Raw genomic sequence first — 54,486 nt, forward strand, 5'->3', positions numbered from 1 at the left:
GTTGGATAACAGTGGTCATGATGGCAAACTTCCCTGAGGAAGCGCGAAGATTGACAACCTAACCTTAAATCATCCGTTAAGTTCTGTCAACTACCCTTAGAAATCTGAGAAGGGATCCCGGCCTCAGCGGTTGGAGCGGCGGCTGCCGGTGGGGGAGAAGAGGGCTTCCAGAGCCTGGCTGAGGGTGGGCTCCATCACCACCCGGTCTTCGTAGGCAGCGATGACCCGGGTGAGCTGGGGCAGGCGGCCCTGTTCTGCCTCCAGGTAGAGGGGCTGGATGTAGAGAAGCGAGGTCTCGATGGGGATGACCAGCAGGGTGCCCAGGTTCACCCGCGACCCGTGTTCGTTCCAGAGGGCGATTTGCTCGGAAATGGCCGGATCCTGGTTGACCCGCGCCTCTACTTGCTCTGGGCCGTAGATGAGGCGCTGCTTGGAAAACTCGTACACCAGCAGCTTGCCGTAGTTTTCCCCATCGCAGCGGGCCGCCATCCAGGCCACCATGTTTTGTTTGTTGAGGGGGGTGAAGGGAGAAAGCAAGACAAACTCGGGCTGGTTTGGGGATCCCTTTTGGGGATCCTCTGGCAAGGTGAGGATGAGGTACTGGGGCTGCATGGGCAGGCGCCGCCGCTTGCGGAACTGGTTGGGGATCTGCCACTGGTCTTCCCGGTTGTAGAAAACACGGGGATCCGTCATGTGGTAAGTGGCAAATTGCTGCACCTGCACCCGGAAGAGATCTTGGGGGTAGCGGATGTGCTGCCGCAGCGGCTCCGGCATGGCCTCTAGCGGCTTGAACAGGGTGGGGTAGATGCGGGCGTAGGCTTGGATGAGGGGATCCCAAGGGTCGGCAATGTACCAGTCGATGCTGCCGTTGTAGGCGTCCAGCACCGCCTTGACAGAGTTGCGGATGTAGTTGAAGGGGAAGCCGGGCAGATGCTCCGAGTAGGGGTAGCGGCTGCTGGTGGTGTAGGCATCGAAAAACCAGTAGAGCCTGCCCCCTTGAATTACCAGGTAGGGATCCTGGTCGTAGAGCAAAAAGGGCATCACCTGGCGCACCCGTTCCCGGATTTGGCGGCGATAGAGGAAGCGGGTGCTGGGGGAGAGCTCGCGGCTGAGAAGGATGCGCAGATCCCGGAAGTGCCAGGCGTAGAGAAGCCGTTGCCAGAGGTGGGGGATGGGCACGCCGCCCGTGCCGCGGTAGCTGCTGTAGACATAGCGATCGGCAGCGGGATAGTCCAGCTCACGCGCCTCGGCCCCCACGAACACGTCGGTGGTGGTCAGCTCGCTGTAGTAGAGGGCCGGCTGCTCCACCCGCAGCACCTGCGCCACCTCTGGATAGCGGGGGGAAACCCGCGGTGGGATATCCGATAGGAAAAAGTCCGGCAGCCCCTCAGCAGTAACCACGTTGACTGGGCTGAGGGTGAGGCCATAGCCGTGGGTGTAGAAAAAGCGCCGGTTAACCCAAGTTTGGGCAGCCGGTGGTACCTGGGCAAAGTCCAGCTCGCGCGCTGCATGCATCACTTGGCGCAGCTCTCCCCCGATGCGGTAGCGATCCACATCCACATAGGGAAATTGGTAGTAAGGGCGGATCTCCTGCAGTTGGCGATAGGTGGCCAAGAGGGGTTCTGTATCCCAAAGACGCACGTTGCGCAGGGTGGATTGATTTTGCTGCAGGATCTCCCAGGTCAGGGATCCCTCTTCTGGGAAGGGCTTGACCTCCACCTCGGCCAGGCCAAAGCCGGCGCGAGTAAAACGGATGTTGTGCTCGATGTAGGGGCGCTCCAGCTCCAGCTCGTTGGGCGTGACCAAAAGGGTTTGCAGCAGTTGCGGGTAAAGCCGGGTGGTCAGCAGCCCAAACCCCAGGTAGGCCCCCCAGAGCAGGGCCGGCGCCAGCAGGGAACTGGCCCAGGCAGGGCACCAAGACTTGAACAAGGGAAGGTTGAATCGGATCCCCTGGCGGGCCAAAGCCCAGAAGCCAACTGCTGTCAGGAAAGCCACCCCGCTCATCAACGTGGTAGCTGGCAAAGTGGCGTGCACATCGGCAAAGCCGGCGCCAAAGACGACGCCGCGGGTGGAATAGAGCAGCTCGTAGCGCTCCAGCCAATGGCCCCAGGCACGAAGCAAAAACAGAGCTCCCCCCAAGATCAGCAGGTGCCGTTGGGCAAATAAAGACAGAGCCAGCGTCAGCCGCTGCTCCGATAGCCCCAGCTCCACTAGGTAAATAAGCGCCACCGTGATCAAAGTGAGCAGCACTAGGTTGAAGCACCACTGCTGCAGCGTCTCCCAGAAGGGCAGGCCGAAAAGAAAAAAGCCCAGGTCGCGACCGAAGATTGGATCGGACTCGCCGACAGGGACTTGGTGCAACCAGAGCAGCAGCGCGAACCAGTGCTGAGAAAGAGACCAGGCCAAGCTGCCGCTCAACCCCAGGGCAATCGCCCAGGCCCCGGCTGTGCTTGCCCCCCGCCAGCAGGCGCGGATGTTGGATCCCACCACCGCCAGGGCAAAGGCAAAGGCGCCCAGGCCCAGCCCCCAGCGAGCCAGCACCCGCGTCCAGAGCACCGGCAGGGCATTCAGCTCGGCAAACCAGGCCAGATCGACATAGAAAGAGGCCAAAGCTGTGATGGCCAGGATCCCCAGCCCCGCCCAAAGCAAGAGAACCAACCCTCGCTGTAGCCGCTGCATAGCCTCACAGCGTCCCGCTCGAGGTCGCCCTTGATCCTAGCCGCTGCACCGCCTGCAGCAAGCCCGCCGGGCCCCCATCCACCCGCATCACCGGGATCCCCACTTGGGCCTGCAACTCTTGCCAGGTGAGATCGTCCAAAAAGCGCTCCCCATCCTTGAGGGCGATCTGGGGCAAAAGCAGGCCGTCGTAACTTGCCAAGTTTTCAACCGATTTCAAAGCGCCCAGAATGTCTTGCCCCGTCAACAGTCCGGTTACCGTCAGGGTTTGTCCCCAGAATTGGCTGGCAATGGGCAGAAGATGCAACTGCAACCTGGGGATGCTGTTCATCCGCTCCACCACCGGCTGAAAGGCTCGCTCCACTGCGTTGCCCACCACCCAGAGAACTTTGAGAGGAGAAGGGATCCCAGTCGGCAGCCGCACCTGCTCAAACTCGCTCAAGAACAGGCGCAGGGATCCCACTCCATTCCCCAGTTGGGGGTAATCTTCATAGTGCTCTGCCGGCGGCAATTCTCGATTTGCCAGCAAGTACCACTCGTCGGCCAGCCAGGCAAAGGTGGACCCCAATTCTTGCCGAAACTGCGCCTGCAGCGCTTCTACCTGCGCAATCACCTCCGCCGCCTTGGCGGCATCCACCGGGATCAGCTCGTCATTGGGGGGGCGGAAGCGGGTCAGCCCCACCGGTACCACCGCCACCGAGAGGACGGTTGGGATCCCTTCGACAGGTTGGCGAAAAGCGGCCAGATCCAAGAGCGTGCGGGTGAGGTGCTCTCCATCGTTCCAGCCCGGGCAGACCACCACCTGGGCATGCACTTGCAGGCGGTGTTGGCGAAACCAGGCCAACTGCTCCAGGATCTGACCGGCGCGCGGGTTTTTGAGCAGGCGGCTGCGCAGCTCCGGCTCCGTGGCATGAACCGAGACATAGAGGGGGGAAAGGCGCAGGCGGGCGATGCGATCCCATTCGGCAGCGGTCAAGTTGGTAAGGGTGAGGTAGCTGCCGTAGAGAAAGCTGAGGCGGTAGTCGTCGTCTTTAAGGTGCAGCGTTGCCCGCATTTCAGGGGGCTGTTGGTCGATGAAGCAAAAGGGGCAGGCGTTGGTGCATTGGATGAGGCCATCGAACAAAGCCGTCTCAAACTCCAGCCCCAGATCTTCATCGATGTCTTTTTCCAGCTCGACGATGCGCCGGATCCCTTGGCTGTCCAGGATCTCCAGGCAGAGATATTCATCGGCACACAAGAAGCGATAGTCAATGAGATCGCGGGGCTTCTCGCCGTTGATGCTCACCAGGGCCTCCCCTGGCCGAATGCCCACCTTTGCCGCCAGGGATCCGGGCACCACAGCGCTAATGCGGGCGGGCTTGAGGCTAGCACGGGACATGGCGCGCCCAAAGCAGGACTGCGTTGCCAAGAAAACCCCAATCTACTCCAAGCAGCGGCGAATCGCTGCTTCCAGCTCCAACTGGCTGAGGTCGGTAACCACGAAGACCTCTTGCACGCTGCTGCCCTTGCGGGCCACCAACTTGTAGCCCCCTCGAATGGGCACGGAAACCCGCAACTGCAACTGCGGGATCCGCCCGCGACTGCAAGACAGAGCACCTGGCGTTACGGTTTTAATGCCAGGTTGTCGAGTCAGGCGCTCCAGAACAGGGATCAGCCCGGAAATGTGGGTGGAGTGGTTCCAAACCAGACGACCGGCAGGCTCAGACATGGCGGCAACGCAACAGCGAGGAGGGCTAGATCTCTATGCTAGGCTCTTGCCCCTGTAACTGAGAATAAACCTTGGCGAACTCTCCAAGTACAAGTATTTTCAGAAGGTTTTCTCTGTGCTAGTTTGACGGCAGCAAACGCAGGGAGCTCCTGACTCATGGTTGCCGAGCAAGTCATCCTCGAGATCCCCGAAGCCATCCTGAAAGGCCTGCAGAATGGAACCTACGAGGCGTAGGCGGCGTGGTGCGAGAAGTGGCCTCTAAGCGGGTGGTGGCCTGGCTGAGAGAAACTGGAGGCTTGACACTCGCAGATAGCATTAGCAATTGCATCCCGGCAGTGGACATAGTCAACGGGATTATTGCCAACATTCAGTTGAGGCAGATCAACCTAAGACTAATTGACACTAGAGGTAAACTAAACACTGTCTTAGGCTTAACCAAATTCAATGCTGCTATTGGTCTAACTAACTTGGGTTTGTCTGCCGTAGACTTTGCAGTCGTTACCTCTAAACTCAATCAAATCGATTCTCGAATCCAAAGTCTTCAAGCATCCGTAGAAAGTCTTCGAGAATCCATAGATAGATCGCTTCTTGCCAAAGCTAAGTCTGCTATCGACGTTGCAGAAATAGCTTTGAAGATGTCTTCTTCGACCAACAGGAAGCGATTGGTAACCGAGGTCATTCAGCCTCTGCTTGAGGCTGAGCACTATTATCTAGCTGCGTGGGATTCCAATTGGAACAAGAACGACGGCATTTTGGCTTGCGAGTACATCTTAATCCTATCTTTAGTCTATGTTACAGAGATTGAATGCTACCTAGAGATGGAGGAGCGTGAGATAGCTCTGAAACGCCTGGCGGAGGCAGAGGAGATTCTAAGACCTCGTATTAGAAAGTATGTCGAGCTTTTGTTGACCACGAAACCTTCAGTATATCTTCACAAGGCTTACCAAGAAGGAGTTAGCCTATCAAGCGTCGTGGAGATTCTCAAGTATGTAAAGGGTGAATCGGATGTGGATAAGCTGTTTGACAAATATATACGACCAGATATTTTCAGCGCACAAAGCATTGAATCCTATTTTGATAGTATGCCGACAAGATCTAAGAATGCTATCCTTGCCCTCATTGCCCCACGTTTGATTGATCCAAGCTGGTGGACAGTCTTGGATCGCATAGTTTGGGATCCTCCTTGGAGAGAAGCTATCATCAGTCGAGCAAATCAGGTTATAGCGGCTGCCCAGTCCATGATCGAATTGGACAGGAGACTGGAAGGCTACAGATACGAAATCACTGAAATGACTCGGCTTGGCCTCAGCTACCAAGAGTGGCAAGGTCTGGTTTTGCCGCCAAAAAACTCGTCTGAGGATCCAGACCCCAAAGTTTTACTGCTCCTGCCGGCTTAGGAAGCAGGATCAATGGGGGTAGAATCCGCCGCCCAAACCAAACAAGACGGCTAATATGCCAATACCGACAGCGATCCCAGCTGCTAGTTTCAGATCCTCCTTTAGCTTTTCAGCGTCGGCTCTTTCCTTTATCGCTGTCAACAGGAAGAGTTGATCCTCTCCGCTAAGCCCGCTTATAAACTCAGGGGATAAAGACTCAAGGGGGAGACTCTTAAAGTAGTCGATCCTGCTCCTGCAGTAAAGCGTCAGTTGAGAGAGCTCTGAGCTTTTTTCTTTCTCGCGCAGTTCTATTTCTGACTTTGCCCTTTCTTGGAGACTTTTGGCTTTTTCCACTTGCTCTTTACTATACCCAGATTCAAAAAATGCCGACCAAGCGGATACCAAAGCAATGAGTACGAGTATAGCACCAATCCATCCCCAGCCTCCTAAGAAAGCCAACAAGCCCAAAAACAAAAAGACAAAGCAGCTCTGTATGTTTTCGTCTCTAGTAAGGAAGGTATAGTCAACTCTGGCATCCTCTTCCTTAATGCCGATTAAAATAAGGTTTCTCTTTAGCTCTGACTTCACTTGCTCTATTTTCTGGTTATAGTTGGTTTCAATCCTTCGCCTCCGCAGCTCTATCTCCTCGGCAGCTTTCTGTATCTTGTCAGGGTCAAACGGCCAAGTGCTGCCGTCTTGTGTGCTGTAGCTTGGTTTGGCTTTTAGACCTAGATCACGTTCGTTTCCTTTCGTTTGGGAAAGCCTCTGGGAATCGTAGGCTTTCCGCTTTACGGGATCACTCAGCACTGAATAGGCTTCTTGAAGGGACTTAAATTTTTCTTCAATGTACCGTCGGGCCTTTTCCGGTGTACCGGGAGGAAGCCGATCGGGATGATACTCTTTGGCAAGCCGCCTGTAGCTCTCTTTGATTTCTTCAGAGGTCGCGTCGGGCTTTACCTCCAGCTCGCTATAGAAATCTTTCATGAAGGGATCCCGCCTCTGCTGCCTTGCTAGCAGGATTCTACTGCTGCTCCTGCAAGCTTGAAAAGTGCTGTTTAATACCAGCCTTTTTTTATGCCCTAAGTGTCAAGCGCGCTGGGGAAAGCTCCACTCCCAGTAGCTCTCGGGGGGGGGTTAGCTCTCCTTCCTAAGCTGTAGCTGTCTGGGCCCGGTTTGGACTAGTCCAACTCCCGCCGACGTAGCCGTTGCAAGGCCGAGAGAGGCTTCTCCTCTTCTGGCTGCTTTTTCGAGGCGGCTGCCCGTGGAGTGGTTGTCTTGTCCCTTTCGGGCTCGAGCGCAGGCTTGGCTGCTTCTGGCTCAGCGGCTGGAGGGCGAGGCGGGTTGCTGGCCTGCTGGTTGGGCAAGGGCACCGACTCCAGGGGGGCCAGCAGGGACTGGATGTGGCTGTAGGTTTCGGGATTGCTGCGGGCAGCATGGGCCAAGAGGGTAAGCTGCTCCTTGGCCGCTACCAGGTTCCCTAACTTAAGATCCACCAGAGCCAATTGGTAGCGTGCCTTAAAGCTAGTGGGATCCACTTCTACGGCACGTTGGAAGGCAGCTCGCGCCTCTGGGAGGTTGCCCTGGCGGGCGTAGATCAGGCCAAGGTTAAAAGGCACGTCGGGATCCCGCTCGCTGGGGAGAACTTTGGTTTTGTCTTCCAGCTCAAGGGCGGCCCGGTAGGCGTTGATGGCTAGGGTGTGAAAGCCCATCTGCAGGTAGCGGGCTGCATCTTCCTTGAGTTGGGCCACTGTCGGCTCCCCGGTGAGCAGATTCATAGGCGGCTGGGCAGAGGCAGGCAGTCCTAGCGCCAAACTCAGCAGGCATCCCACCACACGCAGGCCCAAGGGAGCAGTCCGTCCACCGGTTTGTTGCTTATTCATCCCCATGATCGGTTTCCTCCAGCCACCTCAACACCACTTCGTTCCACCCCTCAGGACCGGGGAGCCGGGCCAGTTGCCACTGGGTCTGAACCTCTGGCCCGCCGAGGCGAACGGCCTCCTTCCAGAGGCTATCCGCAATTGGGCTGGGAAGCACTACTTTCCGCTCCACCCACCGCAAAAAAGCCAAATCTGGGGGGGAGCAGCCGATGCCCAAGGCCCTGACAGGGCCCAAATGCCGCTGGTAGCAATCCAGGAGCAGCCGCACCGCCTGTTCTCCTGGTAGGGAACTGGGCTCTGAGGTTAAGGTTGTCCGCCTCCAGCCGGTCAAATACCACCGCGAGGGGTCGGAGAAGTGGAGCTGGTGCAGCCGTAACAAGTGCTGGGTGAGGGTGGCCTCTTGTTGGGCAAGGGCTTCTCGCAGCCTTGCTGGATCCCCGGAATAGCTGAAAATCTCGCTATATTCCCGCTTTTGCACCCGTTCTGCTTCCTCCAAAGGGATCCCAGTGGCGGCAGCTAGCTCCGAGGCTGTCCAATCCCCGAACCCGATGAGATCCAAGTGGTAATCTTGGCGCACCTGTTGCAAAATGTGGCGCAAGCAGGGGTAGGGCAATCCCAGGGCACACACGTAGTAGGGAGGGCGGTGTTGCCAGCGCTCGTCCAAAATGCCTGCGGGAAAGTAATGTTCGGGAACGTAAATAGCGGAGCCGTCCTCGCAGATGAAGGGATGCTCCAGGCGCAGTTGTCGACACAGATGTTCCAGTTGGGCGCGGGTACGCAGGCTGTAGAGCACTAAGGGAATGGAGCGGCGCTCCAAAGCCGCCAAAGCTTGTCGGGCAGCGCCATAGCTGTTGGACTGGGGATCTAAGAGGCTGCCATCCAAACTGCTGAGGACAAGTCGCATAAGCCCAGGAAAGGAAAAGGCGCTGGCAGCAGTCAATTAGCCAGATCAAACGGCCTCTAGCCCGAGGAGCGCAAGCCGGATCCCTGAGGCGGGCTTGGGGCTCAAGCGGCCAGCATTCCCATCATCCAACAGCCTTGACAGAAGTGAAGAGGTTTAATTCAACGTGCCCTTCTTGGCCACCTTCTGGAGGAGTGAAGCACCCAGAGCGGCATTGGGGCAATTGATGCCAAATGTTACACTCTGCTGCCGTGCCCAGCCGATACTAGCGGCAGAGCAAGCCTCTTGACTCGCGATTCCTTTGAGGGATCAGGTGCCGAAAGCGCGATCCCCAGCATCCCCCAGCCCGGGCAGGATAAACCCCCGGTCATTTAGCCGCTCGTCGATCATGGCGCAGAAAATTTGCACCATCGGGTAATGGGATCCCAGCCGCTGCAGCCCCGGCGGAGCAGCCAAGACGCTCACAATTCTCACTAAGCTGGGATCCGCTCCCCGTTTTTTCAGCTCGTCCAAGATCCAGAGCAAGGTGCCGCCAGTAGCCAACATCGGCTCAGGGATGAGAATGCGCATCTGCTCCGGGATCCGCTCCGGCAGGCGATTGAGGTAACAACTCACCTGCAGCGTCTTTTCGTCCCGCACCAGGCCCACATGAAAAATCCGTGCCTGGGGCAAGAGGGACTGACAGCCTTCCAGCAGGGCCAGCCCAGCCCGCAAAATAGGCACGATGGCCAGCGGCGTGTTGGGGGCGATAACTTCTGCTGCAGCAGGTTCCAGAGGAGTTTGCACCTGCACCGCCTGAGTTGGGATCCAATCCCGCATCGCCTCGTAGGTCAGCCAGCGGCCCAGCTCCGATAGAGCACTGCGAAACAAGGGCGTGGGGGTTTCCACGTCGCGAGCCACAGCTAACCAGTGCTTAATGAGCGGGTGAGAGGGGACATAGACTCGAAGCTGCTGACTTGCCACAGAAGGATGCCTCAATCTGGGCGGTAGCATAGCGGGTTGCTTTGGCAGAAAGCAAGCACTTCCCTCGAGGTAATGGGTACCCCTTCAGAATTGGTTGACCTGCCCCCTGCCTTAAAGGGTAGGGATTCCTAGTTTTGGGTTCTACGAGCGCACTTAGCTAGCCAGTGGCTAGTCCCTAATTCACCATGCCGGCAGTGAGGCATCTCTCCCCAAGCGTAGGCGCTCCGCGCTGCTGAAGCGAACGCCCGATTGGTTCAGGATGCGTTGCCATGCTTTGCCGTTACAGCACAGGGCAAAGCTGGAGCTGGGTCTGCGGATCCGGTAGATCTGGATCACGAGATTTTTTCTGAGGATCGCCCATGTCTGCCGTCCGGTTTCAGCCGTTGCGGGTGGCCTTCACCTGTGCGGATCCCAGCCAAGCGCAAATGCCTGTTGCCGAGTTGCTGGCGGCTCTGCCGGCCTCGCCGCTTCTAGCCTACACCGACCCAGAAGCAGCGGACTTGCGGGTAGAGATGCTGCCAGATGCCATCTACCACTTCTACCGACGGGAGGAAGAGGTGGCGCTGGCAGCCTTTCGGATCCCGGTAAAAAAGCCACAGGCTCTGCCCCGCAAGCTGGTGCGGCTGCTGGAACATGTGGCCGCCTTCGACAACCTCCTCAACCTGCAACCTGCCAGCGATGCTCTGAGCAGTGTTCTGGAAGTAGAGTTTCTGCAACTGGAAACGCCGGCCAGTGGCTCTAGCCCTGCTGAAGTTAGCCCTTTGCCGCGGGATCCCCAAGGCCAGGTGCAAATTCAAGCAGGCCGCAACCTCGCCATCGCCCTGCGCAACAGGGCCCTTACGCCGGTGCACGTCTATGTAACAGTCTTTGACGAACGGCAGTGCAGCGTCGGTTTAGTCTATCCCTACCAGCCGGACTCTCCTGCCCGCCTGCGCCCCAGCGAAAGCGTATTAGTTGGCTCTGGCCCTCGCTATCTGCTCCAGATGCAACTGCCCGAAGACACAGAAACGGCGGTGGATCGCTTCAAAATCTGGGTCAGCGCTACTGGCATGCAGCCGGGCATTATGGCAATGCCCCCTCTAGGACAAAGGCTGGAGCCCCCCTCTGACGATCCCTATGGCTCCGGATCCCGTCTGGATAGAGAAGTCAGGCTGGCCATTCTGGGCAAGGCGGGCAGCACGCCCATGCCGGCTTTTGCCGAGGATCCCTGGTGGTGTATGGAGCAGGCTGTCAAGGTGGTAGCTTAGACTGGGCCTACCTCCTCACAATTCTGTACAGCAGAGACTCAACCTCCTCGACACTAATAGCTGAAAGATTATAGGAGGAGTAGATCCTACTTCTCGTCTCTTGATCAACATCTGCCAAGACCAGAAAGACTTGATCTGGGCCGAGACCCATTTTGGAGGCGAGCCAAGAGTACTTCTCTATACAGTCTCTATAGCTGCCGGTCTTCGACTCTATCCAGTAGAATCGGTTGTTAATGTGGAAGAAGAGATCGATCTCAAAGTCGCTACCGTTGGGCAAAGTAACTTCCGCATTTGCGATGTAGGAAAAATCGATCTTCTGTCCCTGCTCTCTAGCAAACTTGATCAGTTGCTGTTTGACATATCTCTCCAGCCAATCTCCAGATAGGAACTTGATTGCCTCTGGAGACTTGCTTAGCTTTACCCTCAGGTTTTTGGAGGATTTTGAGTAGTTATATTCCTCTAAGAAATTAACCTTATGTAGAGTGGAAGCAAGTTGGCAGCTATAACTTATCACTTCCGGGGAGTTGCCTTTTAAGCAAAGAGTTAAGGCCTTTTCTTCTCCAATGCCAGATTTAATTTCTTTGTAAAGCTTCTCGATCAGCGAGTACCTCTGACCCATAAGGTTTGATATCCAGTTCAGCTTGTTATCGAGTTTTCCTTCTGCATCGGCTTTTTTACTAGATGGGATCAGGTTCTTCATCCTTATGTTCCTAGACCACAGAAATACCCCTATTTTCACCTGTTCACGGCTAATCGTCCCTGGCGGCAAACTCTTGAGTCGCGCGCCAGCAGTTCGCTCGTTAGTTTCCTTCGTCTTTTGAAGGCTAGAACTTGAGCTTAGATTCTGGGAAATTTTTTCTGTACTTTCTAATAGCCTGCTCAGGATATTCTGCTGGTTACTTATGTTCTTAACTAGCTGACTTCTGTACTCAGCTAAATGCTGAAGGAAGTTTTGGTAACTTTCGGACAGACTTTCTGAGATATGAAGTTTGAAGCCCTCAAGATCAGCTTGTAACTTTCTTAGAATCTCATCCAGTAACTGACTATTAGCTCTTTGAGTGAGCCTACAGGTATAAACGCCCAGGCAGAAACCAATAGCCAATCCAATTAGAAGACCTAAAAGCAGAGTCATCTTCCCTTGATCCTATTTTCTTTAATCCTATTTTCTTTAACCTAACTCAGGAGTTGTGAACAGCTAGGAAGATTTTAAAGCATTGCTACCTCCTGCTTACTCTTGAGCCAGAAGGGATCCCAGCCAGCCCTGCTGGAGCGCTTTCTGGGCGGGAGTGAGCTCAGGCAAGGCCTCGAGGGTGTACACATCCGGGCGGGGTGGATCCAAGGGGATCCAAAAGTGCTTTAACTGATTGCCTTGGAAGACGCTAAGACAGATGGTTTGGTGGGGCTGATAGGCTGCCAGGCGCTCCGGAAAGGTGGCGGCGCTTACCCGAAAGCCATCCAAAGCCACCAGCTCGTCGCCAGCCCAGATGCCGGCTTTTTGAGCGGGGGATCCCATCTCGACGGCGCTGATGCGATTGCCTTCGCCGTTGAAGTTGAGGCCCAGGTAGGGGGGAGGGTTGGGTCGGCTGAAGTGAACCTTGAGGGTGAGGCCAAAGGGGTGGAGGTAGGCGTTGTAGTCTAGCTCTTCCGTGCCGTCCACATAGGCGGCGAAAAAGGGGCTGAGATCGGCGCCGGCTGCCCGCTCAAACGCCTCTTGCAAGTCTTGGTTGCTGTAGCCTTTCTCTGTCCGACCAAAGCGCTGCCACAGATCCCGCAGGGCCGTGTCCAGGGATCCCTGCCCCCCTGAGAGGTGGCGAATGTGCAGATCTAGCAGCCAGCAGACCAAAGCGCCCTTTAGGTAATAGGAAACCTGGCTGTTGAGGCTATTTTCGTGGGGACGGTAGAGCTTGATCCAGGCGTCGAAACTGGATTCTCGCAGCGATTGTACGGCTCGACCTGGAGTGCGCTGCAGCCGGCCAATTTGCTCGGCCAGGATCTTTAAAAAATCTTCGGCGCTGAGGATCCCTGCCCGCAGCAAGATGACATTTTCGTAGTAGCTGGTTGCCCCCTCGCAAAACCACAGACAGTCCACGTAGTTTTCTTGGTTGTAGTTAATTTTCTCCAAAGCCAGAGGGCGCAGCCGCTTGACGTTCCAAGCATGGAAAAGCTCATGGGCCAGCAGCGCCAAAAAGCGGCGGTAGGAGTGGGGCTGATGCAGCTCCAGTCCAGAATAATTGAGGGTGGCACTGTACTTGTGCTCCAGGCCGCCAAATCCCCCGGCTGACAAATGCACAATAAACCAGTAGCGGTCGTAGGGCAGCTCGCCAAAAAACGCCGCCGTGGCCCGGACAATTTTCTCGGCATCGGCCACCGCTTGCTCCAAATTTAGGGTGCCCGCTCCCCAGACCACGAAGTAGTGAGGGATCCCTTCCACCGCAAACGACCGCAACTGGTGCAGGCCCACCTCCACCGGGCTATCCACCAGCTCGTCGTAGTCTGCCGCCACAAAAGACTGGCCGGAAGCAGCATCCTCAGAAGAAGACCTCAAAGGTCGCAAACTGGTGGCGACGTGCCAGTCGGGTTTGGGAGGGATTATCGTCAAGGTGTAGGGCTCCCGCTCGCGACCGGGCACGTAGAGAAAGAGCGCCGCCCCGTTGAAGTAGGCGTGGGTGAGATCCAAATGGTTGGTGCGCACCGTCAGCTCGTAGGCGTAGACCCGATAGCGGATCGCGACAGCCGAACAGCGGGGCGGCTCGATCTCCCAAGTGTGCTTATCTACCTTCCGCCAGGCCAAAGGGATCCCTTGCTCCGTTGCTGCCTGAAACTCTTGCACATGGCGGGCATATTCCCGCACCAGGTAGGATCCCGGCGTCCACACCGGCAGCCGCAGTTGCAGAGGTACTTTTGGATCCACCTCTTGGATCTGTAGTTCCACCTCCAAAAGGTGATTGGCCGGCTCCGGCATCCGCACCGTGAAATGCTGACGGCTTAGCTGAGAAGGGGCGGCAACCCCACCCTGCGCGATCCCCATATAACTTTCCTCGCACCTCCCGCCTGCACCGTCCCAAAACAGTGCGCTAGAGGCATATCTTGGACAGGAGACAAGACTTCAAAGATGTAGCTCCTGCTACAAAGATATCCAAGCAGAGTCTTTTAGCTTAGGATAATCTTGCCGCCGAGGTCATTTTTGAGTCAAGGGTGGCTTGGGTCAATAGCGGGCAGCTCAACCCCGGCACTCCTGGCTGATCTTGTTGGGTTGATTCTAAGGGATAAACTGACCTTAAAAGGTTGAAGAATATGGCAGTGGCCATTGCAGAAAAATCTCTGGTTGCAGCCTTCAAACAGTTGGGAGGGCCTCACCATCCTCCGGTTATCGAAACGTTTGAGCGCGGTAAGACCATCTTCTTTCCTGGGGATCCGGCGGAGCGGGTTTACTTTTTGGTGAAAGGAGCTGTCAAGCTCTCGCGGGTCTACGAAATGGGGGAAGAAATTACCGTCGCTCTCCTGCGGGAAAACAGCATCTTTGGGGTGCTCTCCTTCATCACGGGGCAGCGCTCCGACCGCTTCTATCACGCGGTGGCCTTTACCCGCGTCGAGCTGCTCTCTCTGCCCATCGAACAGGTGGAAAAATCCTTGCGGGAGAACGCTGAGCTCTCCATGTTGCTCCTCAAGAGCCTGTCTTCCCGCATCTTGCAGACGGAGATGATGATCGAGACGCTGGCCCACCGCGACATGGGATCCCGTCTGGTCAGCTTTCTACTGATCCTCTGCCGCGACTTCGGGGTGCCCGGCCCCAATGGAGTCACCATCGATCTCAAGCTATCCCACCAGGCCATTGCGGAAGCGATCGGCTCCACTCGCGTCACCATCACTCGTCTGTTGGGGGAGCTGCGCAAGAAGAACTACATTTCCATCCACAAGAAAAAGATCACCGTCCACGACCCAATGCAGCTTGGCCATCGCTTTGTCTAGGGGGAGAAGCTGCCCCTAGGGCCGTTTCCAGGAATTTACCAGTCGGGACAATCCCTCCCTCTGGGAGAGGAGTAGCCGTGCCACCAGGGCAGGGCAGCGACGAGGGAACCTCCCCTCAACCACCAGGGGCTGAGAGCGATCCTTGGGGGGAGGCTTGCTGCTGGGCCAGAGCAGCCAAGATCTTTTCCCCCATTTCCCGACAGCCGACGAGGGTCATCCCCTCAGAGTAGATGTCGGCAGTGCGGTAGCCCTGGGCCAAAACCGCCTCGACGGCCTGTTCGATGCGGTCGGCAGCCTGGGGCTGATCCAAGGAGTAGCGCAGCAGCATTGCCCCGGAGAGCACCTGGGCAATGGGGTTGGCCTTGTCTTGTCCGGCAATATCCGGGGCTGACCCGTGTACGGGTTCGTACACCCCAGGGCCAGAGGATCCCAAAGAGGCAGAGGGCAACATGCCGATGGACCCGGTCAGCATCGCCGCCTCGTCGGAGAGGATATCCCCGAAGAGGTTCTCCGTGAGAATGACGTCAAACTGCTTGGGCCAGCGCACCAACTGCATGGCAGCATTATCGACGTACAGGTGGGACAGCTCCACGTCGGGGTACTCAGCCGCAATGGCGGTAACCCGCTCCCGCCACAGTTGTGACACTTCCAGGACATTGGCTTTATCCACCGAGCAGAGCTTGCGCCGGCGTTTGCGGGCCAGTTCGAAAGCCACACGGGCAATGCGATCCACCTCCGCCTCGCTGTAGGCCATGGTGTTCACACCCCGCCGGGATCCCTTGGCATCTGTGAAGATCCCTTTGGGTTGGCCGAAGTAGATGCCGCCGGTGAGCTCCCGCACCACCACCAGGTCGATCCCGGCAACCACCTCCGGCTTGAGGGAAGAGGCCTGCACCAGTTGCGGAAAGATCTTCACCGGGCGCAAGTTGGCAAACAGCCCCAGGCCCGCCCGCAAGCCCAACAAAGCCCGCTCAGGACGCTTCTCCCGCGGCAGGGTGTCGTACTTAAAGTCGCCAACTGCCGCCAAGTAAACAGCATCGCTCTCCTGGGCCATTTTCAAGGTCTCTGGCGGCAAGGGATCCCCCGTGGCTTCGTAGGCGGCCCCGCCAATCAAGCCCTCCTGCCACTGGAGGGAAAACCCCACCTGAGCGGCAACCGCATCCAAAACCGCCCGCCCCACCTGCATGATTTCAGGACCGATCCCATCTCCGGCCAGGGCTGTAATCCGATAGGTTCGGACAGCAGAGGAAGGAACGCTCATGGGCGGTCACAGCAAAAGAATGCGTAGCGATATTACCATCCCTTGGCCCCCAGGTTTGCCGAAAAGTCCCCCACGTCCAAAAAAAGTGCAGCCCGGCCACCGGCCTGCTGCACTCAGAGTTATCAAGCCGATATTCTGCCCTCTAGAACAGGCCCAGGGTGACCCACTTATCCAGAGGCAAGGTGGCGCCAATGCCCAAATAGAGGGTGACCAAGGTGCCGATCAAAAACACCGTCGTCGCCACGGGGCGGCGCAGCGGATTCTGAAACTTGTTGACGTTTTCGATGAAAGGCACAAACAGAAGGCCGACCGGAATGGCCGACATCAGGGCAATGCCCAAGAGCTTGTTGGGAGCAATGCGCAAAATGTGAAACGCGGGGTAGAGATACCACTCCGGCAGAATTTCCAGCGGCGTGGCAAAGGGATCCGCCGGCTCGCCGACACCCGCCGGATCCATGACCGCCAGGCCGACAATCACCCCAATAGTGCCCAGGATCACCACCGGGAACATAAAGAGCAAATCGTTGGGCCAAGCGGGCTCCCCGTAGGTCATGTGGCCCATGTTCTTCTTCAGCTTGGCCAAAACTTTGGGATTGTCTAGGTCAACTTTGCGGGTAATCGCCTCGGTTGCTATCACTTGCTTTGAGACCGGCATAGCCATTCTCCTTGTCTAGGGCAAAAGTTCTGAAAAGATGCATCCAGGGTGCCCGGCTCACAAGAACCGGTTTGGGATCACAAAGGCCCGGAGATGCCCTGGCGGCGGATCATCAGAAAGTGCATCGTCATGAAGACCGCCGTCAGCCAAGGCAACACAAAGGTGTGCAGGCTGTAGAAACGGGTGAGGGTGGCTTGGCCAACTGCCTCGCCGCCGCGGATAAGCTGGACCAGGGCATCCCCCACCACCGGAATGGCACTGGGCACCCCGGAGACGATCTTGACTGCCCAATAGCCCACCTGATCCCAAGGCAGGGAGTAACCGGTAACCCCAAAGGAAACCGTCAGTACCGCCAAGATCACGCCGGTTACCCAGGTCAGCTCGCGCGGCTTCTTGAACCCCCCCGTCAGGTAAACCCGGAAGGTGTGTAGAATCATCATCAACACCATCATGGAAGCACTCCAGCGGTGGATGGAGCGCAGCAGCCAGCCGAAGTTGACCTGGGTCATGATGTAGTTGACCGATTCAAAAGCCTCGGCCACCGTTGGACGGTAGTAAAAAGTCATGGCAAAGCCGGTGGCAAACTGAATGAGGAAGCACACCAGCGTGATGCCGCCGAGGCAGTAGAAGATGTTAACGTGGGGCGGAATGAATTTTCCGGTTGCGTCATCGACGAAAGGCGTGATCTCCAGCCGCTCGTCTAGCCAGTCGTAAACTTTGCTCATGATGCCTGCAATTTTTAGAGTTGGATATCCAGGGCGGGGCGGGCCCACTCCCTATAGCACTGTAACACAATTCGTTAACACGATCATGAAGTCGGGCTCAGCTTTGAGACAGGGATCCCTACACCAACAGCCCAAACGCCTGCTGATGTCTCATCTTGTTCACGTTTCTTAGTATTTCTTAGCTTCTTCTTCAGTTTGGGATCCGATGATTGCGCAGAAGCCGAGATCTGGGGAAAGCAGTTGCAGAGGGTTGGGGATCGGATGGGGGTTACGCCAGGCTGTCCGAGTTTTGTTGCTAGGGTGCCTGCTCTGGGCGAGTTTGGGCATTGGCGCCTGTCAGGTGCAGGCCAGCCGCTGGGGGGAAGAGCAGCAACTGCTGGCGCAGGCGTGGGCCTATGTGGATCGGGCCTACGTGGATCCGGGTTTCAACGGACAGAACTGGTGGCAGGTGCGCCAGCGCTTTCTCTCTCGGCCCCTGAAGGATCGGCAAGAGACCTACCGGGCCATCGAGGAGATGCTGGCAACTCTGGGGGATCCCTACACCCGCTTTTTGGACAGGGAGCACTACCTCAGCCTGCAGACTTCCACTGCTGGCGAGTTGAGCGGCGTCGGCCTCCAGATTGCCATCGACGGGCAGGGGGCAGTACGGGTCATCGCCCCAATGGAGGGGACTCCTGCCGAGCGGGCCGGGATCCAACCTCAAGATGAGATCCTGGCGGTGGATCAGGTGCCAGTGGCAGGGCTGAGCTTGGATGAGGTGGCAGAACGCATGCGCGGCCCCAGCGGCACAACCGTTAGCCTACGGCTAAGGCGGCAGGAGCGCATCTGGGAGGTGGAGCTGGTGCGGCAGTCCATCCTGATCAACCCGGTGCGCACCGGTTTTTTCAAGCTGCCCCAGGGGGAGGTAGCCTACATCCGCCTCAGCCAGTTTAACGGCAATGCCGCCGCTCAAGTGCGTCAGGCCATCCAGGCCGCAGAAGCGCGAGGAGTGCGGGGCTACATCCTCGATCTGCGCAACAACCCCGGAGGGTTACTGCAGGCGGCCATTGAGATTGCTCGCTTTTGGATCCCCAAAGGCGACATCGTGCGAGTGACGGATCGCTACGGCATTCAGGACGGCATTCCCGCCACCGGCGAAGTCCTCACGGCAGCCCCCTTGGTCGTCTTAGTGAACCAGGGCAGTGCCAGCGCCAGCGAAGTCTTGGCGGGGGCGTTGCAGGACAGCGGACGGGCGCAACTGGTGGGAACGCGCACCTTCGGCAAGGGGCTGATCCAATCCCTGCTGGAGCTGGCGGACGGCTCGGGGCTGGCCGTGACCACTGCCAAATACCTCACCCCCAACGGCCACGACATTCATCGCCAAGGGATCCAGCCCGATGTGGAGGTGGCCGCGGGCCCTGTTCCCCTGACGGCAGAAAGCCTGGGCGGCCCTGAGGATGGGCAGTTGCAGCGGGCTTTGGAAGTGTTGGGGGCGACTTTGTCGGTGGCCCAGGGGATCCCAGCGGCAGCTAACACCTGAGGGGGAGAAGGGGAGTGCCTGTTTGTCTGCGATTCGTTTTAGGATCGGCTTTAGCCGTCCACTTGGCCCTGCTCTCGATCCCTCTGGCATGAATGCCCTGCAAAAATTTCACCACTTCTTCAACTGCTGCATTGGCGCCTGGCACACCGAGCGCACCTACCACTATTTGGATCGAGGGGAGGTGGAGCGTTCGCGCACCGACTTCACCATTCGCACCCTCACCCCTGAGCTCAAGGAGAAGGTACTGGCCGACAACAACTACCCCAACCACGGTGTGGACGGGTTTTTGGGCTTCCACCTGGCGTTTGAGACGGTTTCCGAAAAAGGGGAGGAGGCTGGGCAAGAGCTAAACATGCTCTTCGTGCCCCGGCGAGAAGGGCCCCGTGGGCTGGAGGGCGACTACTTGCGGGATCGGGCCTATGAGGAAGACCGCCCCATAGTGGCCAGCTTCCGCTTCGATCCCGGATCCCTGCAACTGGTGATGACCACCACCTACACCCGCGTCGTTGCTGTGGATACCATCACCTTGCTTAACCCACGCCTGCGCCTGCGCCAGATCCTCACCTACCAACGACCCCCTCACGGTCAGCCCTTGGAGGAGCTGCTGCTGGTGGGGTTTGGGGTAGAACAAAAGCTTACCTAGGGGGGTTTATCGGTGGATCCGGAGTTGATCCCTCCCGAAGACTTGCGCCTGCCCCAGCATCTGGCCCGGATTGAGGCCAGCTTTGAGCGGGGACAATACCGTCGGGTTCTGGAACAGGTGAAACAGGCCCAAAGCCGCTACCCGCAAGCGGGCAAGCTGCGGCTCTGGCAGGCCCTGGCCGAGGAGGCCCTTGGAGAGACCCAGGAGGCGATCCGCTTGGCGCAAACCTTGCTGGGCAACCCGGATCCGGAAGTGGCTCAACAGGCCCGCTACGTGTTGGGCATCTGGCAGGCTCCGCGTCTGCGGCGACCAGCAGAGTGGTTGCTCGAAATCCCAGATCTCAGCCATCTGGAAGAGGCCGAGCCAGGGGAACGCCGTCTGGTCTATGAGCGCCCCCGCCGCCCAGCTTCCCTGCCAAAAGTCGCCGATCCCATCCGCCGCGAGGCTGCTCCCCCCTTGAATACCCAACGGCTGACGTGGGTGTTGATCGGGATCCTTTTCGCCCTGCTAGCGGTGATGGCCTGGCTGCCCTAGCCCAGCCCTGGGTCGGCGCAGAGACAGGCTGCCTGACCCAAAAGCAGCAACAGCCGCCCTCGTCGCCCCCGAGTTGAAGAGAGATACTGGGAATAGGGATGGCTGTAACCCTTGGCTGCAGATGCTGGGCGAGCGTCCCAGTTGGATCCCGGGCAACAGTAGGTAACCAGCGGAGGTTGAGAGTGGCTACACAGACATTGGTCATCGATGCAGTAGAGCAGTTGGGCTTGCGGGTCACTCTGGGAGATATTGCCTCCAGCACAGGCCTGGCCCTAGAGGAGGCCAAACAGGAGTTGCTGAAGTTAGCCCAAAAGGCTGGGGGGCATCTCCAGGTTTCGCGGCAGGGGGAGATTGCCTACGTTTTCCCGCCCGACTTTCGCGACATTCTCAAGCGCAGGGAGCAGCAGGATCGGCTGGCAGCCTTGCGACGCAAGCTGTGGGGCGGCTTTCTCTACGGGCTGCGCATCTCCTTCGGCATCCTGTTGGTGGTGTCGATTATCCTCATCACCCTGGCGTTGATAGCTCTGCAGATGGCCAGCAGTCGTGAAGAGGGCAGCGGCAGTCGCAGTCGCTCGCGCGAGGTGGGGTTCTTCTACTTCCCCAACCTTTGGGTGGGCAACCCCTTCTGGAGTCCCTACCCCTACTACGGGGGCTATTCCGGTCGGGCGCAGCCCCGCCGGGAAAAATCGGAGATGAACTTTTTGGAGGCGGTGTACAGCTTCCTGTTTGGGGACGGGGATCCCAACGCCAACCTGGAAGAGGAGCGCTATGCCTTGATCGGCCAAGTGATCCGCGCCAACGGGGGGGTGATCGCCGCCGAGCAGGTGCTGCCCTACCTGGATGTGGAGCCGGGATCCCCGGCCCTAGAATACGAAGACTATATGCTGCCCATTCTGCTCAAGTTCGACGGCCAGCCGGAGGTAAGCGAGGACGGCGATATCGTCTATCGCTTCCCAGAGCTACAGGTGGCCGCCTCAGAGCGCCGCTCCAAGAAGATCCCGGAGGTGTTGCAAGAAAAACCCTGGGTGTTTAGCCGCGCCACCCCTGAGCAACTGACCCTAGCTGCTGGCTTGGGTGTGCTCAATTTCCTCTTGGCGGCCATTCTCTACGGGGCGCGGGAGGAGGTGGCAGCCGCCGCTGGCAGCAACGCCTTTTTGGCGTTTATCTACCCGCTGATTGGATTCCTCTTTCTCTACGGCACGCTGTTTTTGGCAGTGCCTGCAGTGCGGTGGCTGACGTTGCAGTTCCGCAACCAGGGGGTGGAGCGCCGCAATCGCATCCGGCGGTTCTGGCAAGAGCGGCTGAAGCGTCCCTCCGAGGCGCTGCTGCGCAAGCTCGACTTTGCCCGCCGCTTCCGCCGCCAAGAAGTGGTGCGGGAGTCGGACACCATCTACTCTACGGAGCGGGATCTGATCGAGCAGCGGGACTACCGGCTGGACGAGCCGGCCTTTCGCCAGCTTTTGCAGCAGGAGCAACCCCTGGAAAGCAAGTCGGAAGAGGTGCCCCGGCCTCGTCTCTAGCGAGGGGTTGAGGCCTGCCCAAGGGTCTTATCGAGCCATGGCCAATGCCAGTAGCGCGCAAGGCAAGCAACAGGATGGGAGGCAGGGGGGCCTGGTCCGCCTGGGGATCGACGTGGGAGGCACCTTCACGGATCTGGTGCTCCTCCAGGAAGGCCAGATCCGGACAGCCAAGGTGCTCTCCACCCCCAGCCCAGAAGCGGGGGTCTTTGCCGCCCTGGACAAGCTGGGCCCAGTTGAGGTGGACGTGTTCTGCCACGGCATGACGGTGGCCACCAACGCCCTCTTGGAGCGCAAGGGATCCCCCACCCTGTTTCTGACCACGGCGGGCTTCCGGGATGTGCTGGCCATTGGTCGCCAAAACCGCCCTTCCCTTTACGACCTCACCCAGCCCAAGCCAGAGCCGGTGGTGCCCCGCCACCACTGCCTGGAGGTGAAGGAGCGCTGCAGCGCCCGCGGCGTGGTCGAGCCGCTGACGGAAGAGGAAATCCAGCGCGTCCTCCGGGAAGTGGGCGAGCGGGTAGAGCGGGATGGGATCCGTGCCGTGGGGGTGGGATTCTTGTTTTCTTTCCTCTACCCGGAGCACGAGCAGCGCCTGGGGGCGGCCCTGAGAGAGGCTTTCCCCGACTTGCATGTTTCCCTCTCCTGCGAAGTGGCGCCGGAGTTTCGGGAATACGAGCGCTTTAGCACCACGGCCATTGATGCCTACCTCAGCCCGGTGCTGGCGGGCTACCTGCACCGCTTGGCGCAGGGCTGCCGGCAGCGAGGGATCCCCGAACCCCTGATCATGCAATCCTCCGGCGGCGTCACTTCCATTGCCCAGGCAGCGGCTCATGCCTCGGTGGCGCTGCTTTCGGGGCCAGCGGGCGGCGTTTACGGGGCGGCCTACCTGGGCTGGCTGAGCGGCTATTCCCATCTGCTCAGCTTCGATATGGGGGGAACCAGTACCGATGTGGCCCTCATTCAAGACGGCCTCCCTCAGGTTACCCCGTCAGCGGTGGTGTGCGGCCTGCCGGTGCAACAGCCCCAGATCGACATCCATACCGTCAGCGCCGGGGGCGGATCCCTGGCCTCGCTGTTGCCGGGCGGGGGGCTGCAGGTGGGGCCGGAGAGTGCCGGCTCCAACCCTGGGCCGGCCTGCTATGGGCGGGGAGGAACGGCTCCCACGGTAACCGACGCCAACCTCTGGCTGGGCTACTTGCCGGATGGGGGCTGGCTGGGGGACGCTGTTTGCCTACGGCGGGACTTGGCCGGCCAGGCCATCGGAACGCTGGCGGAGCCCTTGGGTTTGACTTTGGAGGAGACGGCTGTTGGCATTCGCACCCTGGCCAATGTGGCCATGGCGCGGGCTTTGCGGGTCATCAGCGTGGAGCGGGGCTTGGATCCTGCCGATTTTGCCCTGTTGGCCTTTGGCGGAGCCGGGCCCATGCACGCCTGTGCCCTGGCGGAAGAGCTGGGGATCCGCCGCGTCCTCGTCCCAGCCTTTGCCGGTGTCCTCTCGGCTCTGGGTATGGCTTTGGCCGATCTGCGGCGGGACTACCAGCGGGCCATCCTGCAGCCGCTGCAACAGTTGGAGGGGGAAGGGGGAGGATCCCTTTTGGCCCAGTGGGCGGCGCCCCTCATCCGCCAGGCGCAAGCCGACCTGCAGGAGCCGGGGCTCTCCTTCAGCCTCGACCTGCGCTACCGCGGCCAGTCTTTTGAGCTGGAGATCCCGGCCCAGTTGTCGGATCCGGTTTCTCTCTTGGAGCAGCGGTTTCACCAGGCCCACCGCCAGCGCTACGGCTGGCAGGATCCCGACCAAGAGGTGGAGGTGATCCAGCTGCGTCTGCGGGCGGTACAAGCTTTGCCCCCTGTGCCTTTAAAGGCGCCGCCCCCCCTGCCAGGGGATCCCTTCAAGGGGGAGCGCCAGGCCTGGACGGGCGGCCGGATGCGACCGGTCCCAGTCTACGATCGGCGGCGCATGGGGGTGGGGTTTCAACTGGGCGGGCCAGCGATTGTGGAGATGCCGGAGGCTACCGTGGTGATCGAAGCCGGTTGGACGGGCAATATCGACGCCGTGGGAACCCTGATCCTGAGCTGCGGGTGATTCCGTTGCCAGGTGCGGCCCTCGGGAACCCTTCCTCAGCTTGGTTGCCAGCAGTTTTGCAAGGTTTTGAGGTTTTCTCTAAATTGGCAGGGCCCAGGTTATTGCGGCAGGGCGGACGATGGGACTCGAACCCACGAATGGAGGAACCACAATCCTCTGCCTTAACCGCTTGGCTACGCCCGCCAGGATCCTGGGGATCTAGCTTAGCATGGGACAAACAGAACAGAACCGCAAAGATTGAAGCGCCCCAACATGCTGCCCAGAACCGAACTACTGAAAGGAGCGGAGTATCGAGAAACCTTGGCGCGCATTCTGGATCTGGGGGAGCAAGCCCTCAAAACCTGGCAAGTGGTCTGGAGTGACTTTCTCTCCCCGGCAGAAGTAGCCGAGGTACAAAGCCGGTTGCACAACTTGGCCGAACTGCAGGTGATGGCCTGGGGAGGCTATGCCCAGGCAGAGCGGCAACGCCTAGCCCTGGCCCGCCCTGAGGTCAGCCTGGAGGTGGAAGGCGCAGAAGGGATCCCCTTGGCCGCCGTTCAAATCCAAGGAAACTTTCTTTTCGACCCGGCCACCCACCGCGACTTTTTGGGAGCCCTTTTGGCGACGGGAATTGCCCGCGAGAAGGTGGGAGACATCCTCGTGGTGGGCGAATTCGGGGCCCAGGCCATCGTTGTGCCGGAGCTGGTGGACTATCTCAGCCTCAACCTAACCCAGGTGCGCAGCGTGCCCGTCAAGGTCAGCCGGATCCCTCTCAGCCAGTTGAAGGTTCAACCGCCGCGGGTGAAGTCCATCACCAGCGTGGAAGCCTCTTTGCGCCTGGATGCAGTGGCCTCGGCAGGATTTGGCCTGTCTCGCAGCAAGATGGTGGAAGAGATCCAGCGGGGACAGGTGCGAGTTAATTGGAAGCCGATTACCCAAGCCAGCTACACCGTCGGCCCCCAGGATTGGATTGCCATTCGCGGTCGCGGTCGGCTGCAAATTGAAGAGGTGGCCGAGACGAAAAAGGGCCGCTTTCGCATCCAGATGAAGCGGTATCTCTAGGTTTTTGGAGATCGGCTGCCCGCCTGAGCCGGGGCAAGATCGCGGCTCCTGGCAAATGTTAGGAAAAAGGGAAGAAGGCCCAAGGATAGAGCAAATACTCCAGGTAAAACAACTTCCAGATCAGTTGATAATAGGTGACAATCGCGTCGCGGCAACCCAGATCCAGGCGAACACCATAGCCCAAAAGGATCCCCAACCCCAGCCCATGTCCTAACAGCATCCAGGCGCCCCGGCCCATGAGGAGAAAATAGCTTCCCAAAGCGATAAAGGCTAGGTAACAAGCGGCCAAAATGCCGATGCAAAACTTTGAGATCCGCTCCTGGCCAAAGCGCAACGAAAAGGTGGCAATGGCAAACCGGCGATCCCCCTCCATGTCGGGAATATCCTTGAAAAGGGCGATCACCAGCCCAAAAATAGACATAAACCCTGTCAGAAAAACAATGGGAGCAGAAAGCTCGACTCCCCCCTGCATCAACTGCTGAAAATGGCTGTACAGGCCCAGATTGACGATCAACCCCCGCACACAATAGATACAAGCCGAGGCCGCCAGCGGAAACCGCTTCAACCGCAGGGGGGGCAGGGAGTAGGCCGTGCCGATCCCGTTGCTCAACAGCACCGTCAACAACAGGTACGGGATCCCTGTCAGGGCCAATAGGATGGATGCCACCCCGCAGGCGGCGACGATCCCCACCCCCTGTCGCCAACTCAGGGAGCCGGCGGCCAAGGGCAGATGGGGTTTGTTGATGCGGTCGATCTCGATATCCGTGAGCTGGTTGAGGCCGACAATGTAGACATTGGCCGCCAGACAAGCCACCCAAGCCACGCCCAACTGGGGAAGGACAGCTAGCAGGGCCGTTGGTTCAGCGGCCACGAACCCGGCCAGCAAGTAGAGGCCCAGTAGACTGGCACTGGTGCCGTAGACGGTGTGGGGCCGAGCAAAACGCCAAAGAACCTGCCAATTTGGGGTCATTCTAGCCAGCAGCGATACAGCTCATGGCCCGAAGCCCTCTCGCGGAGAGTGGCTAGGGATGGGGAGAGTCTTTAAGGAGGGCAGCCAGGGCCGACCAGCGGGGATCCACCGGCGGCGGCGCAGCCGCTTCCACCACAATGCCCGGGCAATCGGGGCGACAGGGCAACTGGTGGGGCATCTCCAAATGCAGGTGTTGGTACATCCAGTCTTCGATATCCAGCTCGCCGTTGGGCGGCAGGCTCTCCAGCAGATCCTCTTCGTCCCGCAATTCCAACTCCAGGGGCGGGGGTTCAGGACTGGGCTCCCGAATCAGGATGATCTCCTCAACCTGCAGATGCAGCCGGTGGTTAAACTGCTGCAGGCAGCGGTGACAGGTGAGGGTGACGATGGTGCGGGCCTCGGCGCTCACCTCCAGGAAATGCCCCCGGTGGCTGGCCTGCAGGGATCCCTCCACAGGGGTCAAGCTCTCAAAACCTGGGAAAAACTGCCTAAAGTGAACCTCTTGGGTTTGACCAGGCATCTGCCGCAGGTCGGATAGACGAATTGGCCTCAGCATGACATCCCCCTTTATACGTCTTGGGTAGCAGGGATCCCGGAATCGCCTCTATCGGCAAGAGAGCCGCACAGCCAGCGCCTCCAGGTCAGGGTCGAGAAGAGGCCCGCCGGATCACCAGGCGACGGTCAGGCTCCTTGCCACGGCTGAAAGTTTCCAGATCGGCGTAGGCAGGGTCTTTCAGGAGCGTGTGGATCTGCCGCCGCTCGGCAGCAGAGAGATCGGGAAACTCGTATTCCCGACCACTGGTTCTCACCTTTTCCACCGCGACAGCAACCAAGGCTTTGAGCTCCTGCAAACGGCGCTGACGATAGCCATCCAGATCCAGGATATAGGGCTGCTGTTGGTCTTCTGGCTGGTTGAGGTTGAGAAGGGTGTTGGCCAAATACTGCAACGCATCCAAAACCACCGGGGAGCGCTCTTCCTCGGGGCCGGCTTCTTTGGACGGCGGCAAGGGCGATGCAGGCGCTTTTGAGAGCAACATTTGCTTCTGAGCCGGCGTTAGAGAATCGGCCTCGATTTCGATTATCTCCCCCACCACTCGCACCACCGCCGGGATTCCCATCGCCGCCAGCACCTGCTGCAACCACTGCCTGGCCCGTTCTCGATGTTCGGCAGGAGAAAGCCTGCCCTGGGAAGGCGCAGCGGTTCCCTCAGACTTCTGATGCGATTTTTTGGCGGCGGATCCCTTCACAGATCCCGTAGAGGACTCAGGGCGGCTCATCCTGGGCAGCTTCCAATTCTGAAGAGGTATCAAGCACTCGACCTAAGCCCGCCCCAAGCCAAGCAGCAAGGACTTGCTAGGGCTCAAAGGGCAGGGATTCGCGCCCTCCCCCGGCTGCCTTTGGCTTGGCTGGTCGGTCAACCTCCTTGGCTTCCCCTGTGCTCGCCTGGGCAGCGCGACGGCGCTCCTCTTCCACCAACTGCTGCAAGTTCTCAGGCAACGGCTCCCGCGAGAGCAAGAAGGTTTGCACGGTTTGGAAGATGTTGGAGACAAGAATATAGAGCAAGACCCCAGCCGGCAAGGGGAAGAACAGGAACATCGCCGAGAACAGCACAGGGGTGATGCGGGCCATCGAGCTCTGGCTGGGATCCTCCTGGCCGGCGTTGGTCAGGGATTGGTTCAGGTAAATGGAGACACCGAAAAGGACGATCATGCCGATGATGTCCCAGTGAATGGTGCCATCCGGATCAAAGGCGCCGACGCGGCCTAACTTGTCGATAAACAGAAAGCCCGTGTCAGAGGCCAAGCCCGGGATCGCAACCTCCACCGTCACTTCCCCCGGCTGCAGGGCCAGCAAGGTGCCATCCGGCTGGATCTGGGCCCGCTCTTCTCCTTTGGTGATCTTCCAGGTGGGCCGCAACAGGGTGGGATCCCCGCCCGCCTCTGCCACCAACTGCTCAAAGGGCTTGCCCCCCGGCCCCTGCAGCCTAAACTGCACCTGCTCCCCTACGGCAATCTTGGTGCCCTTGGGCGCCACCAGCACCACCGGCTTGTGTACCGAGTCGGTGACGAAGATGTTCTTGCTGGGGCTGACGTAGGGGGTGGGCACCACCTCTGCCGCCACCTCTGCTGGCAGGATCTGCAGGTTGACATCGTAGGTAACCGCCGCAAAGGGGGATCCCCGCAGCGTGGCAAACAGAGCAAACAGCACCGGCATTTGAATCAAGAGCGGCAGACAACCCCCCAGCGGGTTGACCCCCAGCTCGCTGTACAGTTTGGCCTGGGCCTCGCGCAGCTTTTGCGGGTCATCCCGGTACTTTTCCTGGATCTCTCGCATCCGCCGCTGCATCAGGGGGTTGATCACCTTCATGCGCCGCATGTTGCGGATGGATCCGACGTTGAGGGGGTAGAGGGCAAAGCGGATCACCAACGTCAGGAAGATGATGGCCAGTCCATAGCTGGGCACGATCCCGTAGAAAAAATCCAGGATCGGCAGCATGACGTTGTTGGAGAGAAATCCGACTCCGAAGTCCATGGGGGGTGCTGGCGAACGTCCGTAACCCATTGTAAGGGTTTCCGACCGGCTGACGAGGGCGTTTTCAGAGTTGAAGCGCTCCAATCAGCAAGAGAGACCTGGGCACTTGCCGGCCTCGCCAACCCTCCCCTTCTCCCAGGGGAGACTAGCCAAACGATTTCCCTGCCGTGCCGAGGGAGAGGGGCAGGGCGCGGCGGCATATCAGTGAAAAAGGAGGGGCTGCTTTGCCCCTCCCTCATCGTTCTGGTTAAACTTGGGGCTCTGGCAGCACCCCTTTTCTGGAAGCAAGAGGCGCTCTGGATGAGGATCCCTTTCCCCTGCCGACGGGACTACTTGACCTTGACCGTGGCGCCAGCTTCCTCTAGCTTCTTCTTGATCTCGTTGGCTTCCTCTTTGGGGAGCCCTTCCTTGACCGGTTTGGGAGCAGCCTCCACAAGATCTTTGGCATCTTTCAGGCCCAAGCCGGTCAACTCGCGCACCACCTTGAGGACGGCGATCTTCTTATCCGCGGGGACAGCCTCGAGAATGACATCAAAGGCCGTCTGCTCTTCCACCGGTTCAGGCGCCGCTGCCGGCGCCGGCGCCGCTGCTGCTGCCACGGGAGCAGCCATGACCATGCCACCTGCCGGGGCAGCCGCACTGACGCCAAAGGCTTCTTCGATGGCTTTCACCAACTCGGAAGCTTCCAACAAGCTCAACGCTTTCAACTCTTCCAGGATCTTTTGAACACGCTCCGAAGCCATGGTCTTGTCTCCTCAGGGTAACGAAGTGGATAGGGTGGAATCGGGTCGATGAACCCAAGACAGGCCGAGCCCGTCAGGCCGCCTCCTTGTCGGCAATAGCCCGGATGGCCCTTGCCAGGGAGGCCGGGATTTCTTGGATACCGCGGGCCACCTGCGTAGGCACGGCATTGAGCCCAACCGCCAGTCGAGTGGCTACCGACTTGAGGCTGCCCGCCACCTTGGCCATGAGCACCTCCTTGGGCGGCAGCTCGGCGATGGCCTTGGCCTGATCCAAGGTCAGAGATAGCCCCTCGGCAGCGGCGCCGCGGAACTCGGTTTTCTTGGTTTGCTTGGCGAAATCTTGATACGCCTTCAGGGCTGCCGGAATATCGCCCCGGATCATGATAAAGGCCGTCGGCCCTGACAGGAAGGGAAGAATTCCTGCCCAAGCCTTTTGGTCGGCGACAGCCCGCCGCATCAAGGTATTTTTAACAACCATGCAGACAGCATCTGCCTTGCGCAGCTCCGCCCGCAGTTGGTTCATCTCGGAAACGGTCAGCCCCTTGTAGTCGATTACCAGCACCATTTGGCTGGCTTGCAACAGGGAGCGAACTTCATCGACCATCTCCGCTTTTTTCGCTAAAGGTTGCTTGCCCATACGCTCACCTCCTTTGTGGTCACTGGCTCACTGAGAGCCGAACAGGTGTTGCCGTCGGAAGGGGGTATCTGGAGCCGCCAAAGAGAATGCGCCTCAGCCATAGCCGAGACGCATTGAGGCAAGCGTAACCTAGCAGTCCACAACGGGATCCCTTAGCACTCCGCTCAAACCTCGGCAGGACATTAAGCCCCTTGGCCCCTGCTGTCTTCGGCTCGCTATTCGACTGTGGAAAGCTCTTCTCTGCCCAGATCCTCCGGAAAAATGGCCAATTCAAACGGCAAGCAACTGCCTTTGCCCCTTTGCAGCGCCGAAGCAGGCTTAAGCAACCAACTTCAGCTCTCGCAGAGCATTGATGTCAACCTCAATCGAGGGCCCCATTGTAGCACAAACATGTAGAGCTCGCCAATACTTGCCCTTGGCTCCAGGGGGACGGTTGCGATCAATGGACTCCTGCACGGCTTTCAGGTTTTCCAGCAGAGCTTCGACGGGAAACTTGCACTTGCCGAAGATCAAATGCACAATGCCGGTTTTGTCCGCCCGGTACTCCAGCTTGCCGGCTTTGAACTCCTTGATGGCTTGGGCCAAATCCATGGTGACCGTCCCGCCCTTGGGAGAGGGCATGAGGCCGCGCGGCCCCAATAGCCGCCCCAGCTTAGCAACCTGGGGCATCACATCGGGGGTGGCAATCAGCAGGTCGAAGTCGATCACGCCCTTGCCGATCTCCTCGATCAGGTCTTCAAAGCCCACCCGGTCGGCCCCTGCGTTCTGGGCTTCCGTAACCTTCTCGCCGCGGGCAATCACCGCCACGCGAATCTCCTGCCCGGTGCCGCGGGGCAAGACGACGGTGGTGCGCAACTGCTGGTCGGCGTACTTGGGATCGATCCCCAGGCGGATGTGAACCTCCGCCGCCTCGTCAAATTTGGCAGTGGCCGTCTCCTTCATCAGGGCCAGGGCTTCTGCGGGGGGATAGGCAATGGGCTTGACTTTCTCCCGCAAAGCTTGCATACGTTTGGACAGTTTTCGAGCCATAGTTTCTCCTCGGGGTGCTGGCGAGAACTTCTCTCCCCCATAATGGTCTGCCAAAACTTCCAGACAACAAAGACTAGAGATCCTTAAGTCGATCGACAATCAATCAACTATTGTCACCCCCATGCTGCGGGCGGTGCCGGCGATGATCTTCATGGCCGCCTCCACGTCACGGGCATTCAAATCGGGCAGCTTCTGCTCGGCAATCTGGCGCAGTTGCGCCCGCGTCAGGGATCCTACCTTGACTTTGTGGGGCTCACTGGATCCCGACTCAATGCCGAGGGCTTTTTTGATCAACACCGAAGCCGGCGGCGTCTTGAGGACGAAGGTGAAGCTGCGATCCTCGTAAATCGAGATCTCGACCGGCACCACCATCCCGGCTTGATCGGCCGTTTTGGCGTTATATTCCTTGCAGAAGGCCATGATGTTAACCCCGTGCTGGCCCAGAGCCGGGCCGATGGGGGGAGCGGGGGTGGCTTTGCCCGCTTGGATGGCCAGCTTGACCACTGCCACCAGTTTCTTAGCCATGAAACGCGGTTACACCTCTTTGCGCACTTGACCAAACTCTAATTCTACCGGAGTATCGCGCCCGAAAATCGAGATCAAAGCCTTGAGCTTGCCCCGCTCTGGGCTGACATCCACCACCTCGCCGTAAAATCCCTGGAAGGGGCCAGAGAGCACCTCGATGCGATCCCCAGGTGCCATGTCGATCTTGAGGGGCACTTCTTCCACCTCGACGCTGCTGAAGATGCGCTGGACTTCGCTGGGGCTAAGGGGCCGTGGCGTCACATGGCCGCGACCACGACCGTAGGCCCTTCTCTCTTCCGTGCCGACGAAGTTGATCACGTTGGGGGTGGTTTTCACCACCATCCAGGTGTCGTCGTTGAGATCCATGCGCACCAGCACATAGCCGGGAAAAATCTTTTCCTCTTGTTCCTGGCGCTTGCCGGATCGATCGAGCTTGAAGCCCGTCCGCTTCGGGATCACCACCTCGACAATCTGATCTGCCACATCCAGAGCCGCCGCCCGCTGCATCAGGGTGCTTTTGACTTTGTTTTCGCAGCCTGAAGCCACCTGCACGGCGTACCAGCGCAGGTTGCGGCGACCTTGACTTTCGCTTTCTTCCCCCTCCGCCGCCGTGCCCGCAGGCTCTAGGGGCTCGAGGCGGCCCCCCCGGCCTCTCCGCCGCTGCTCTGGCTCTGGGCTCATCACCTCACCTCCTCTCTGTATCTGTCTGTGTGCATGGGCCTCCTCTCCCCAAGTCCTTAGCAGGGGCCATCTGGGGAAAAACCTCACGAGAACAGTTGAGTGGCCAGCCAGCCGAACAGTTGATCGACCAGGTAGATGAACGAGGCGAAGGCCAACACAATCAGTAAAACTCCCACCGATTCGCTAATCAGTTGCTGGCGGCTCGGCCAAACAATTTTGGCCAACTCCGCACGGGTCTCTTGGAGAAAGCCTGGGATCCCTTTAGACTCAGTGGAACTGGAGTGGCCCCGGCTGGCGGGATCCAAACGCTGTTCCGTATCGGCTTTGCTAGAAGAGGTGCTTTTAACCACGGTGGTATCTCCTGATGGATCCCGAAAACGGTGCGCCACCTTTTAGCGCACGCAAGATCGGCTTAGCGATCTTAACAGATCTGTTGAGGGTGGGATCCCTCTCAAGGGTCGGGAGTGGACTCAGGCGTCAGCGCTCTGGGGGAGAGCACCAAAGGGCGGCGGGAGCGGTTGAATTGCTCTACCGCTGCGTCGATCCCGGCTTTGCTGTCCCAACGCGAGGCGGCATTTTGCCGGGAGAGAAACTCGGCGGCCCGCAGGAGGTCGTTCATGTCAATGCTGGTGCCGTCGAACAACTGGACGTTGCGGTCGCGGCGGATGGCCTCGTTGACATCTCCCCTTTGGGCCAGGGCAACTTCGGAGCTGGCCAGGATCCCCAGCAGAAGCAGACCCAGCGCTGCAGGGATCCCAAGCCGGCCAACAGGGGTGAAAGGGGAGCGGAGACGGTTTACAAACATCGATCCTGTTCCTCCACATCGGTGTGCTGCTCGGCCAGTCCCTCTGCCAGCAACTGTTGTTCTTCAGGCGTGAGGGGGCGTTTGGCCAACAGGTCTGGTCGCCTTCGCCAGGTGCGAACCAACTGCTGTTGCAGACGCCAACGGGCGATGGCTCGGTGGTCGCCTGAGAGAAGCACCGGCGGCACCTTGTGCCCTTGGAACTCCGGTGGACGGGTGTACTGAGGATACTCCAGTAGCCCCGTCTCGAAACTTTCGCTCCTCAGCGAATCTATCTTACCAACTGTGCCCGGCAAGAGCCGCACCACGCCGTTGATCAAGGCCAGCGCCGGGATCTCCCCCCCTGTCAGGACAAAATCGCCCAGCGACACCTCGCGGGTGGCCAGGTGTTGGCGGATCCGCTCGTCAAAGCCTTCGTACTGGCCACAGAGCAGGATGAGCTGCGCCTTTTGGGCAAGTTCTTGCAGCAGCGCCTGGTTCAGCGGTTGCCCCTGGGGCGTGAGCAAGATGATCTCGCAGGGATCCAGGCGGGGCAGGGAGGCGACGGCTGCAAAGAAAGGCTCTGGCTTGAGCACCATGCCCACCCCGCCCCCGTAGGGCTCATCATCGACCCGGCGGTGCTTGTCGGTGGCAAAGTCCCGCGGGTTGGTGCAGTGAACCTCGGCAATCCCCTGCTCTAGGGCCTTGCCCACCAGCCCGATGCGCAGCGGCGTTGCAAAAAACTCCGGGAAGAGGGTGATGACGTCGAACCGCACAAGACTTAGGAGGAGGCAGAGGGAGGTTCTGTGCGCAGCCGCTCTAGATCCAGGCGCAAAGACTCGATCTGGTGGATCAGTTCCATCAGCTCGGCCATCTCTTCTTTGGAGATAGGGGCAGAGCCGGCAGGGGAAGCCGTGGTCGGGGGGGTACTCTCAGCAGGAGCGGGCCTCTCGCTGTCTGGAACTGTGGTGGGGGCGTTGGCGGCTGGATCCCTGAGACTTTCAACGTAGCGGACAGCCTCCTGTTCGATCAGCTCCCCCTTTTGCTCCAGTTCTGCTGCCAGTTGTGCCAAGTCCATCGAGAGGCGGTTGAGGTTTTCGGCCCGCTTTTCCGGGTCCTGGAGGATCTCCACCAGGGCAGTGGCCGTGCCGTAAAAGATGTGGCGAGCCCGCGTGAACCAGTCAGAAGAGCGAGAACTCATGGCAGCAGTCAAAGGGGGTGGGGATCTCCATTCTAGGCAATGCCTGGCGGGTATTGCTTGAGGCGCTTGGAATATGAGAACGGGCTCAATCCACGGCGCGAATCTCGCCGCTGTTGAGCCGCTCCACAACCAATTCCAGCAGCTCGTGCTCTTCTGGGGAAACCTCTTGATCGGCTGCGACGGCATTGAGGATCTGCTGTTGTTCAGCGCGGGTTAAGACCTTATCTGCCAAAGCCCGGTCGATCAAAGCTCTGAGCTCAGAAGGTTGAGGGGGTTCCACCGTTTTTCTCCTAGCGCTAGAGGGCAAGGGATCCCATAATGGGTTTTGGATCCAAGCAGGCACACCCGTCAGTATAGCGAGACAGTGGTGGAACCCCAGGTATCCCCAAAAAACCAGAGCTTCCAACCGGTGGGGGTGATCGGCGGTGGGCAGTTGGCGCAGATGTTGGCTTTGGCGGCTCGCCCATTGGGGATCCCGCTGATTGTTCAGGCTGCCGCTCCTACCGATCCGGCGGTGGCCGTGGCCGACGGCGTGGTCTGGGGTGCCGTGACCGACACCCAGGCCACAGCCCAGTTGCTGCAACGCTGCCCGGTGGTAACTTTTGAGAACGAGTTCATCCCGCTGGCGGAGCTGCAAAAACTGGATCCGCAGGGATCCCGCTTTCGTCCTCGCCTGAGCACGCTAGAGCCGCTGCTGGACAAGTTGCACCAACGGCAGTTTCTGGCAGAGCTGGGGATGCCGGTGCCGGCTTTTTGGCCTGCGGAGACGGCAGATCTACCTAGCCTGAGCTTTCCCTTGGTGCTCAAGCGGCGGCGGCAGGGCTACGATGGGCAGGGCACCCGCATCCTGCCCGACCCAGCAACCTTGCAACAGGCTCTGGCTGAGTATGCCGGGATCCCGCTGCTGGTTGAAGAGTGGATCCCGTTTGAGCGGGAGCTGGCGGTGATGGTGGCGCGAGGGCTGACGGGAGAAATCCAGATCTACCCCGTGGTGGAGACGGTTCAAGTTAACCAAGTCTGTCGCCACGTCTTGGTGCCTGCCCGCATCCCTTCCTCTGTTGAGGCCGAGATCCGGGATTTGGCGGTCAAGGTGATGGAAAAATTGGATGCGGTGGGCGTGTTTGCCATCGAGCTGTTCTGGGTGCCGCCGCCCCAGCCCAAAGCCGGGATCTGGATCAACGAAATCTCGCCGCGGGTCCACAATTCCGGCCACTACACCCTGGAAGCCTGCCACACCTCACAATTCGAGCAACACCTGCGGGCCATCCTCGGCCTGCCCTTGGGGGATCCCTCCCTCAAGTGTGGGGGGGCGGTGATGGTCAACCTCTTGGGCTACGAGCACTCCACCAGCGACTATGCCGAGAAGCGGCAGCGCCTGGCGGAGATCCCCAATGCCACGGTGCATTGGTACCACAAAACCCCTGCCCGCCCAGGGCGAAAACTGGGCCATGTAACCGTCTGTCTGCCGACTGCTCCCTCTCCTTTCGAAGCAGCAGCCCTTGTTCGCACCCTCGAATCCCTCTGGTACCCCCAGCCATGAGCCAAGCGCAGGATCCCTCTTTTTCTCCGGCCATCCAAACCCTGATCCAGGCCATGCAACGGCGGGATGTGCCCGCGGTAGCGCAGCAGGTCAACGGCCTCTCCCCCCAAGAGCGCTCCGCGGTGTTGACTCCCGCTCTCCAATACCTTGCCGAGGTGGATCCCGACAGCGCCCGCTGGTTTGTTCGCCACCTCATGGCCCCTGCCGTCAAAGCCCAACTGCGAGCAGGGATCCTCAAAGCCGCCCAAGATTACCTGCAAGAGGCCGGCTTCCAAGAAGGGATCGATTACGAGCTCAAGCCCCATCCCCAATCGGGGGGTCAGATCTTAAGCCTTAGCCGCCGAGCCCTGCCCTATGCCGCCCCCGATGACGATCCCTTTGGGCAGTTGTTGCTGGCCGAGTTCTGCGAATTGCGGGACTAGACCACCATGAGCGGTACGAGTTATCGGCTGCAGGTGCTCGACCTCACCGCCCTGCCCCAATTGCTGGAGCTGGATCGCCGCTGCTACGGCGGATACTGGGGAGAACAGGGCTATCGCGCGGAGCTGGAAAGACCCAGCAGCACGGTGATCGGGGTTGTGGCGGAACCCGTTGCCGTTGGCGCCCCGTGTGGCTTGGGCCAAACGGAGTTCCCCCCTCCCTCTCCAGACCTCGCGACGCAAACGACCCAAGCGCTCGTGGGCTTTGGCATCCTCTGGCGCATCGAAGAAGAAGCCCACATTATCTCGTTGGCGGTGGATCCTGCCCATCGGCGGCGTGGTTTGGGTCGAAGGATCCTGGAGGAGCTGTTGAGCCAAGCCAGGGCAGCAGGCTGTCGCTGGGCCACGTTGGAGGTGAGGGCTTCTAACCAGGCCGCCATCCGCCTCTATGAATCGGCAGGGTTTCAATTGCTGGGACGCCGCAAGGGCTATTACAGCGGAGAAGATGCGCTGGTCTATTGGAAAAAGCCAATCTAGAAAAGCAACAACACTGAAAATTTGTGGAAGTTCGCAACCAGATCCCTAGACAAACCGGCAGCCAAGTCTGGCAATCCTACAGAAGATCAATATCGACAGAGCTTTAACTGCCCGGCTGAACTTGTCGTTATTTTGTAGGTTTTGTAGATCATTCAGATTTCCTCTTCTCCTGGACGCAAGCTGCCAGATGTAACTTTTTTAGGCAAAATTTGGCTACAGCCAATTAGGAGCATCTTTTGCGATTTAAGATTGCAATTAGATAAATGGCTGCGGACAATCTGACGATAGGCCAAGACATACTACAACCTAAGCAGACCCCCCTGTTCAGTGGCACCCCTGGAGCCTCGGCCAATTTCCTAGGCTGATGTGAATAAACGTAAAGTTTTACATCGAGATTCAGCACTCCTGCTTAAATTCGTGCTTTCCCCCCCCCTGTCGGGCCAGCTTGCCTGAAAAAGCGCTTCAGGCTAACCTACTCTTATCATTTGTGCATCCTGAGCATTTGCAAGCTGTGAGGACAGTCATGGACACCTCGAGAAACACCATTGGGGATGAGACCATCTCTTTTTTCGTGAGTCTTTGGTCTAGGCTTATCGACTTTATGCCCAATCTCCTGGCGGCGATTGGCATCTTAATTCTGGGTTGGATCGTGGCCACAGCGGTGGCCTTTGGCGTTCGGGGGCTGCTCAAGCGGACGCAGCTCGATAACCGCTTGGCCGCTTGGATTATGGGCCAGAGGCCCGGCGAGAGGCCTCCGTAAACTGAGCGCTGGGTGGCTGCTGCTGTTTACTGGATCATCCTGGCTTTTGTGTTGGTGGCGGCGCTGAATGCCCTACAGCTTCAGGCTGTCTCCGATCCGCTCAACAGGTTTTTGGGGGAAATCTTCGTTTATCTGCCACGGGTGGGTGGGGCGCTGGTGCTGCTGGCTGTGGGCTGGGCGGTGGCTACAGTTGCCCGGCTGGCAGTCATCCAGGGGCTGCGGCGTTTCAACCTCGATGAGCAGTTGGCCCGGCCTCTACAGCAGGAAAGCGCTGCCGGTGAGGCAGGCGTAGAAGGAACCCCGACCGGCCAAGAGGGAGGTACAGAGGTCACCCCTTTCCTACTGAATGAAACCTTGGGCAATGCCCTTTACTGGCTGATTCTGCTGTTCTTTCTGCCGATCATCCTGGATACCCTGAACCTACAGGGGCCGCTGCAGCCGGTGCAAAACCTGCTGGATCAAATCCTGTCGATGGTACCCCGCATTTTGGGAGCGCTCATCATCGGTGTGGGGGGCTGGTTTCTGGCTCTCATCGTGCGTGGGATCGTTTCCAATTCCAATTTGTTTAACCGCTTGGGGGCACGCTTTGGCATTCCCCAGCTGGCCCAAACGGTGGGCACAGTGGCCTACGTCTTGGTGTTGATCCCGGCAGTGATTGCCGCCCTCAAGGCCCTGGAAATCCGGGCCATCTCCGATCCAGCGGTGGCGATGCTGGAGCAGGTGTTGCGGGCCATTCCCCGAATTGCAGGATCTGCTCTCATCCTGGCCGTGTTCTACTGGCTGGGGCAGTTTTTGGCTGGCTTGGTGACCCAGTTGCTGCAGGCAATCGGTTTCGACCGCTTGGCTGCCGGCCTTGGTTTGCCCTCGGCCCCTGCTCCTGAAGCTCCCGCCGCCGAAGGGGATCCCTCAACCTTGGTGAAGCGGCGCACTCCCTCTGAGATTGCTGGCTTGGTGGTCTGGGTGGGCGTGGTCTTGTTCGGGGCGGTGCCGGCGGTGGAGTTGCTGCAGTTTGCCGCTTTGACCGACATCGTCCAGGGGCTGTTGCTGATTTCCGGTCGGGTGCTCATCGGCGCCCTGGTGTTCGGGATCGGCCTTTACCTGGCCAATTTGGCCCATTCCATGATCAAGAGCTTGGGCAACCCCTCCTCAGGGGTGCTGGCCCAGGCGGCGCGGGTGGCTATCTTGGTTTTTGTTGGCGCCATGGCCCTGCAGCAGATGGGCGTGGCCACCGATATCGTGGTGCTGGCCTTTGGCTTGGTGCTGGGCGCGATTGCCGTCGCGGTGGCCTTGGCTTTTGGCTTGGGAGGTCGCGATGTGGCTGCCGAGCAAATCCGGCAGTGGCTTAAGCGGGAGTGAAGTCTTGGAGACGGTTAACCCTGTCTAGCTTCCCAGAGCTGCAAGATAAAAGCCTGCCCCGCCTGGCAAAACGTCCGGCGGGGTTTCAATTGGATTGCGCTGAGACCTTTTAAGCTGCTTCCGGAACTTTGGCCTCTTCTGCTGCTGCTTCCTGCACCACAATTTTGCCCCGGAACACCACGTAGTTGTAGATGTTGTAGGACAAGATAACCGGGATCAAAAAGCCAATAAAGGTAAGCATAAACACCAGCGAACTGGGAGAAGCTGCTGCCTCGTAGATGGTGACGCTGGGAGGAATAATGTTGGGGAAAACCATAAACCCCAGGCCAATGAAAGAAAGGGCAAAGATGAGAAAGGTATAAACCAACACGCTAGTTTCTTCTCGCCGGCGCAGGCTGCGCAGCAACAGAGCCACCAACAAAAGCCCCAAAACGGGGATGGCAGCAAAGATATAGAAAAGAGGAGGCGAGAAAAGTTGGGAGCGCGCTTGCTCCGACATGATGGGGGTGCTGATGGTGATAAACACTGCCCCCAGCAACGTTGTCCAGGTGGCGATGGTTGCCGTTTTGTAGTAGGTTTTCTGGAGTTCCCCCGTGGTCTTCACAATTAAGTAGGCCGAGCCAACTAAGACATAGCCCTGAATCAGGGTGAGGGCCACCAACACTGTCCGCCAGGTCAGCCAATCCCAGGGGCTGCCGGCAAAGTGGCCGGCTTCATCAACGCGGATCCCTTCGAAGACGCTGCCCAGGGCAAACCCCTGGCCCAGCGCCGCCAAAAAGCTACCCACCCCAAAGGCCAGGTTCCAGACCAGCTTGTTGTCGGCGTTTTCCCGAAACTCGAAGGAAACGGCCCGCAAGATCAGGCCCACCACCATGATCACCAGCGGCAGGTAGAGGGCGTTGAGAATGGTGGCGTAGGCGAGGGGGAAGGCCCCGAACAGGGATCCCCCCATCAGCACCAGCCAGGTCTCGTTGGCATCCCAAACATTGCCCAGGCTGGTCATGAGAATGCTGCGGCGCGTTTCGCTGGAGGCCGTCAGGGAGAGGATGCCCACTCCCAAGTCAAATCCATCCAGCAAGACATAAAGGAATAGGAATAGACCGAGGATAAAAAACCAGACTTGCGGCAAAAACTGCTGTAAAGGCTCGAAAGATTCCATCGTCCTTCTCTCCGCTTTGGGTATTTCCAACCAGTTCGAGACATTACCCCCCTCGCCCTCTGGGAGAGGGGAATTGGAAATCGACGTAACCAACGGCTTGGCTGCTGTTTGGATAAGGAGCCTGCTGTGTCGCCTGGGTTCTGTTGGAGCTGCACCGGCGCTACCGAGCTTCCGCAGGACGGCGATCCGGCTCGTGGCTGGCAGGCTCGATCACGATCACCGGCTGGGTTGCCGGAACGGGGGCAGGCAGCTCCAGATTAGGCCCTTTGCGGATGATGCGGCTGCCAAAGTAAAGAGCGGCCACGAAAAACACCGTGTACAAGGCGCTCAGGCCGACCAAAGAAAACAGCACCTCTCCTGGCGGCAGCGGCGAAACCGATTCCGCCGTGCGCAGTTGCTCGTACACAATCCAGGGCTGCCGGCCCACACAGCGGACAATCCAGCCAGCCTCGACGGCAATGTAGCCCAAGGGGCCGGCAAAGACCCAAGCCCACATCAGCCACTTCTGCTGGGAAAGGGCCTCCGCCGACAGTTTGCCCCTCAACCACTGGATCAAGGTAGCCCCCACGAGCCCGGCCATAAAGAAGCCAATGGCCACCATCGTCCTAAAGGAGTAGTAGATCAGGCCAATCAGGTGAGGACGATTTTGCGGCTCCCAAGCCTTCAAACCATAAACCGGTCGATCCAGCCTGGGCTTAAACTCCAGCAGATAGCCCAGGGCACCAGGGATCTTCACCTCCCACTCGTTGCGCTCCTCACGCTCATTGGGCAAGGCAAACAGGCTCCAGTCCGCCCTCTCGCCGGCGGGGAGCGTCTCCCACTGGGCCTCCATGGCCGCCAGCTTGGCCGGTTGATAGCGATACACTTGCTCCGCGCTCAAGTGGCCAATAAACACCTGCAGAGGGGCCACCACCAGCGCCATCACCAGGACCACTTTGAGGGAGCGGGAAAAAAACTCGCCATGCCGCCCCTTGAGGATGTACCAGGCACTGATGCCACCAACCACAAACAAAGAAGTCTCCAGGGTGGCAAAGAACATGTGGAGAAAGCTGTTGAGCATAAAGGGATTAAAAATGGCCTGCAGGTAGTCGCGCACCACAAATTTTCCATCGACAAATATCCCCCCTGCCGGCGTCTGCAGCCAGGAGTTGGCCGTCAGGATCCAAAAAGTGGAGAGATTGGCGCCGAAGGCCACCAGGATTGTCGAGATCCAGTGAATGATCGGCGGCACGCGCTCCCAGCCAAACAGCATGATCCCCAGGAAGCTGGCCTCCAGCATAAAGGCCATTGTGCCCTCAAACCCCAGGACGGTTCCAAAAAAGTCTCCCACTGCTTCCGAAAAAGGGGCCCAGTTCATGCCAAATTGAAAGGCCATCGGCAACCCCGAGGCCACGCCAAGGCCAAAGTTTAACACATAGATCTTTGACCAGAAGCGAGCGTGGCGATAGTAATCTAGGTTGCGAGTTTTCAGCCAAAGTCCCTCAATTACAACAAGATAGATGGACATTCCTGTTGTTAAAACCGGCCATAGCATATGAAACATGGCCGTGAGGGCAAACTGTAGTCGAGAAAGGGTGACGGTGTCTAGAAACATAATTGTCCCTAAGCTTGGAGGGTTGTAATGAGTACAGCTTTACAACTTTAGGAGAGCTATTTTCCGCTGCTCCTAGGGTTACATCTTGGGCAAGACAACGCGCAGGCTGTTCAAGTCTAAAGGTTAACTTTAGAATCCTGGGAGTGCCAGCTTTTTCCTGTAACATGGGATACAAAAAATCTCAGCCCTGGAGCATCGGCCTGGCAGCCTCAAGGCTGGTAGCCAACTAACTTTCCCACTCCGGAAGGGGCTTGTTGAGGTTTCCAGCGGCTACAAATGCCAGAATTGGGATCCCGGCTTGAGTTTGCAGTCTGGGGTGGAAAGATGTCGTTTATCCCACTGGTGCACTTTCTTGCCCAATCGGGCTTGGTGCAAGAGTTGGCCGTCCGGCTGAGATCCCAGCGACGGGCTGCTTTGCAGGGAGGGGGGCGGATTGCCAAGGGGTTGATCGCCTCGGCTTTGGCCCAGCAGGAGGGAAGATCCCTGCTGGTGGTCACTGCCACGCTGGAAGAAGCGGGCCGGTGGACAGCGCAATTGGAGGGCATGGGCTGGGAGAGTGTGCAGCTCTACCCTACTTCAGAGGCTTCCCCCTACGAACCTTTTGACCTGGAACCGGAGCTGGTGTGGGGTCAGTTTCAGGTGCTGGCCGATGGTCTCCAGGGGAAGAAGGGCATGGCCATTGTGGCCACGGAGCGGGCCCTCCAACCCCACCTTCCCCCTCCAGAGGTGTTTCGGGCCTTTTGCCTCAAGCTGGAACCCGGCGCGGAGCTGTCGCCGCAGCAGTTGGGGCAGCAGTTGACCCGGCTGGGCTATCAGAGGGTCAGCCTGGTGGAAAGTGAGGGTCAGTGGAGCCAAAGGGGCGATATTCTCGACGTTTTCCCGGTGGCCTGCGAGTGGCCGGTGCGCCTGGAGTGGTTTGGCAACGAGCTGGAGCGGCTGCGGGAGTTTGACCCGGTCAGCCAGCGCTCCCAAGACGGGATCCCCTCTGTCTGGCTGACCCCCACCGGCTATGGACCCATCCTCTGGCCGGCGCTCCAGGAAAAGATGGAGCAGCTTTCCCCCGCCCTGCGGCAGCAGCTAGCGCAGGGATCCGCCCCCCCTGAAGGCCTGCGCCGTTTTCTCGGCCTGCTCTACGATCCTCCGGCCAACCTGCTGAGCTACTTGGATCCCGATACTTTGATCCTGATCGACGAGCCGGAGCAGTGCCAGGCCCACAGCCGGCAGTGGCTAGACCACGCCCAAGAGCAGTGGCAGTTGGCCCAGGCTGCCGAGCCGGCTCTGCTCCCCTTCCACCGCCCCTTCGATCTCGAGGCCCCTGAATGGGATCCCTTCCCCCGCCTGTTGGCCCGGGCTTTTGCCCCTGCCGGCGAGGTTGAAGCGGCCCTTGACCTCAAAAGCCGGCCTGTCCCTGCCGCTCCCCACCAGTTTGGATCCCTGGCCAAAACCCTGCGCGAGTACCGCAAGCAGCAGTTGCAGGTGTGGATCCTCTCTGCCCAGCCCTCCCGCACCGTGGCCCTGCTGCAGGAACACGACTGCCCGGCCCAGTATGTGCCCAACCCCAAAGACTTCCCCGCCATCGAGCGCCAGCTCCAGTCCTACACGCCGGTGGCCCTGAAGTACTCCGGCTTGGCAGATCTGGAGGGGTTTCTCCTGCCCACGCTGGGGTGGGTGGTGCTCACCGACCGCGAGTTTTTCGGCCAGCACAGCCTGGCCACCCCCACCTATGTGCGCAAGCGCCGCCAGGCCAGCTCCCGCCAGGTGGATCCCAACCTGCTCAAGCCGGGGGATTTTGTTGTCCACAAGGCCCATGGCATCGGCCAGTTCTTACGGCTGGAAAGCCTCACCATTGGCGGCGAAACCCGAGAATACCTGGTCATTCAATACAGCGATGGCTTGTTGCGGGTGGCTGCCGACCAGGTCAACTCCCTCTCGCGCTACCGGGCCAGTGGAGATGGGCCCCCTGCACTGCACAAAATGTCCGGCAGCACCTGGGAAAAGACCAAGCAAAAAGTCAAAAAGAGCCTGCGTAAAGTGGCCCTTGACCTGCTGCAGCTCTACGCCAAACGGGCCGAACAGGAGGGCTATGCCTTCCCGCCCGATTCTCCTTGGCAACAGGAGTTTGAGGAGTCTTTTCCCTATCCTCTAACACCGGATCAAATTCGCGCCGTCCAGGAGATCAAGCGGGATATGGAGTCTCCCCGCCCCATGGATCGGCTGCTGTGCGGGGATGTGGGTTTTGGCAAAACGGAAGTGGCCATCCGCGCCATTTTCAAAGCCGTAACCGCCGGCAAACAAGTTGCCCTTTTGGCGCCAACCACCATTCTCACTCAGCAGCACTACCACACCCTCAAAGAGCGCTTTGCCCCCTACCCCATTCAAGTGGGCCTGCTCAACCGCTTCCGCACTCCCGAAGAGAAAAAAGAGATCCTGGCCCGCCTCAAAAGTGGCGAACTCGATGTCATTGTGGGCACCCACCAACTTTTGGGCAAGGATGTGCAGTTTCGCGATTTGGGTCTTCTGGTCATTGACGAAGAACAGCGCTTTGGCGTCAACCAAAAAGAGAAAATTAAACTCCTCAAAACCCAGGTGGATGTGCTCACCCTTACGGCTACCCCCATTCCCCGCACGCTGTACATGGCTTTGTCGGGGTTGAGGGAAATGAGCCTGATCCAGACTCCCCCGCCCTCGCGGCGCCCGATTAAAACTCACCTTTCTCCCTACAATCCTGAGGTCATTCGCACGGCTATCCGCCAAGAGTTGGATCGCGGCGGGCAAGTCTTTTATGTGGTCAACCGCATTGAAGGGATCGAAGAGACCAGCGCCAAATTGCGGGAATGGGTGCCCGGTGCCCGCATTGCCATTGCCCATGGGCAGATGCCGGAAGGGGAGCTGGAAGCGACCATGCTGGCTTTTAACAACGGAGAAATCGATATCTTGGTCTGCACCACCATTATTGAATCCGGTTTAGATATTCCCCGTGTCAACACTATTTTGATCGAAAATGCCCAGGAGTTTGGTCTGGCTCAGCTTTACCAATTGCGAGGACGGGTGGGCCGGGCCGGGATCCAAGCTCATGCTTGGCTGTTCTACCGAGAAGATGGCATCCTCACCGAAGAGGCCCGCAAGCGCCTGCAGGCCATTCAGGAATTTACCCAACTGGGATCCGGCTATCAGTTGGCGCTGCGGGACATGGAAATTCGCGGCATTGGCAACCTCTTGGGAACTCAGCAATCCGGACAACTCAACGCGGTGGGCTTTGATCTCTACTTGGAGATGTTGCAAGAGGCGATTCGAGAAATTCGCGGCCAAGAGATCCCGCAGGTGGAAGACACGCAAATTGACCTCAATATAACGGCCATGATCCCGCAGAGCTATATCCCTGACGAAGATCAAAAGATGCAGGCCTATCGCCAATTGGCGGCTGCCGGCTCTCGGGTCGAACTGTTGCAAATTGCCCAGGAATGGCAGGATCGCTTTGGCCCCTTGCCCAAGCCCACCCAGGAGCTGCTGCGGGTGATGGAGCTGAAGATTTTGGCCCGCACGCTGGGCTTTTCCCGCATTAGGCCGGCCAAGGAGCATGTGCTTTTGGAAACCCCCATGGAGGAGCCGGCCTGGAACCGCCTCAAGGAAGCCCTGCCGGCCCATTTGCAGTCTCGCTTTGTCTATCAGCCGGGCAAGGTGACGGTGCGGGGCCTGGGAATGGTGCCTGCGGCCCAGCAACTGGAGAACCTTTTGCAGTGGCTGGACAAAATGAGCTTGGCCCTGATGGAAGCCCGGATCCCAACAGCCACCTAGTCCTGGCTGCGGGGGCGCTGGGCTCTGCCGTGAGAAACTGGGATGGATGGCCGGCCCTTCTCGGGTGGAACTTTTGCACTCCCTTTTGCCTCGTGTTTGCCCCATGAAGGTTCTAGAAGCCCACCACCTTCAGAAAACCTACCGGCAGGGGGGCAAGGAGGTTCGGGCGGTGGTGGATGTCTCCCTAACGCTAGCAGCAGGGGAGATCCTGGCTTTTCTGGGGCCCAACGGGGCCGGCAAGACCACCACCATCAAGATCATCGCCGGTCTGATCCGGCCTGATGCCGGCAGCGTGCGCATCCTAGGGCGGGATCCCCACACTGAGCCTGGAGCGCTGGCCCAGGTGGGAGCGGTGCTGGAAGGCAATCGCAACCTCTACTGGCGGCTTACCCCCTTGCAAAACCTGGAGTACTTTGGCGTGCTGCGGGGGTTATCCCCCAGAACGGCTCGCCAACGGGGGGCAGAGCTGCTGGAGACCTTTGGCCTGGGGGAGAAGCGGGATGTTGCCGTGCAAACCCTTTCGCGGGGTATGCAGCAGAAGGTGGCCATTGCTGTTGCCCTTCTGCACCAGCCAGCTCTGGTGTTGTTGGATGAGCCCACCTTGGGGTTGGACGTGGAGGCAGCGCAAGCGGTGAAATCCCTCATCCGCCAAATTGCTGCTTCGGGTCGGGCCATTCTCCTCACCACCCACCAACTGGATATAGCCGAGGCGCTCTCAGACCAAGTGGCTGTGATCGAGCGGGGGATAATTATTGCCCAAGCTCCCACGCAGGAGATGATCCGGCAGTTTGCCGGCGCCGCCGGCTCTTACCGGATTGAGTTGGAGCAGAAGCTGGATCCCAGCCGGGCGGAACGCCTGGCCCAGCAAGGGGTGGAGATCCTGGGATCCCATCAGCTGCGCTTCAGCGGCTCCTCGGAGACTTTGTATCAGGTGCTGGAGATCCTCAAGCCCTTGCCCTTGCTCAGGATCAAGCGCGAGGAAGCGGATCTCACCCACATTTTCCTCAAGCTGTTGAAAAGGAGAAGGGAGCAGGGATGAGGCCACTGCTGTACCTATTTTGGGCCGAGCTGAAGCGGGCCTGGATCCAGTACATCCGCTATCCGGCAGAAGCCCTGGGCGGGATCCTGATCACCACTTTTTTCTTCTATGCCCTCTTTGCCGGCGCTCAGTATGTGGCGGGGCCGGCCTCGCAGTTTGGACAACGGCTGGATGCGGTGGTGATTGGCTATGTGCTCTGGACGCTGGTCATTTTTGTGGTCAACGACATTGCCCTCAACCTGCAGGTGGAAGCCCAGACAGGCACCTTGGAGCAGGTGTTGCTCTCGCCCTTTTCGGCGGCCACCCTGTTTTTGGCGCGGGCCTGCGCCAGCTTGGTGCTGCGCTTTTCAACCGTTGTCGTTATCTTGGGGATCATCCTGTTGCTTACCGGCAGCCGGCTGCACTTTCCCCCCACCCTGTTGTTGCCGTTGGCGAGCGTGGTGCTGGGGGCCTATGGCTTCTCGTTTTTGCTGGGATCCGCCGCCTTGATTTGGAAGCGCATCCAACAACTGTTGATCCTCAGCCAATTTGGCCTGCTGTTTCTGTTGGCCACCCCCACAGAAGAGTGGTCGGGATCCCTGAAGTGGCTGGGGCAGATGCTGCCCATGACGGCGGGGGCCGGCTTGCTGCGAGATGTGATGGTGCGGGAGGCGGGTTTGGATCCCTTGCGGCTGCTCATGGCTCTGGCCAGCGGCGTGTTCTACTTCGCCTTGGGGCTGCTGGCCTTTCGCCGGGCGATGCAGCTAGCCAAACAGCGCGGCATCCTGGGATCCCAGTAGGACGTTGTCAGAGGGAGCGTCGGTCGCCAGGGGAGCGCAACAGGTGAGGGAAGTGGTACTCCACGGCGCCGGTGGTTAGGTTGTTCTCGGGGGAGGCGATGCCCCGGCGGCTCAGCTCTCGCAGCGCCTTTTCAATCTCGTCAAAATCAGCAGGCAGTTCGATGGCGATCTCCGAGAGGGTGAGGATCCCCTGCCGCTGCTGCGCCAGCCGCAGGATCTCCCGCATCAAAGCCTGACCCTTCAAAGGCTGAGGCGGCGCCGAGACCCCCTTGGCGGGAGCCGGAGAGGGGCGGATCCCCTGCAAGACGGCCAGCTTGAAGTTGTGGTCGTCCACCATGCCTGGGATCAGAAACAGGTCGATCAACTGGCCAAAGCCCAAGAGCCCAAAGGTCAAAAGCCAGAGAAGGCCCGTCACAGTCTTGCCCAAGTAGAGGCGATGGACACCGCAGATGCCGAATATGCCCAGCGCCCAGAGGAGATAGGCAATACCGACCGATTTGGGCTCGGCGGGGAGCAGCAGGTAGCGAGAGCTCATAGGGACTCGTCCAGAAGAGGTAGGGCAGGTAACCCTAGTCTGCCATCTTTTGCGTTGGACAACCCTCCTTCCCCTGTCCTAAAAAGCAGGCCTGGATGTGGCTTCAAGCAGAAAAGAGCCTGAAAATGGGATCCAACCCTTCCATCTTGCAAAACTTCGTCACACTGAGGAAGCGGGGGTCACGCCTACCGAAGGCCAAGGAAGCTCGATGCTTGAGCCCATCTTGATCGGGTTGAGTGCTGTGCTCTGGGGCCTCCTCTGGGGCTACGCCACGCTGCTGGTCCTGCTGGTGAACTTCAAAGAACAGGGATCCGTTTACGCCTACCCCATGCAGGCCGTGCTGGATCGCTTTGTGGAATCGCTGGGGCTGGGCTGGCTTAAGGATCTACATGCCATGCAACTGCAGCCGCTGCGCCGGATTAGCTACGCCCTCTTTGCCGCCGTTACCCTGGGCGTCGTCTTGATGCTCTGGGTCTTGGGGTAAGAGGCCTCCTCAACAATCCTGGGTCTGCCCCCGAGGGAGATGGAAAATAGACTGCAGCTTTTTCAGGCAAGCCTGGATCTGGGCCATCTCTTCTGGATCCAACTTCTGAAAGCGCTCCTTTAGGTAGGCCACATGGGCCGGGAAAACCTGCTCAAACAGTTTTTCCCCCTCTTCGGTAAGCACGATCTTGAAGCAGCGGCGGTTTTCTGGGGGTACCTCGCGGCGCACCAACCCCTTCTGCTCCAGGCGATCCACGATCCCGGTCAGCGTCCCCTTGGTAACCAGTGTCTTCTGGGCCAGGACATTCATCGTCAGGCCGGGGGTGTTGCCGAGGGTTACCAACACGTCAAATTGGGGGGCAGTCAGCCCCATCTGCCGAATGTGAGCGCCGGCGTAATTTTCAAAGGCTTGGTAAGCCCGTGCCAGATCCCTCAGCAGCCCCAAAAAAGGCTCCCGCGCCGCCACCACCGAGGGCTTGAGGGCCTCGCCTTGGGGAAGCGGAGAGGACAGAGACTCAGCAGAACTGGGCATCGCTGCAGATCGTCGAACGAGACTAATCCATCCGACAAGAACAGTTTTGGCTTCATGATAGCCGACTGCAATATAGTCCTAATGCAAATTGACGGCCATTACGCCAACTCCATGAAGCTATTCCATCCCAAGGCAGCGTACAAGAGCTCTCTCCATATCCAGAGGGGGCTTAGGGAAGCGGGGCGAAGACCGGAAACGGCCCAGTGTGTTTCCAGCTTATTTTCAGCGACCTCGAGCCTCAGCCCTGGGGATCCCGGCTGCGTCTGGGCGGATCCCTTGGACGAGATGTCGCCATCTGGCTGCTGCGGCTGCGGAAGTTGGATAGTAAACTACCCGACTCCGACCGCCCCCCTTCCCCCCGTATACGGGGGGATGTAGGGCGGCTGGTTTACAGCAGCCCCCAAAAGTGCAATGACATAGGCGCTACGCTTCGCTGATGCTAACGCTCCGTTGTAGTCTGCGTCCCACCACAACCTTCACCCCAGCCCGCAGCGCCTTGTAGTACACAAACTGCCTCAGTTGATAGAACGCCCAACTATTGGACCGCCGACGCTCGGTTTTGTTGCGCGGCTGTGAGTTGACACGCTCTCTGATTCCAGTGAGGTCTGCCCAGGCAATCGTGCTATCGGTCGCCTTTGCCCTGGAAACAATAGCCTTGGAGATGCAGGGATTGACCCAGGTTTGCAAGCGTCTCTCCTGACCAGACAGCCGTTGCAGCAGTTCCCGACATCTCCGCCGTGAACTGCGTCTGCCCTGACTGGCTTTTTGTTGGAGGATCGCTCTCAACCAGAAGTAGTGGTCTCTGACCTGGTTCAACGGCTGTCCATGCCAGTTATCCCCCTCTGAGGTGTGTGCAATGTCTTTTCTACCCAAGTCCACCCCCATGACCTTGGCGGTGTTTTGCGGCTCCGGCAGGTCATGCTCCACACAAATCTGGATGGAGTAAGAACCCTCTTTGCGTTTGACCACCGTGGCCGATTGGGGATTGGTGCCGGCCAGCATCCCTCGTTGATAGTTGCCGATGGACAGCTCCAACCGTTCCCGCCCCTCAACGGTGGTGAGCGATACTGTCCAGTCTTTCGCTCGGAAGGAGAAGATGCGGGCAGCGTAGGTCACGAAGCCCGCCTTGAAGGCTTTGACCGGACGGTTTTTTCTGGCTGGCAGTCTTGCGGGCAGATACCACCCATCTGCATACCTGTTGTGCCAGGTTGCTGGATAGGCCAAAGCGGGCACGGATGTCGCGGTAACCCAGAGATTGGAGCTTAAGGGCGTTGAGGATCTTCTCCGGCGTGTTTTGGTTGACCCAGTTCAAGGCCTGCACAAAGGCGTCCAGAGTCGCATCCAGCTTGGCGGCTTGGGAATTAGATACCTTGAGCTTGCAGGAGATGGTCAGGACTTGAGTCATGCTGTGATGGTACATCAACAGACCGCATTTCTCCCGTCACTGACCGGCCCGGCCCCCGGCCCCCCAGTCCCCCCGTATACGGGGGGATATAGGGGGGTACGGAGCAGGGCTCCTGCGGCTTCTAGCTGAATGGAAAATCACCATCGAGGCTCAAACGGCAAGGTACCCATGGCACACGCTGCAATTATCCTTACGATCCTGCTGGGCTTTTGGGGAGTGGTGGTCAAGCGCAATCTGATCATGAAAATCTTGGCCATGGATGTGATGAGCACCGGGGTCATCGCCTTTTTTGTCATTTGGGCCGCCCGCACCGGCGTGTTCACTCCCATCTACAAGCCCTGGCGCCAGGTGGACTATGCCGACCCGGTTCCGCAAGGAATCATCCTCACGGCCATCGTCATCGGCCTGTCGGTACAAGCCCTGATGTTGGTGGGGGTGATGAAGCTGTCCCGCGATCATCCCACCTTGGAAGTGGAGAGTATTGAGCAGGCGGTAGCTGATGACTGAGCTGACGACCGAACTGACGTTGGTCTGGGTGGCACTGCCCTTTTGGCTGGCCTTTGCCACCTACTTGCTGCCGGCTTTGACCCGTCCCAGCCTGGTCATCATGGCTGGACTGACGATAGCCTACGCAGTGCAGCAGGGAGGCCTGCCAGGGGCAACTGCTGCGCCGTTGGAGCTCCAGTTGCTGGATCACTTCGGGGTGACGTTGCGGATCGATGGCAACGCCGCGGCCATGCTCCTGGCCCATGGCCTGGTCACCCTTGGGGTGGCCCTGTATTTGGATCGGCGCTTTGTGGGCAGCCGCTTTCTGGCCATGCAGTTGCTGATCGTCCACGGCAGCGCCAACGCCGTCGTCATCAGCGCTGACCTGATCAGCGTCTATGTGGCCCTGGAGGTGCTCAGCATCGGCGTGTTTTTGCTGCTCACCTACAGTCGCCGAGCAGAGTCCCAGCCGATCCTGGGGGAAAGCGCCCCGCACCGCTCTCGCGACCGTCAGCTCTGGGTGGGGCTGCGCTACCTGTTCATGAGCAATGTGGCCATGCTCCTCTACCTGGTGGGATCCATGCTGGTCTATGTGCGCACCGGATCCCTGGCGATGAGCGGCTTGGCCCTGGCCGACCCCACGGCTCTTGCCTTGATTGCCGTTGGCCTTCTGGCCAAGGGGGCAGTCTTCGTCGCCGGCCTGTGGCTGCCCCTCACCTACGCCACTGCCGATCCTGTCATTGCGGCGGTGCTCAGCGGTTTTACTACAAAAGCAGGCGCCATGGCCCTTGTGCGCTGCAGCGAGTTCTCGCCCGTCTTGGCGCAGGGGCTGCCCTACTTCAGCGCAGGCGCGGCGGTCTTTGGGATCCTTCTGGCTTTGATGGCCAGCACGCCCCAGCGCCTTTTGGCCTGGAGCTCGGTGTCGCAGATGGGATTTGTCATCGCTGCACCCCAGTGGGCGGGTTTGTACGGCCTGGCCCATGGGCTGGCGAAGCCCTTGTTGTTTGTCGGGGCTGCGATAACCAATCGCTGGCGCTGGTCGCTGCTGATCTTGGGGACGGCCTCGCTGGCGGGGGTGCCCGGCACTTTGGGCTATGCAGCCAAGGCCCTTAGCTTGTCAGCTCTGGATCCCTGGCACGAGTGGCTGCTGGTGGGGGTTACTGTCGGCACCACCTGCATAGCCGTGCGGGTGCTGCGAGCTTTTCCTTCTCAAACAAACGGGGACACTACCCCGGCAGCCGGTTGGCCAGACAAGGTGGCCCTAGTCCTTTGGGGCGGGGGCTTGCTCTGGTTCTGGCTGCCAGCGGCCTATGACGTCGATAATCTCATCAAGGCGTTCCTTAGCTTGGGCCTCGGGATCCCGCTGGGCTGGTTTTGGGAGCGAATTCCTGTGAAGGGATGGCGTCTGGATGAAGGGCTAGAGGCAGTGGTGGGCGGCTTGAGCGTGGTGTTGGTGCTGGCCTGGATTCTGCTAAGTGGAGTGAACCATGTGGCGCTACCCTGAGTTGGGCTTGCTGGAAATTGGCCTGCGGCTTTTGATTTGGTTTTTGCTGACGGGTAATCTGAGTTGGGACAATGTGGCCATCGGGGTGGCGGCGACGCTGCTGCTGCCTCGGCAGGCCTCTGCGCCGGTGCGGTGGCGGGATTGGGGGCGGGTGCTCAGGGAGATCGTTTTCGCCGTTCCGAAAGCTTACTGGGAGGCCTTTGAGATGATCCTCAGACCCCACACCGTAGAGGAGGTTGTATACAAACAAACTCTCCCCAATCGTTCGGCGGGACTAGTGTTTCTCGACATCTTTTTGATTACTTTTACGCCCAAAACCATTGTGCTCAATTGCGATGCCCAAGGCACCTACGAGGTGCATCTGCTCAAGCCGCGGGAGGAGGCGTGAATCTACTGCTGTTTCTGCTGACTTTGACCCTATGCCTGCCGCTGTATGCCGCCTGGCTGAAGGAGGATATTTGGCAGACGATGCTGGCTTTTGCCAGCTTATCGACCAAGACGGCCATCCTGGTTTTGGTGGTATCTGTGGTGCGGGATGACTGGATGATCGGGATTGTGGGGGTCTTGATTTTGTCGGTGGGCAATGCAGCCCTAATGCTGCTGGCCCACGTGCTCAAGCGCTTGGAAATGCTTTAAGGGGAATCAACATGGAAGTTTTGGTGGAGGCTCTCAGCTATCTTCTGTTTGGGATCGGGGTGCTGTTTTGGCTGTGGGGAACAGCGCCGCTCCTTGGGGATCGCTCGATTTTGTTTAAGCTGCACGGCCTTTCGGTGTCGGACACGCTGGGATCCATGAGCATCATGCTGGGGCTGTTGCTGCGGATCCCAAGGGAGTGGCCTCTGCTGGTGTTGGCCCTGATTTCCTTGGCCATTTGGAACACCATCTTGGGCTATGTGCTGGCCTTTTGCTCGCAGCGCAAGTCCCTATAGGAGGACAGGATGGAAGAGACTTTGTTGCTGGTGATCGCCCTGCTGTTGCCCTTGACGGCTGCCTTGGTGGTGACCCAGACCAATCCCTATCATGCCTTGGTGATGCGCGGCATTCTGGGATCCATCGCTGCTCTGATCTATGCCTTGTTTGGGGCGGCGGATGTGGCGCTTACTGAGGCGCTGGTGGGCACCATGCTGTCCATTACGCTCTATGCCATCGCGGTGCGTTCCTCGTTGAGTATGCGCTTGGGCGTTCTCGAAGACAGTCCTCTGTTGGCGGCCAGGACCTCAGCAGCACAGCAGTTGTTACAGCAGATGCGCCAAGGGCTACAGCAGTACCACATGCGTCTGGAGTTGGCCGTCTATGGAAGTGCAGAGGCGTTGTTGGCTGCCCTTCACAGCCGGGAGGTGCACACCATTGCCCTTGAGCCCGATGAGGAGGTGGCAGAGTATCGCTTGGTAACGCGCGTGCCCCGCCTGCAGGCCATCTTGACGCAACAAGCCCTGCTTTCTGAGGTCCTCCTGCCATGAGGTGGTTGTACGGGGTGGCGGCGCTGCTGGCAGCCTTGCAGCTCATGGTTGCCGACGCGGGAGCTGTTTCTCCTGCCTTTGAGCCTGTGGCGGTTCTGGCCGGAGAAAGCGGCGTGCCCAATACGGTGACGGGCTTGATCCTGCGCAACCGCCTTTACGACACCGTCTTTGAAGTCGTCGTGTTTTCTACGGCCATTCTGGGCGCGCAGTACCTGCTGGCGGATGAGCGACCGACGGCCAATGTAGCTCAGTTTACCGATATTCCCTCAATTGTGTTGGCGCGGGTGGGGGCCACCATCTCCGCTCTGATTGGGGTGGAGCTGGCCATTCGGGGTCACCTGACGCCGGGCGGGGGGTTTGCTGCCGGCGTGGCGGGAGGAACGGCGATTGGCTTGGTGGCGATCACCGCCTCTTCGACCTGGATGGAGGCCATCTACAAGCGGTGGCAAGCCGCGATGTGGGAGAAGCTGTCGGTGGTGACGTTTATCGGGGTGGCTGTAATCGCCCTGGCCGGTTGGGAACTACCCAAGGGCGAGCTGGGGGCACTTTTTAGCGGCGGTTGGATCCCAATCCTCAACATTTTGGTGGCCATCAAGGTGGCGCTGGGATCCTGGGCGGCGATTTTAATTTTTATTCGCTACCGCGGCTTGTTATGAAGGCTCGAACGGGTTGATAACGCTCGTGTCAAGCCAATACATCGTGGGCGGTGTTATCTTCTTGCATCCGCTCGAAGTCCGAATCTTCACCAATGTTTGGGATCGATCCGAGCACTTGGCAAAGGACTTTTTTGCAAGTTGGAGTAAGACTTGCTTGAGGATTTTGCGATGTTCGGCTTCTGCACTCCCACCGTGAGGCCTAGCCCTTTCTTTCAGAACTTTGACAATGGCCCCATCAACGTTGCGAACAATTGGAGTGGCCGTAGAGCGTCTCCTCGATCGGCAGATCCATGGATGGCTTTGCCGCAAAGATAGCGTTGACAGCAGGACGTTTCCCTGTCCGTTGAGCAACTTGACCTGCAGGCGACCTCTACAATAGAAGGCTGACCCTGCCACCCCTGGGATCCCTATGCCGCGCCGTACCGACATTCACAAGATCTTGCTCATCGGAGCGGGGCCGATCGTCATTGGCCAAGCCTGCGAGTTCGACTACTCCGGCACCCAAGCCTGCAAAGCCCTGCGGGAAGAAGGCTATGAGGTCGTCTTGGTCAACTCTAACCCCGCCACCATCATGACGGATCCCAGTATGGCGGATCGCGTCTACATCGAGCCGGTGACGGCGGACTTCGTGGCCCAGATCATCGAGCGGG

The 54,486-nt window shown here is 59.1% G+C and carries 57 protein-coding genes, 1 tRNA gene, 1 pseudogene and 1 other annotated feature (1 of these 60 only partly in view); of the genes and pseudogenes, 26 read left to right on the plus strand and 33 right to left on the minus strand.

Annotation, left to right across the window (positions count from 1 at the left end; translation table 11 throughout):
* Positions 1-123: 123 nt before the first annotated feature.
* Genes ACVWXC_RS02550 through ACVWXC_RS02560 form a run of 3 tightly spaced genes read right to left on the minus strand, consistent with a single transcriptional unit; the run spans position 124 to position 4,384 of the window.
* Complete coding sequence (locus tag ACVWXC_RS02550) at positions 124-2,679, minus strand: UPF0182 family membrane protein (RefSeq protein WP_457391029.1); 2,556 nt, start codon at positions 2,677-2,679, stop codon at positions 124-126.
* Between the two features lie 4 nt (positions 2,680-2,683).
* Positions 2,684-4,054, minus strand: a complete 1,371-nt coding sequence (locus ACVWXC_RS02555) for a TIGR03279 family radical SAM protein (RefSeq protein WP_457391027.1) — start codon at positions 4,052-4,054, stop codon at positions 2,684-2,686.
* A 42-nt stretch (positions 4,055-4,096) separates the two neighbouring features.
* The gene (locus ACVWXC_RS02560) at positions 4,097-4,384 is read right to left on the minus strand and encodes a DUF2103 domain-containing protein (protein ID WP_011430637.1); all 288 of its coding nucleotides are present in this window, start codon (positions 4,382-4,384) and stop codon (positions 4,097-4,099) included.
* 239 nt (positions 4,385-4,623) lie between these two features.
* Here ACVWXC_RS02560 and ACVWXC_RS02565 point away from each other — a divergent pair, with 239 nt between their 5' ends.
* Positions 4,624-5,781 (plus strand): hypothetical protein, encoded by a 1,158-nt coding sequence (locus ACVWXC_RS02565; protein WP_457391025.1) that lies wholly within the window; start codon positions 4,624-4,626, stop codon positions 5,779-5,781.
* Positions 5,782-5,790: 9 nt separating this feature from the next.
* Here ACVWXC_RS02565 and ACVWXC_RS02570 read toward each other — a convergent pair whose 3' ends face one another.
* From ACVWXC_RS02570 to upp, 4 genes are all read right to left on the minus strand, one after another.
* Positions 5,791-6,744, minus strand: coding sequence for a J domain-containing protein (locus tag ACVWXC_RS02570; protein WP_099813111.1), 954 nt, complete (start codon positions 6,742-6,744; stop codon positions 5,791-5,793).
* A 194-nt stretch (positions 6,745-6,938) separates the two neighbouring features.
* Positions 6,939-7,640 carry a tetratricopeptide repeat protein gene (locus tag ACVWXC_RS02575; RefSeq protein WP_228375243.1) on the minus strand — a complete coding sequence of 234 codons (702 nt, stop codon included), beginning with the start codon at positions 7,638-7,640 and terminating at the stop codon, positions 6,939-6,941.
* On the minus strand, positions 7,633-8,541 hold the full coding sequence (locus ACVWXC_RS02580) for an HAD hydrolase family protein (protein ID WP_099813378.1): 909 nt from the start codon (positions 8,539-8,541) through the stop codon (positions 7,633-7,635). Before ACVWXC_RS02580 ends, ACVWXC_RS02575 begins: the two co-directional genes overlap by 8 nt.
* 306 nt (positions 8,542-8,847) lie before the next feature.
* Positions 8,848-9,531 (minus strand): uracil phosphoribosyltransferase, encoded by a 684-nt coding sequence (gene upp, locus ACVWXC_RS02585; protein ID WP_049749761.1) that lies wholly within the window; start codon positions 9,529-9,531, stop codon positions 8,848-8,850.
* A gap of 329 nt (positions 9,532-9,860) precedes the next feature.
* On the opposite strand from upp, the gene ACVWXC_RS02590 reads away from it, so the two are divergent.
* Positions 9,861-10,748: a hypothetical protein gene (locus tag ACVWXC_RS02590; RefSeq protein ID WP_457391021.1), complete on the plus strand. Its 888-nt coding sequence runs from the start codon at positions 9,861-9,863 to the stop codon at positions 10,746-10,748.
* 7 nt (positions 10,749-10,755) lie between these two features.
* Here ACVWXC_RS02590 and ACVWXC_RS02595 read toward each other — a convergent pair whose 3' ends face one another.
* Both ACVWXC_RS02595 and ACVWXC_RS02600 read right to left on the minus strand, forming a co-directional pair.
* Positions 10,756-11,880 (minus strand): hypothetical protein, encoded by a 1,125-nt coding sequence (locus ACVWXC_RS02595; protein WP_457391019.1) that lies wholly within the window; start codon positions 11,878-11,880, stop codon positions 10,756-10,758.
* Between the two features lie 96 nt (positions 11,881-11,976).
* Positions 11,977-13,776: a M61 family metallopeptidase gene (locus ACVWXC_RS02600; RefSeq protein WP_457391017.1), complete on the minus strand. Its 1,800-nt coding sequence runs from the start codon at positions 13,774-13,776 to the stop codon at positions 11,977-11,979.
* Between the two features lie 266 nt (positions 13,777-14,042).
* Between ACVWXC_RS02600 and ntcA the strand changes: the two genes are divergently transcribed.
* Positions 14,043-14,717, plus strand: coding sequence for a global nitrogen regulator NtcA (ntcA, locus tag ACVWXC_RS02605; protein WP_099813115.1), 675 nt, complete (start codon positions 14,043-14,045; stop codon positions 14,715-14,717).
* 115 nt (positions 14,718-14,832) lie between these two features.
* Here the strand turns inward: ntcA and leuB are convergent, their stop codons facing one another.
* From leuB to petB, 3 genes are all read right to left on the minus strand, one after another.
* A complete protein-coding gene (gene leuB / locus ACVWXC_RS02610) occupies positions 14,833-15,978 on the minus strand; it encodes a 3-isopropylmalate dehydrogenase (protein ID WP_011430627.1) in 1,146 nt (381 codons plus the stop codon).
* Between the two features lie 142 nt (positions 15,979-16,120).
* Complete coding sequence (petD, locus tag ACVWXC_RS02615; protein WP_049749760.1) at positions 16,121-16,633, minus strand: cytochrome b6-f complex subunit IV; 513 nt, start codon at positions 16,631-16,633, stop codon at positions 16,121-16,123.
* Positions 16,634-16,710: 77 nt separating this feature from the next.
* Positions 16,711-17,358: a cytochrome b6 gene (petB, locus tag ACVWXC_RS02620; RefSeq protein WP_011430625.1), complete on the minus strand. Its 648-nt coding sequence runs from the start codon at positions 17,356-17,358 to the stop codon at positions 16,711-16,713.
* 205 nt (positions 17,359-17,563) lie between these two features.
* Between petB and ACVWXC_RS02625 the strand changes: the two genes are divergently transcribed.
* The 5 genes from ACVWXC_RS02625 to ACVWXC_RS02645 all read left to right on the plus strand — a co-directional run bounded on the left by ACVWXC_RS02625 (position 17,564) and on the right by ACVWXC_RS02645 (position 23,657).
* Positions 17,564-18,877: a S41 family peptidase gene (locus ACVWXC_RS02625; RefSeq protein WP_011430624.1), complete on the plus strand. Its 1,314-nt coding sequence runs from the start codon at positions 17,564-17,566 to the stop codon at positions 18,875-18,877.
* 88 nt (positions 18,878-18,965) lie between these two features.
* The gene (locus ACVWXC_RS02630; protein ID WP_011430623.1) at positions 18,966-19,520 is read left to right on the plus strand and encodes a phycobiliprotein lyase; all 555 of its coding nucleotides are present in this window, start codon (positions 18,966-18,968) and stop codon (positions 19,518-19,520) included.
* Between the two features lie 12 nt (positions 19,521-19,532).
* A complete protein-coding gene (locus ACVWXC_RS02635; RefSeq protein ID WP_228375239.1) occupies positions 19,533-20,054 on the plus strand; it encodes a hypothetical protein in 522 nt (173 codons plus the stop codon).
* Between the two features lie 182 nt (positions 20,055-20,236).
* Positions 20,237-21,574 carry a hypothetical protein gene (locus tag ACVWXC_RS02640; protein WP_041438408.1) on the plus strand — a complete coding sequence of 446 codons (1,338 nt, stop codon included), beginning with the start codon at positions 20,237-20,239 and terminating at the stop codon, positions 21,572-21,574.
* A gap of 37 nt (positions 21,575-21,611) precedes the next feature.
* Positions 21,612-23,657, plus strand: a complete 2,046-nt coding sequence (locus tag ACVWXC_RS02645; RefSeq protein WP_457391013.1) for a hydantoinase/oxoprolinase family protein — start codon at positions 21,612-21,614, stop codon at positions 23,655-23,657.
* A 110-nt stretch (positions 23,658-23,767) separates the two neighbouring features.
* Here the strand turns inward: ACVWXC_RS02645 and ACVWXC_RS02650 are convergent.
* A tRNA-His gene (locus tag ACVWXC_RS02650) sits at positions 23,768-23,840 on the minus strand.
* A 69-nt stretch (positions 23,841-23,909) separates the two neighbouring features.
* Between ACVWXC_RS02650 and ACVWXC_RS02655 the strand changes: the two genes are divergently transcribed.
* Complete coding sequence (locus tag ACVWXC_RS02655; RefSeq protein ID WP_457391011.1) at positions 23,910-24,698, plus strand: photosystem II S4 domain protein; 789 nt, start codon at positions 23,910-23,912, stop codon at positions 24,696-24,698.
* Between the two features lie 58 nt (positions 24,699-24,756).
* Here the strand turns inward: ACVWXC_RS02655 and ACVWXC_RS02660 are convergent, their stop codons facing one another.
* The 14 genes from ACVWXC_RS02660 to ACVWXC_RS02725 all read right to left on the minus strand — a co-directional run bounded on the left by ACVWXC_RS02660 (position 24,757) and on the right by ACVWXC_RS02725 (position 34,077).
* A complete protein-coding gene (locus tag ACVWXC_RS02660; protein ID WP_011430618.1) occupies positions 24,757-25,668 on the minus strand; it encodes a homogentisate phytyltransferase in 912 nt (303 codons plus the stop codon).
* A 52-nt stretch (positions 25,669-25,720) separates the two neighbouring features.
* A complete protein-coding gene (locus ACVWXC_RS02665) occupies positions 25,721-26,224 on the minus strand; it encodes a YceD family protein (protein WP_011430617.1) in 504 nt (167 codons plus the stop codon).
* 85 nt (positions 26,225-26,309) lie between these two features.
* A complete protein-coding gene (locus ACVWXC_RS02670) occupies positions 26,310-26,945 on the minus strand; it encodes a Jag family protein (RefSeq protein ID WP_457391009.1) in 636 nt (211 codons plus the stop codon).
* 76 nt (positions 26,946-27,021) lie between these two features.
* Positions 27,022-28,200: a membrane protein insertase YidC gene (gene yidC, locus ACVWXC_RS02675; protein ID WP_011430615.1), complete on the minus strand. Its 1,179-nt coding sequence runs from the start codon at positions 28,198-28,200 to the stop codon at positions 27,022-27,024.
* 329 nt (positions 28,201-28,529) lie between these two features.
* The gene (gene rplL / locus ACVWXC_RS02680) at positions 28,530-28,943 is read right to left on the minus strand and encodes a 50S ribosomal protein L7/L12 (RefSeq protein WP_457391006.1); all 414 of its coding nucleotides are present in this window, start codon (positions 28,941-28,943) and stop codon (positions 28,530-28,532) included.
* A 73-nt stretch (positions 28,944-29,016) separates the two neighbouring features.
* Entirely contained in the window at positions 29,017-29,580 is a 564-nt protein-coding gene (rplJ, locus tag ACVWXC_RS02685) for a 50S ribosomal protein L10 (protein WP_457391004.1), read from the minus strand.
* 73 nt (positions 29,581-29,653) lie between these two features.
* Positions 29,654-29,809: a sequence feature (ribosomal protein L10 leader region), on the minus strand.
* Positions 29,810-29,898: 89 nt separating this feature from the next.
* Positions 29,899-30,609, minus strand: coding sequence for a 50S ribosomal protein L1 (rplA, locus tag ACVWXC_RS02690; protein WP_011430610.1), 711 nt, complete (start codon positions 30,607-30,609; stop codon positions 29,899-29,901).
* A 99-nt stretch (positions 30,610-30,708) separates the two neighbouring features.
* On the minus strand, positions 30,709-31,134 hold the full coding sequence (gene rplK, locus ACVWXC_RS02695; protein WP_011430609.1) for a 50S ribosomal protein L11: 426 nt from the start codon (positions 31,132-31,134) through the stop codon (positions 30,709-30,711).
* Positions 31,135-31,143: 9 nt separating this feature from the next.
* A complete protein-coding gene (nusG, locus tag ACVWXC_RS02700) occupies positions 31,144-31,815 on the minus strand; it encodes a transcription termination/antitermination protein NusG (RefSeq protein ID WP_011430608.1) in 672 nt (223 codons plus the stop codon).
* Positions 31,816-31,898: 83 nt separating this feature from the next.
* Positions 31,899-32,165: a preprotein translocase subunit SecE gene (secE, locus tag ACVWXC_RS02705; RefSeq protein ID WP_011430607.1), complete on the minus strand. Its 267-nt coding sequence runs from the start codon at positions 32,163-32,165 to the stop codon at positions 31,899-31,901.
* A 101-nt stretch (positions 32,166-32,266) separates the two neighbouring features.
* Positions 32,267-32,620 carry a hypothetical protein gene (locus ACVWXC_RS02710; RefSeq protein ID WP_099813121.1) on the minus strand — a complete coding sequence of 118 codons (354 nt, stop codon included), beginning with the start codon at positions 32,618-32,620 and terminating at the stop codon, positions 32,267-32,269.
* Positions 32,611-33,372: a tRNA (guanosine(37)-N1)-methyltransferase TrmD gene (gene trmD / locus ACVWXC_RS02715; RefSeq protein WP_011430605.1), complete on the minus strand. Its 762-nt coding sequence runs from the start codon at positions 33,370-33,372 to the stop codon at positions 32,611-32,613. The genes ACVWXC_RS02710 and trmD overlap by 10 nt, the downstream gene beginning before the upstream one ends.
* 5 nt (positions 33,373-33,377) lie before the next feature.
* The gene (locus ACVWXC_RS02720) at positions 33,378-33,797 is read right to left on the minus strand and encodes a hypothetical protein (RefSeq protein WP_457391000.1); all 420 of its coding nucleotides are present in this window, start codon (positions 33,795-33,797) and stop codon (positions 33,378-33,380) included.
* An 85-nt stretch (positions 33,798-33,882) separates the two neighbouring features.
* On the minus strand, positions 33,883-34,077 hold the full coding sequence (locus tag ACVWXC_RS02725) for a hypothetical protein (protein WP_414348107.1): 195 nt from the start codon (positions 34,075-34,077) through the stop codon (positions 33,883-33,885).
* A gap of 129 nt (positions 34,078-34,206) precedes the next feature.
* Between ACVWXC_RS02725 and ACVWXC_RS02730 the strand changes: the two genes are divergently transcribed.
* The 5 genes from ACVWXC_RS02730 to ACVWXC_RS02750 all read left to right on the plus strand — a co-directional run bounded on the left by ACVWXC_RS02730 (position 34,207) and on the right by ACVWXC_RS02750 (position 38,409).
* Positions 34,207-35,337, plus strand: a complete 1,131-nt coding sequence (locus tag ACVWXC_RS02730; protein ID WP_457410464.1) for a 5-(carboxyamino)imidazole ribonucleotide synthase — start codon at positions 34,207-34,209, stop codon at positions 35,335-35,337.
* A complete protein-coding gene (locus tag ACVWXC_RS02735; RefSeq protein WP_414348105.1) occupies positions 35,334-35,759 on the plus strand; it encodes a hypothetical protein in 426 nt (141 codons plus the stop codon). Before ACVWXC_RS02730 ends, ACVWXC_RS02735 begins: the two co-directional genes overlap by 4 nt.
* Positions 35,760-35,765: 6 nt before the next feature.
* Positions 35,766-36,293: a ribosomal protein S18-alanine N-acetyltransferase gene (rimI, locus tag ACVWXC_RS02740; protein ID WP_457390996.1), complete on the plus strand. Its 528-nt coding sequence runs from the start codon at positions 35,766-35,768 to the stop codon at positions 36,291-36,293.
* A gap of 523 nt (positions 36,294-36,816) precedes the next feature.
* Complete coding sequence (locus ACVWXC_RS02745) at positions 36,817-37,053, plus strand: membrane protein (RefSeq protein ID WP_457390994.1); 237 nt, start codon at positions 36,817-36,819, stop codon at positions 37,051-37,053.
* 12 nt (positions 37,054-37,065) lie between these two features.
* On the plus strand, positions 37,066-38,409 hold the full coding sequence (locus tag ACVWXC_RS02750) for a mechanosensitive ion channel (protein ID WP_457390992.1): 1,344 nt from the start codon (positions 37,066-37,068) through the stop codon (positions 38,407-38,409).
* Between the two features lie 109 nt (positions 38,410-38,518).
* Here the strand turns inward: ACVWXC_RS02750 and cydB are convergent, their stop codons facing one another.
* Positions 38,519-39,568, minus strand: a complete 1,050-nt coding sequence (gene cydB, locus ACVWXC_RS02755; protein WP_099813124.1) for a cytochrome d ubiquinol oxidase subunit II — start codon at positions 39,566-39,568, stop codon at positions 38,519-38,521.
* 160 nt (positions 39,569-39,728) lie between these two features.
* Positions 39,729-41,162, minus strand: a complete 1,434-nt coding sequence (locus ACVWXC_RS02760; protein WP_457390989.1) for a cytochrome ubiquinol oxidase subunit I — start codon at positions 41,160-41,162, stop codon at positions 39,729-39,731.
* Between the two features lie 324 nt (positions 41,163-41,486).
* Between ACVWXC_RS02760 and mfd the strand changes: the two genes are divergently transcribed.
* From mfd to ACVWXC_RS02775, 3 genes are all read left to right on the plus strand, one after another.
* On the plus strand, positions 41,487-44,957 hold the full coding sequence (gene mfd, locus ACVWXC_RS02765; protein ID WP_457390987.1) for a transcription-repair coupling factor: 3,471 nt from the start codon (positions 41,487-41,489) through the stop codon (positions 44,955-44,957).
* A gap of 103 nt (positions 44,958-45,060) precedes the next feature.
* Complete coding sequence (locus tag ACVWXC_RS02770; protein ID WP_457391040.1) at positions 45,061-45,996, plus strand: ABC transporter ATP-binding protein; 936 nt, start codon at positions 45,061-45,063, stop codon at positions 45,994-45,996.
* Complete coding sequence (locus ACVWXC_RS02775) at positions 45,993-46,775, plus strand: ABC transporter permease (RefSeq protein ID WP_011430591.1); 783 nt, start codon at positions 45,993-45,995, stop codon at positions 46,773-46,775. The genes ACVWXC_RS02770 and ACVWXC_RS02775 overlap by 4 nt, the downstream gene beginning before the upstream one ends.
* 7 nt (positions 46,776-46,782) lie before the next feature.
* Here the strand turns inward: ACVWXC_RS02775 and ACVWXC_RS02780 are convergent, their stop codons facing one another.
* A complete protein-coding gene (locus tag ACVWXC_RS02780) occupies positions 46,783-47,310 on the minus strand; it encodes a TM2 domain-containing protein (protein WP_099813127.1) in 528 nt (175 codons plus the stop codon).
* Between the two features lie 208 nt (positions 47,311-47,518).
* Between ACVWXC_RS02780 and ACVWXC_RS02785 the strand changes: the two genes are divergently transcribed.
* Positions 47,519-47,794 (plus strand): hypothetical protein, encoded by a 276-nt coding sequence (locus ACVWXC_RS02785; protein WP_099813128.1) that lies wholly within the window; start codon positions 47,519-47,521, stop codon positions 47,792-47,794.
* 9 nt (positions 47,795-47,803) lie between these two features.
* Here ACVWXC_RS02785 and ACVWXC_RS02790 read toward each other — a convergent pair whose 3' ends face one another.
* Complete coding sequence (locus tag ACVWXC_RS02790) at positions 47,804-48,259, minus strand: MarR family winged helix-turn-helix transcriptional regulator (protein ID WP_011430588.1); 456 nt, start codon at positions 48,257-48,259, stop codon at positions 47,804-47,806.
* A 531-nt stretch (positions 48,260-48,790) separates the two neighbouring features.
* A pseudogene (locus tag ACVWXC_RS02795) lies at positions 48,791-49,730 on the minus strand (RNA-guided endonuclease TnpB family protein); the annotation flags it as partial.
* Positions 49,731-49,898: 168 nt separating this feature from the next.
* Here ACVWXC_RS02795 and ACVWXC_RS02800 point away from each other — a divergent pair.
* The 7 genes from ACVWXC_RS02800 to ACVWXC_RS02830 are packed head-to-tail and all read left to right on the plus strand — an operon-like array spanning position 49,899 to position 53,836.
* Positions 49,899-50,237: a cation:proton antiporter subunit C gene (locus ACVWXC_RS02800; protein WP_011430587.1), complete on the plus strand. Its 339-nt coding sequence runs from the start codon at positions 49,899-49,901 to the stop codon at positions 50,235-50,237.
* The gene (locus tag ACVWXC_RS02805; RefSeq protein ID WP_011430586.1) at positions 50,230-51,720 is read left to right on the plus strand and encodes a cation:proton antiporter; all 1,491 of its coding nucleotides are present in this window, start codon (positions 50,230-50,232) and stop codon (positions 51,718-51,720) included. The genes ACVWXC_RS02800 and ACVWXC_RS02805 overlap by 8 nt, the downstream gene beginning before the upstream one ends.
* Positions 51,704-52,108, plus strand: coding sequence for a Na+/H+ antiporter subunit E (locus ACVWXC_RS02810; RefSeq protein WP_041438403.1), 405 nt, complete (start codon positions 51,704-51,706; stop codon positions 52,106-52,108). Before ACVWXC_RS02805 ends, ACVWXC_RS02810 begins: the two co-directional genes overlap by 17 nt.
* On the plus strand, positions 52,105-52,356 hold the full coding sequence (locus ACVWXC_RS02815; protein ID WP_011430584.1) for a hypothetical protein: 252 nt from the start codon (positions 52,105-52,107) through the stop codon (positions 52,354-52,356). Before ACVWXC_RS02810 ends, ACVWXC_RS02815 begins: the two co-directional genes overlap by 4 nt.
* Positions 52,357-52,367: 11 nt before the next feature.
* The gene (locus ACVWXC_RS02820) at positions 52,368-52,649 is read left to right on the plus strand and encodes a monovalent cation/H(+) antiporter subunit G (protein WP_011430583.1); all 282 of its coding nucleotides are present in this window, start codon (positions 52,368-52,370) and stop codon (positions 52,647-52,649) included.
* A 9-nt stretch (positions 52,650-52,658) separates the two neighbouring features.
* A complete protein-coding gene (locus ACVWXC_RS02825; RefSeq protein ID WP_011430582.1) occupies positions 52,659-53,180 on the plus strand; it encodes a DUF4040 domain-containing protein in 522 nt (173 codons plus the stop codon).
* Between the two features lie 44 nt (positions 53,181-53,224).
* Positions 53,225-53,836 (plus strand): Na(+)/H(+) antiporter subunit B, encoded by a 612-nt coding sequence (locus ACVWXC_RS02830; RefSeq protein WP_457391038.1) that lies wholly within the window; start codon positions 53,225-53,227, stop codon positions 53,834-53,836.
* Here ACVWXC_RS02830 and ACVWXC_RS02835 read toward each other — a convergent pair.
* Positions 53,831-54,265 (minus strand): FitA-like ribbon-helix-helix domain-containing protein, encoded by a 435-nt coding sequence (locus tag ACVWXC_RS02835; protein WP_414346946.1) that lies wholly within the window; start codon positions 54,263-54,265, stop codon positions 53,831-53,833. The two genes, ACVWXC_RS02830 and ACVWXC_RS02835, sit on opposite strands and share 6 nt — an antisense overlap.
* On the opposite strand from ACVWXC_RS02835, the gene carB reads away from it, so the two are divergent.
* Positions 54,246-54,486, plus strand: partial view of a carbamoyl-phosphate synthase large subunit gene (gene carB / locus ACVWXC_RS02840; RefSeq protein ID WP_457390982.1) — the start only. It continues 2,984 nt past the right edge of the window; the window shows 241 of its 3,225 coding nt (coding positions 1-241); its start codon is at positions 54,246-54,248; its stop codon lies off the right edge, out of view. The two genes, ACVWXC_RS02835 and carB, sit on opposite strands and share 20 nt — an antisense overlap.

It is taken from the genome of Thermostichus sp. OS-CIW-20 (assembly GCF_054061455.1).

What these genes read in the sequence shown, in the direction of transcription:
- ACVWXC_RS02550 (WP_457391029.1), bottom strand. Translation starts at nt 2,679, where the DNA reads ATGCAGCGGCTACAGCGAGGGTTGGTTCTCTTGCTTTGGGCGGGGCTG.
- ACVWXC_RS02555 (WP_457391027.1), bottom strand. Translation starts at nt 4,054, where the DNA reads ATGTCCCGTGCTAGCCTCAAGCCCGCCCGCATTAGCGCTGTGGTGCCC.
- ACVWXC_RS02560 (WP_011430637.1), bottom strand. Translation starts at nt 4,384, where the DNA reads ATGTCTGAGCCTGCCGGTCGTCTGGTTTGGAACCACTCCACCCACATT.
- ACVWXC_RS02570 (WP_099813111.1), bottom strand. Translation starts at nt 6,744, where the DNA reads ATGAAAGATTTCTATAGCGAGCTGGAGGTAAAGCCCGACGCGACCTCT.
- ACVWXC_RS02575 (WP_228375243.1), bottom strand. Translation starts at nt 7,640, where the DNA reads ATGAATAAGCAACAAACCGGTGGACGGACTGCTCCCTTGGGCCTGCGT.
- ACVWXC_RS02580 (WP_099813378.1), bottom strand. Translation starts at nt 8,541, where the DNA reads ATGCGACTTGTCCTCAGCAGTTTGGATGGCAGCCTCTTAGATCCCCAG.
- upp (WP_049749761.1), bottom strand. Translation starts at nt 9,531, where the DNA reads ATGCTACCGCCCAGATTGAGGCATCCTTCTGTGGCAAGTCAGCAGCTT.
- ACVWXC_RS02590 (WP_457391021.1), top strand. Translation starts at nt 9,861, where the DNA reads ATGTCTGCCGTCCGGTTTCAGCCGTTGCGGGTGGCCTTCACCTGTGCG.
- ACVWXC_RS02595 (WP_457391019.1), bottom strand. Translation starts at nt 11,880, where the DNA reads ATGACTCTGCTTTTAGGTCTTCTAATTGGATTGGCTATTGGTTTCTGC.
- ACVWXC_RS02600 (WP_457391017.1), bottom strand. Translation starts at nt 13,776, where the DNA reads ATGGGGATCGCGCAGGGTGGGGTTGCCGCCCCTTCTCAGCTAAGCCGT.
- ntcA (WP_099813115.1), top strand. Translation starts at nt 14,043, where the DNA reads ATGGCAGTGGCCATTGCAGAAAAATCTCTGGTTGCAGCCTTCAAACAG.
- leuB (WP_011430627.1), bottom strand. Translation starts at nt 15,978, where the DNA reads ATGAGCGTTCCTTCCTCTGCTGTCCGAACCTATCGGATTACAGCCCTG.
- petD (WP_049749760.1), bottom strand. Translation starts at nt 16,633, where the DNA reads ATGCCGGTCTCAAAGCAAGTGATAGCAACCGAGGCGATTACCCGCAAA.
- petB (WP_011430625.1), bottom strand. Translation starts at nt 17,358, where the DNA reads ATGAGCAAAGTTTACGACTGGCTAGACGAGCGGCTGGAGATCACGCCT.
- ACVWXC_RS02625 (WP_011430624.1), top strand. Translation starts at nt 17,564, where the DNA reads ATGATTGCGCAGAAGCCGAGATCTGGGGAAAGCAGTTGCAGAGGGTTG.
- ACVWXC_RS02630 (WP_011430623.1), top strand. Translation starts at nt 18,966, where the DNA reads ATGAATGCCCTGCAAAAATTTCACCACTTCTTCAACTGCTGCATTGGC.
- ACVWXC_RS02645 (WP_457391013.1), top strand. Translation starts at nt 21,612, where the DNA reads ATGGCCAATGCCAGTAGCGCGCAAGGCAAGCAACAGGATGGGAGGCAG.
- ACVWXC_RS02655 (WP_457391011.1), top strand. Translation starts at nt 23,910, where the DNA reads ATGCTGCCCAGAACCGAACTACTGAAAGGAGCGGAGTATCGAGAAACC.
- ACVWXC_RS02660 (WP_011430618.1), bottom strand. Translation starts at nt 25,668, where the DNA reads ATGACCCCAAATTGGCAGGTTCTTTGGCGTTTTGCTCGGCCCCACACC.
- ACVWXC_RS02665 (WP_011430617.1), bottom strand. Translation starts at nt 26,224, where the DNA reads ATGCTGAGGCCAATTCGTCTATCCGACCTGCGGCAGATGCCTGGTCAA.
- ACVWXC_RS02670 (WP_457391009.1), bottom strand. Translation starts at nt 26,945, where the DNA reads ATGAGCCGCCCTGAGTCCTCTACGGGATCTGTGAAGGGATCCGCCGCC.
- yidC (WP_011430615.1), bottom strand. Translation starts at nt 28,200, where the DNA reads ATGGACTTCGGAGTCGGATTTCTCTCCAACAACGTCATGCTGCCGATC.
- rplL (WP_457391006.1), bottom strand. Translation starts at nt 28,943, where the DNA reads ATGGCTTCGGAGCGTGTTCAAAAGATCCTGGAAGAGTTGAAAGCGTTG.
- rplJ (WP_457391004.1), bottom strand. Translation starts at nt 29,580, where the DNA reads ATGGGCAAGCAACCTTTAGCGAAAAAAGCGGAGATGGTCGATGAAGTT.
- rplA (WP_011430610.1), bottom strand. Translation starts at nt 30,609, where the DNA reads ATGGCTCGAAAACTGTCCAAACGTATGCAAGCTTTGCGGGAGAAAGTC.
- rplK (WP_011430609.1), bottom strand. Translation starts at nt 31,134, where the DNA reads ATGGCTAAGAAACTGGTGGCAGTGGTCAAGCTGGCCATCCAAGCGGGC.
- nusG (WP_011430608.1), bottom strand. Translation starts at nt 31,815, where the DNA reads ATGAGCCCAGAGCCAGAGCAGCGGCGGAGAGGCCGGGGGGGCCGCCTC.
- ACVWXC_RS02710 (WP_099813121.1), bottom strand. Translation starts at nt 32,620, where the DNA reads ATGTTTGTAAACCGTCTCCGCTCCCCTTTCACCCCTGTTGGCCGGCTT.
- ACVWXC_RS02720 (WP_457391000.1), bottom strand. Translation starts at nt 33,797, where the DNA reads ATGAGTTCTCGCTCTTCTGACTGGTTCACGCGGGCTCGCCACATCTTT.
- ACVWXC_RS02735 (WP_414348105.1), top strand. Translation starts at nt 35,334, where the DNA reads ATGAGCCAAGCGCAGGATCCCTCTTTTTCTCCGGCCATCCAAACCCTG.
- rimI (WP_457390996.1), top strand. Translation starts at nt 35,766, where the DNA reads ATGAGCGGTACGAGTTATCGGCTGCAGGTGCTCGACCTCACCGCCCTG.
- ACVWXC_RS02745 (WP_457390994.1), top strand. Translation starts at nt 36,817, where the DNA reads ATGGACACCTCGAGAAACACCATTGGGGATGAGACCATCTCTTTTTTC.
- cydB (WP_099813124.1), bottom strand. Translation starts at nt 39,568, where the DNA reads ATGGAATCTTTCGAGCCTTTACAGCAGTTTTTGCCGCAAGTCTGGTTT.
- ACVWXC_RS02760 (WP_457390989.1), bottom strand. Translation starts at nt 41,162, where the DNA reads ATGTTTCTAGACACCGTCACCCTTTCTCGACTACAGTTTGCCCTCACG.
- mfd (WP_457390987.1), top strand. Translation starts at nt 41,487, where the DNA reads ATGTCGTTTATCCCACTGGTGCACTTTCTTGCCCAATCGGGCTTGGTG.
- ACVWXC_RS02770 (WP_457391040.1), top strand. Translation starts at nt 45,061, where the DNA reads ATGAAGGTTCTAGAAGCCCACCACCTTCAGAAAACCTACCGGCAGGGG.
- ACVWXC_RS02775 (WP_011430591.1), top strand. Translation starts at nt 45,993, where the DNA reads ATGAGGCCACTGCTGTACCTATTTTGGGCCGAGCTGAAGCGGGCCTGG.
- ACVWXC_RS02780 (WP_099813127.1), bottom strand. Translation starts at nt 47,310, where the DNA reads ATGAGCTCTCGCTACCTGCTGCTCCCCGCCGAGCCCAAATCGGTCGGT.
- ACVWXC_RS02785 (WP_099813128.1), top strand. Translation starts at nt 47,519, where the DNA reads ATGCTTGAGCCCATCTTGATCGGGTTGAGTGCTGTGCTCTGGGGCCTC.
- ACVWXC_RS02800 (WP_011430587.1), top strand. Translation starts at nt 49,899, where the DNA reads ATGGCACACGCTGCAATTATCCTTACGATCCTGCTGGGCTTTTGGGGA.
- ACVWXC_RS02805 (WP_011430586.1), top strand. Translation starts at nt 50,230, where the DNA reads ATGACTGAGCTGACGACCGAACTGACGTTGGTCTGGGTGGCACTGCCC.
- ACVWXC_RS02810 (WP_041438403.1), top strand. Translation starts at nt 51,704, where the DNA reads ATGTGGCGCTACCCTGAGTTGGGCTTGCTGGAAATTGGCCTGCGGCTT.
- ACVWXC_RS02820 (WP_011430583.1), top strand. Translation starts at nt 52,368, where the DNA reads ATGGAAGTTTTGGTGGAGGCTCTCAGCTATCTTCTGTTTGGGATCGGG.
- ACVWXC_RS02825 (WP_011430582.1), top strand. Translation starts at nt 52,659, where the DNA reads ATGGAAGAGACTTTGTTGCTGGTGATCGCCCTGCTGTTGCCCTTGACG.
- ACVWXC_RS02830 (WP_457391038.1), top strand. Translation starts at nt 53,225, where the DNA reads ATGGTTGCCGACGCGGGAGCTGTTTCTCCTGCCTTTGAGCCTGTGGCG.
- ACVWXC_RS02835 (WP_414346946.1), bottom strand. Translation starts at nt 54,265, where the DNA reads ATGTCGGTACGGCGCGGCATAGGGATCCCAGGGGTGGCAGGGTCAGCC.